The organism is Sphingomonas colocasiae, assembly GCF_019880585.1.
GTDB classification, from domain to species: Bacteria; Pseudomonadota; Alphaproteobacteria; order Sphingomonadales; family Sphingomonadaceae; genus Sphingobium_A; species Sphingobium_A colocasiae.
The window spans coordinates 227,008-284,678 of record NZ_JAINVV010000012.1; the positions used below are offsets into that span (position 1 = coordinate 227,008).

A 57,671-nucleotide genomic window follows, 5' to 3' on the forward strand; every position below is an offset into this window, starting at 1 on the left:
GACAAACTGAACAATGATGGAACTGTTCTTACCGCGAATGCGACCGATAACTTCTGGTACCGCTACGACAGCATGAATCGCCTGGTCGTGGACAAGGGCAAACTATCTGGAACCGCAGGAACGGCAGGTACCACGATCGTGCGGCGTGACGCGTCCCTCTATGGCCAGGCGAACAGCGTGGATATAGGCTATGATCAGGCGGGCCAGCGTACATACACGGTCCGCAGCAACTTCACATCAATCCCGGGGTCACCCTTTACGCTCAACACGTTCACGGAAGTGCGCGAAATCTACGCCTATTTCGGCAATGGCACGCTGAAATCCATCAGTACCACCGAAGGCACGATGGTGCTGGCGACGTTCAATGCCGGCACGGGCCTCTACGAGCCGAATAGCGCGATACCGGCCGCTCCCACCACGGGCGGAACGCCCCGCTCCTCCTTCAGTTACGATCTGATGGGGCGTCAAACCGCGCAGACGGACTATGATACAAACGGGACGAGCGCGGTTTACAACCGATCGTCGACCTACAACATGATCGGTCAGTTGACCTATGAATCGTCGTCGACGCTCAAGACCGACGGCAAGACCTACGGCTCGACATCCAGCTACAGCTATTCGAATAGCGGCGGATACCTGCTTGGCGCGGTATATCAGGTGAGCGGGACCAGTTCCGTGTCGGGCACGAGCACCAAGAGCACGCTGACGACGAACAGCTATGAGTGGTATGACGGCGCGGTGCAGAGCTCGATCTCCTACAAACCCGACACGGGCGCCAGCACCACCTATACCACGACCTTCTACAACAATGCGTTCGGCCAACCCTATGAGGTCAATATCGCTGATGGGCGTCCGCGCCGCGTGTTCTTCATGATGGATACCGATGGCCAGATCCTTCGGCGCGATGAGGTGGACGGCAACCTCTCGAACGGCGATCCGCACGAGGTGTGGTATCGTTTCAATGGCCGAGAACTGGGTTATACGGGTAACGACAGCACCGACAATCTCAACGAAGCGGCGTCGGTCGCCGATCGGCGCGTGGTCACCGGCTCTGGCGCTTTCCACAATGGTTCGACGACCGGCGCTGCCTATACCGATACAAGTGGCGGATCCTACGAGGCGCTGAACAGCTTTAACCAAGGCTCATCGGCAGGCGGCTATGTCGTGCAATCCGCCGGCGAAAACCTGCGTTCGGTTGCGCTGGCGCTCTGGGGTGACGCCTCGCTCTGGTACAAGCTGGCGGAGGCAAACGGACTTCAGGCGGATACGGCACTGATCGAAGGGCAGCGGCTGAACGTGCCCGCCGGGGTAACACGTTCGGGATTCAGCGCCGATACGCTCAAGCCCTATGATCCCAACGACACGATCGGCAACGTATCGCCGACCACGCCGAAGCCGAAAAAGCCCAACAAGTGCGGGGCGTTCGGGCAGATCCTGCTGATGGCTGTGGCCATTGCGGCTACCGTCATTCTCAAGGCACCGATCGTAAAAGCCCTTGGGCCGGTTCTCGGGGGCGCCGCGACTGGCGCTGCCGCGTCCGTCATCTCGCAGGGCATCGGTCTGGCCACCGGCATCCAGAGCAAGTTCTCCTTCAAAGGGGTGGCGATGTCCGCGATCGGCGCCGGTGTCGGCGCCGGTCTCGACAAGTTCATGCCTAGCAACATCGCCGGCAGCGCTTTCCTCGGCGATGCGGCGCGCGGCGCGCTGGGCAGCGCGATCTCGCAGGGGATCGGGGTCGCAACCGGGCTGCAGAACAAATTCAGCTGGACGGGCGTTGCGGTCGCCGGGATCGGCGAAGGCGTGGGCGCCGGTGTTGCACGGGAATTTGGCAGAGACGGCGGGCTGTTCGGCATCAAGGCCACGAACGGCAAGTTTGGCAACGACTTCATCTCGACCAGCGCATCGGTGATGGCCAATGCCGCAACCCGATCTGCCCTGTCGGGCGGCAGCTTCGGCGACAACCTGATGCGCGGACTTCCCGATGCCATTGGCGGCCTGCTTGGCCGCACATTGGGTAAGGCCGGCAACGAAGTTATCACTGACATCACCGCAAAAACCGAGCAGGTTAGCGGTAATCCTGTTGATAGAAATCGCTCATCCCATATCCAATTTGCCAGCAATGGCATGATAAATGGCATGACAAAAAGCGATTCCTCCTCTTATATGGAAGACATCGTATCCGACATTATCATCACAGCTAAAATACGCGCTGCTGAACTTAAGGAAGATGGACGTGGAATTCTGGATCGCATCGATCGATTTTTGGGATTTTCAAACCTAAGTGGCAACTATCCGCATAAGAGACGAAATTCTTCTGAGCGCGATAGAACTTACGAAGCCAGCTTAAGGATACGGGCCAGCTCTGGTCCAAAATATCACAACAACGATCCCGGATCATATCTTTTTGCTCCCGACCACCCAGTCACCGGTTCATTTACGACACGATCTAGAACATCACTTCTACGAGCAGGCGATGCGATTGGAGGATTAATCAATAGCAATATTGGAAACGGCACCGCATTCGACAAATATGTCTCTTCACCAGGAAGAACCGGCTTGAACTTCATTAACGATAATGTGCTTGGGCCGGGCACGCTATACGATACAGCAATAGCAAAGCCCGTCTATGCCTTAACCGGCTTAGCAGATTCTGTTGATCAAGGCCTCATTATGACGCTAGAAACCAGCGGCGTACTCCGACCGCTAGGGATGGGGCTTTCCGGTCTTCGCTCCCTTAATGCACTCAGAGCCCAGGCCCTAGCCGCAGAAACTGCTGTCCCGCAGGTGACGGCGAACCGACTAGCTGGCAACGCTTTCCGTGACGAAATTGCGGCTGCCCTGCGGGCCGAAGGGCGCGGTGTTCAAACGGAAGTTTATAAGAAGACACCTTTCGGCGCTCGATATATGGACATTGAAGTCAGCGATGTACCGGGAGGAACGGTCCTTGGCGGCATCGAAACGAAACTGGGCAATTCACGCTATACTCCGTCTCAGAGAGCCAAAGATATGTTCTTGAAGATGCGGGAAAACTACCCGGTCAATGTGGTGAGGGAGCCTCGATAGTGGCAACCTCGCTAGATTTGATTTTGAACGAGGTGATCGCGAAAACGGCGGCGCGGCTGTCGGCAGATGGCTTCAAAAAGAGCGGCAACACGTTCCGGCGAGTATTTGATTCCGGTGCGGCCTTGATCGAGTTCCAGAAGAGCCGGGGCAATACTGGCGATACCTTGTCTTTCACCATCAATCTCGCAGTGGTCTGCGGCCCATTGCTGGAACCGGATGGATTGACCCTACAAAAGGCCCGCGCAATCGATGGCCATTTGCGTCAGCGCATCGGCGTTCTGTTGCCGGATCGACAGGATAAATGGTGGGAAATTGATGCCGCTACCGACGCAAATGCTTTGGCAACCGAGGTCGCGAACACCATTGGCGATATAGCGGTCCCGTACCTTTTACGATACGTCGATCCTCACGACCTGATGGTCCTTTGGGAAACAGGACAAGCTCCCGGCCTCACAGAAGGCGCGCGGGTCCGGGACCTTCGGATGCTGAAAATCGCTCTAGGAACGGATCGAAAATGACTCTTGTCGGTACATGGGTTGTGGATGAATCAGACCGGCACGCATTGGCTGAGCTTGGCGATGTCTTGCTTGATTTTGATGAAAACGGCGCGCTCACATACGTCATACGAGCCGACGGAAAGCAGCAAATTATCTTGATGCAATACGAGGTGGATGGGGACGCGATCGTGACCGATCAGCCCTCAGCACCCCGGGTCGAGCGGACCTCGTTCTCGCTATCCGATGATGGGAAGCTGGTGCTGGCCTTTGGGGGCGAGCCTTTTACGTTCAGGCGAGCATCCGAGGGTTGATGACGGATCGGGGCGTCATGGGGCTGAAAGGCAAGATAAAGGGAATGGCTCCCCCTATGGGGTAAGTCATTGTCTGCACATCGTTATTTAGAGAGACTGGCGGCACTGGGGTGGAGACTCCGGTGCCGTTTTGGTGCGGTAGCGCGGTCAAGCTGCTGGAATGCTTGGCCTTAATCGAGAGGTCGCCGGGAGCATGTTGGGGGCGATCGTTGGCAGGCAAGATAAAAGACCTGCCATACGGCTGCGGTCATGTGGCTGATATAGTGAGGGAATATCGTATGGCAGCGCGGGGCTGCTGCCAGCCCTGTCGGGCCATTGCCCCGCCGTTCCAATGACTTGCGATATGGCAATGTAGTTAGAGGGGGATCGATCCCCCGGATCGTTCCCCATGCGGACGCCGTTCGCTTGTGGCGATCGGCGGCGTTGGTGGCCTCCGGCCAGCGGTGCGGGCGGTCGCTACCCTCTAGCCCCGCCGCGGCGCGGCGCAACCGGCTGCGCCGGTCCTCCTCTTCGTTGCGGCCCTTCGGGTGCGCCCCGCCTTCATCGGCGGGTCTGCCGGTTCGCTCTTGCCGCCCACCCCGCCGTCCGGGGCCGTGGCGGTTTAGAGAAGGAAGGAGCGGAGCAATGAAGATGATCGAGAGGGTGCGCCTGATCGAGGAGATCGGGTCTGCGGATGGCCGTCGCGGGGTGAGGAAATGGGTGCGGGGCTGGCGCCGGTTGCGGTGGCTTCAACGGCATGCCAAAGATGCCCCCCTTGCAACATGCGCAGATCATCCCGTCGAGTCGGTATCTGCGGCATGGCTCAGTTTCCCGCCGCGTTGTTCGCGAACATGCTCATTGCCGCTTCCTGGATGTAGGGCGGCAACGGCCAGGCCCCCAGCCTACGCTTATGTTCGACGCGCCGCATGCCACCCCTGGAGAAAGGCACCTACGTCACCCCCGATACGATCGAGATTATATCCGCCCTCCATGATGAAGACGGTTGGAATGGCCAGCGATGCGATGCGGGCACCGATCGCGGCGAACCCCGACGTGTCGATACGCAGTTGGGATGTCGGATCGCCTTCCCCGGCATCGACGCCCAAGGCGACTATGATCGCGTCCGGCCCATAGCGACCGATATGATCGAGGCAGCCGATCAGAGCATGTTCGTAAGCGGCAAGGTCGCTATTGGCCTGCAACGGACGATTGAGGTTGAATCCTTCGCCCTTGCCCGCCCCGGTCTCGTCGGAATAGCCGGTAAACCATGGGAACTGGATATCGGGCGTCCCGTGTATCGACACCGTCATGACATCGGACCGTTCGTAGAAGATCTCCTGAGTGCCGTTTCCGTGATGATTGTCGATATCCAGGATCGCGACCCTGCCGGCACCGGCCTGAAGGAGCCGCTCGGCCGCCAATGCACCATTGTTCAGGAAACAATAGCCGCCATAGCTCCTGCGCCCAGCATGGTGGCCGGGCGGTCGGCACAGCGCCATCACGGGTTCGTCGGCAGCCCTCAGCAACTCGGCGGCATGAACAGCCGATGCCGCGGAGGCGCATGCCGCCGTCCAGGTTTGCGCCGTGATCGGCGAGCAGGCGTCGGTGGCGAATTGGCCAAGCCGCGCGACCGCCGCCGTCGCAGGGCGCACACTCCGGCCGCTGAGAAAGACGTAGGGAAAGGCATCGCAGTCACCGTTTTCGGAAACCCAATGCGCGTGGATGGTCTCCAGAAACTCCAGATAGTCCGCGTCGTGAACCTTGCTCAGCAGCGCATGGTCCAGCGACGGCGGTGCGACCACTGGCCCGAGATTCAGGGCCTGAACGGATGCAAGGATGCGCGCGGCACGCTCGGGCACCTCGTAGCAATCCATCATCCGGCCGGCGAAGAACTCGCCTTGCCCCCAATGATCCTTATGTGCCGGGCTGTAGACGGTGATCACGACGCCGGCCCTTTCCAGCCGTAGATTTCAACGGCTCGCTCGGCGGAGATCAGGCCTTCCCTCACGTCATGGTCCAGCGCGGCGGGATCACGATCGAGGGGATCGCCATAGCCGCCGCCGCCGCAGGCCACCGAAATGATCGTCTCCCCGACATTGACCGTCACTTGCGCACAGGCCGGCAGTTCCTCCTCCCGGCCGTCGCGTCGCCGCAGTCGCTGCTGCGATCCCTGCCCCGCCAGTCCGCCCCGAACGCCAAGCGGCGCGTTGATCGTTCCGTCACTGACATAGGCGACCTCGATCGGCCCCGATGTCGGCCCGAACTCGACGAGCATCGCGGGGGCACCCGTGAAGGTACCCGCCCCTTCGCTATCGCTCAGCAAGTGCCGCTTCGAGACGAGGATGGGCTGGGCCTGTTCGGCCATCTCTATGCTGTCCTGAAAGCTCAGCCCGCCATTGCCCACGTGCGAGACCGACATCCAGGCATCGCCATGGGGCGTCGCAGCGCCGCCGGAAAATCCGAGAAAGACCTGGTTGATGAAGGCCTGGCCGGTTTTCTCGTCAATTCCGGAAATCACACCCGCAGCGGGTGCGATGACCGAGCCGACCTCGGCCATGCCGAAGCCCGGCGCCAGATCGGCGACCGCGCGCTGAACCGCATTCGCCACCCGATCGGCGACGTTGGTCGTGGCGACCGAGCAACTGGTCGGATGTACGGGAATTCCGGCGATGCAATTCTCCCGCAGCCGGACGTTGATTCGACGGAACGAACCGGCATTCTTGGGCACGTCATGATCGATGCTGTTGAACACGCCGATCAGGGCAGCGGTGCGCGAGCACGCCTCGCTCAGGTTCAAACCGCAGGGCATGCAGTCGGGATTGTCGGTGAGGTCCACGACCACCCGACCTTCGTCGGCAATCACCTCGACCAATGCGGAGATCGCGATCCCGTCTTCGGGCGTTCCCGGGAACGGATCATGCGTGCTTTGACCGCGTCCGATGCCGTTGGGCAATTTGCGAATGGCGGCGTCGACGCGGCGCTCGCTATAGTCGAACCACTGGGCCGAGAAGCTGTCGAGCATGTCCCAGCCCATCTCGTTGCCCAGCGCCGCCAGCTCGCGTTCACCGATACGCGCCGCACCCAGCATGGCCAGATAGTCGCCCCACCACTGTTCCGGCACCCGGATACGCATCCTGCACATGCGCAGGATATCCTCGATCGGCGTCCAGTCCCGCTCAACCTGGACGGCGGGAAAGATCAGCGCGCCTTCCTCATAGACATCGCGCGCGGCGCCATAATAGGTGGTCGGCGCCGCGTTGCCGACATCGGCCTGATGCGCCTTTGCCAGCACCGTGAAGCGGTGACGGCCGGCATCATCGAAAACTGGAACCAGGATGGTGTGGTCCGCCGCGTGGCTGCACCCATGATATGGCGAGTTGTGCAGGAAGGCATCGCCGGGCCTGAGGACGGGATGAAACGCCTTCATAGCGCGCGCCATCAGATCGGGTCCCGACAGGACATGGATCGGCAGGCTGTCCGCGGCCGCGATCAGCTCGCAATCGGCCGTGACGATGCAGCAGGAATAATCCCGCGCACGATTGATCACGCCCGAACGCGCCGATCGCAGCAAGGTGTTGGACATCTTGCGCGCGACGCCGTCGAGCCGGTTGTTGAGTATGGCGAGTTCGGCGCCATCGAGATGTGTCATGGATACACCATCAGACTTCCGGTGGCCGTTGCGCGATAGCGTGCGCCCGGCTGAACCACGATGCTTGTGAAGGGCGTTTCGACAATTGCCGGTCCGGGCGCTTCACTGTCCACTGCCAGATCGGACAAGGACGCGACGACCGTATCGACCCAGCCCGTCGACGGGAAATAGGCGCGCCGTTTTCGCGCTCTGACCTCCGGCGCCGATCGGATCAGCCGCCCCAGGGGCGTCGTACGCAGGCGGCAGCGGACCCTGGCCGTGAGCGACGTCACCTCGACCGGCGATGACGGATCGCTGGTGGCGTAGAGCGCGACATGCGCCGCGTGGAAGCCGTCGACCAGCGCGCGCAGGCCGGATGCGTCGATCTGCCCGTCCGCCAACGCCACTTCGACATCCCAGACCTGTGCGGGATAGCGCGCCTCGACCGCAAAGCTGATCTCGGTTTGGGCGGCATCCGCTCCGGCCTCGGATGCATAGGCTTCGCAAGCCTGACGCAATCGCGACAGACCAGCATTGACGCCATCGAAGTCGAACTGCGCGCTGCTTGTGAAGCACGGCATGCGGTGATCTTCGCCCAGGTCGGAAATCAGCGCGCCTGCAGCACTCAGCGCCGCACCCGGTTCGGGGAACAGCACCGAGCGGCAGCCAAGGCGCTGACCGATGAGCACGGTGTTGAGGCCAGCCGCCCCGCCTCCGCCAATCACCATGGCCTCGCGCGGGTCGATGCCTTGCATGACCGTGATATCCGCGATCGCCTGCGCCATATTCTCGGTGGCTAGATCGACAATGGCCGATGCCGCGCGCTCGACGGACACGCCAAGCGGTTCGGCGACGTTCGACACGATCGCGGCGCGCGCAGCCGCTGCGTCGAGCTTCACGGCGCCGCCAAGGAAATAATCTGGATCGATATACCCCAGGACGACGCATGCGTCCGTCACCGTCGGCTCATGCCCGCCCCGGCCATAGCAGACCGGCCCCGGCAATGATCCCGCCGAGCGCGGGCCGACGTGAAGCACGCCGCCGGCATCAACATGCGCGATCGAGCCGCCACCGGCGCCCACGCTTTTGACATCGACCGACGGAAAGCCCGTCATGTGACCGCTATAGGGCTGGCCGATCCAGGTCTCGCGCGTCCAGGGAATGGTCACGCCGCGAACCAGGCTGACGTCGAAGGTCGTGCCGCCGGTATCCGCCACGATGACGAGTTCGGGGCCCTTGTCGGCGCGGGCGCTCGCGCGGCCGGCAATGGGCGCCATGGATGGTCCGGAATTGATGGCCTGAATCGGGGTCCGCGCCAGGGCCCCGGCATCCATCGCCCCACCCTGCGAGGTGAGGACCAGCAGCCGCCCCTGAAAGCCCGCCTCACGCAGACGATCGCCCAAACCGCCCAGATAGCGCGCCATCAACGGCTTAAGTGAGGCATCGATTGCGGTTGCGGAGGCCCTGCGATATTCGCGCAGCGATGGATTGAGCTGATGCGACAATGTCACCGCCACGTCCGGCAGCGCCTCGGCCAGCATCGCGCCCAGCCGCAGCTCGTGGTCGGGGTTCATGATCGACCACAACAGGCAGACGGCCACAGCCTCGACCCGCTCGGCGCGCAATTGATCGATGACCTCGCCGATCCGGCCTTCGTCGAGCGGCGACAGGACGGCCCCGCTGGCGTCGATGCGGCCGTCGATCTCGAAGGTGAGCGCGCGCGGCACATAGGGTTTTGGATAGCCGGTCTTGTGATCGAAGGGGTCGGCGCGGCCGCCTTCCCGGATCACAAGAACGTCGGGATGGCCGGCGGTCGTCAGGAACGCGGTTTTCGCGGTGTTTCCGGTGATGATCGCGTTGATCGCATGAGTCGTTCCGTGGATGAAGACGTCCGCCTGCCCCAGAAATTCCTCAAGCGGGAGATCGCGATCGGCCGCCGCCAGGGACAATGCGTCAAGCACGCCCCGGGCCGGGTCCCCCGCAACGGTGTGGGCCTTGTACATCCGCAGGTCGTCGGCCTCGACGAGCAGATCGGTGAATGTACCGCCGGTATCGCATGCCAGACGCATGATGGAATTCCCCCGCGGTCGCTTCAGAAACCCACCATGTCGCCGCCCTTCAGATCCAGCATCGCGCGCGCCTCGGCGGGCGTGGCGATCTCGAGCGACAATTCCTCGAGAATGTGCCGGATCTTCGAGACCTGTTCGGCATTGCTGCGCGCATAGGCGCCGCGCTTCAGATACAGGCTGTCCTCCAGACCGACGCGGACATTGCCGCCCTGGAGCGCGCTCATCGTCACCAATTTGGTCTGATGCCGGCCGACGCCCAGTACCGACATGTAGTAATCGTCGCCGAACAGCTTGTCGGCGGTGGCGCGCATATGGACCAGATGATCCGGATCGGGCCCGATGCCGCCCAGAACGCCGAAGATGAACTGGATGAAGAAGGGCGGCTTCACCAGCCCCTTCTCGACGATATAGGCGAGATTATACAGGTGCCCCATATCATAGCATTCGAACTCAAAGCGTGTGCCATGATCGCCGTAAAGCTCCGACGCGATCCGCTCTATCTGGCTGAAGGTGTTGCTCGAGACATAGTCGTGGGTGCCGGCGAGGTAATCGCGCTCCCAGTCATATTTCCATTCCTTGATGTGATCGACCGCGCCGAAGACCGCGAAGTTCATCGAACCCATGTTCAGCGAGCAGAGTTCGGGCTTGGCGAGGCGAGGCGCTGCCAGCCGGTCATCCAGGCTCATGGTCAGGCCGCCGCCGGTCGTGATGTTGATGACGGCGTCGCTCGCCTGTCGGATGCGCGGCAGGAATTCCATGAAGACGGCCGGGTCAGGCGTCGGGCGCCCGTCGCGCGGATCGCGGGCGTGCAGATGGAGGATGGACGCCCCCGCCTCTGCCGCCGCCACGGACTGTTCCGCGATCTGGTCCGGCGTGATCGGCAAATGCTCCGACATGGTCGGCGTATGAACCGAGCCGGTGACAGCGCAGGTGATGATGACTTTGTTGGACTTGCGCATGGAATGGCTCCTTTGAAGCGGGAATTATGTGGTCGCCGGGATCGAGCCCGCGGCGCGCGCGGTCGCGACGAAGTGTTTGCGATTGATCCAGGCGGCGAGCGCGCCGATCGGCGCGGCCACGGCGACCATCGTGCTGAGCGCCCAGGACAGGGCGATCGGACCGCCGCCGTAAAGATAGTCGCTCATCACCGCGACGAATGCGGGGCCGATGCCGAACCCGACCAATGTGCTGCCTGCGAGGAACAGGGCGGTGATGAGCCCGCGCATCGCGGCCGGGGTCATGAGTTGCAGGGCGGCGATGGTCGCGCTGATCGGCATGATCGCGAGGAAATAGAAAAGTGCCAGCAATCCGATCGCCGCCGGCAGGCTAGTCATGAGCGGAAAGAAGATCCCCGGCAGAAGGGCCGCGAGACAAGCGATGGCGAACATCCGTTGATAGCCGTCGCTGCGACCATTGGCCCATAAACGGTCGGCGACGACGCCGCCGCACAAGATGCCGAGTGCGCCCGCGCCCAGCACGACCGCACCGAAAATCAGGCCGGATGCGGGCACCGATATGCCGTGGTGACGGACCAGAGCCGTCGGGATCCACGCGTTGGAGGCGTTGGCCATCATCGATACCGCGCAGGACGTCACGAAATGCGCCGCATAGGCAAAACGATGGGCCCGCAACTGCGCGATCGCTTCGCCGAAAGATCCGTCGCTGCCGTCCGGGCGAGGCGAGCGCGCCGGTTCCCGAGTGGTCAGGAGCATGAGCAGGATCACGATGACGCCCGGCACCGCCGCCATGATGAAAGCGATCCGCCAGGGCTGCAAGTTCGCGATGGACGGCATCGCAGCGATCACGGCCAGCAATGCGCCGCCGCCCATGAATGCCAGGCCGTTGCCGAGATAGGCGCCCATGCCGAAGATGGACATTGCGCGGCCGAGTTGCCGCGGCGGGAAACTCGTGCTGAGCATCGATGCGGCGGCAGGAATGAGCACGGTCTCGCCAAGGCCGACACCGACGCGCGCGGCGAACAGACTGGCAAAGCCCCGGGCCAGACCGCACAAGGCCGTCATCGCGCTCCAGAAAGCCACGCCGATCACGATCAGCCTGCGCCGGTTGCCGGTATCGACTAGGCGACCGATCGGCACCCCGAGCAGGCAATAGAGAATAGCGAATCCCAGACCGTGGAGCAGCCCGAGCTGGGTATCCGACAGCCCCAGATCCGCCTTGATCGGCACGATCAACAGGCTGAGGATCGACCGGTCCAGAAACGAGACCACCTGCGCCAGCGACAGGACGGCCAACAGCCACCACGCCGCTCTGCGAGATCCGGCCTCGTCGCTCAGGGGAAGGCGTTCAGACACCCGTGGAAAGGCCTTCATCGGCCAACAGCGTCGTTCCATGCATGGGGCGTCCGCCAGGCCCGACGAGGAAGAGCACGATCTCCGCGATTTCCTCGGGCGCGGTGAAGGCGGTCGTGGATGGCGTCATGCGGGCGACCGCGTCCGTGATGTCGGCCTGGGAACGGATCTCGGCATTCATCGGCGTCGCGGTATTGCCGGGCGCCACCGCATTCACATTGATGTCGAACGGCGCCAGTTCGCGCGCCAGCGAGCGGGTCATCATCACGATGCCGGCCTTGGTCGCCGAATAGAGGGCGAAACCGCCGACGCCCATGACACCCGCGACGGACGCCATATTGACGATGCGCCCGCGCCGTCGCGCCTTCATGCCCGGGGCAACCGCGGAGATACAGGTCCACGCCCCTTTTAGATTGATATCGATCATCCGGGCGGCGTCCGCCGACGGCGTGCCATCGGCGGGCGTCGGGAAATAGACACCCGCGGAATTGACCAGGATATCGATCGGCCCGAGTTGCGCCTCGACCTCCGAGACCAACAGCCCGATCGAGTCAGGATCGCGGACATCGGCCACAAAGGCCGCAGCCCGTTCGCCGATACTTTCCGCAACCGCTTCCGCCCGGCCGATGTCATGGCTGGCGACCACGGCAACATGCGCGCCTGCGGACGCAAGCTTTCGGGCCACAGCCTCGCCGATGCCGGAGCTTCCACCCGTAACCAGGGCCACGCGACCCGTCAGCAAATCCTGCGTCATGAATATACCGCCGCGATCAAGGCGGAACAGCGATCGCCGATCGACGCGCCACCGCACATTTTGTTGGGACTGTAAGCGAAAGCGAGATTGTGCTCGGGATCGGCGAAACCGATCGCGCCGCCCGCGCCGGGATGGCCGAAGCTTCGCGCGGACGGCCCCATGATCGCGGGTTGCGGCAAGTTCTGAAAGAAGCCCAGGCCATAGGCGAATTCCCGCCCGGTCAACGCGCAATCGGCGTGCCAGGCCGCATCGCTCAGGCGACCGGTCAGGCCCGCGCTCAGGATACGTACACCATCGATCTCGCCATGATTGGCGAACGCGGCATAGAGACGCGCCACGCCGCGTGCATTGCCGTGGCCGTTCGCCGACGGGAACAGGCCTTCGCGAAAGGCCGGGCTGTTGAAAAAGTCTTCGACCGCAGGCTGCGGACGCCAAGCGCGACCCAGCGGCGTGTTCACATCGGCAAGCGCATTCAATGTCGCACTCTCGTTGCTCGGCAAGAGCGGCGCGATACGTCCGGACATCTCCGCGGTCACGCCGAAGCGATAGTCCATGCCCAACGGCAAGGCGATCTCTTCGCGGAAGAACGTGCCGATATCCCGGCCGTCGACGCGTCGCACCAGCTCTCCGAACAGAAAGCCGGCGGACATGGAATGATAGGCTCCCGCCGTCCCCGGAGGCCAGTTCGGAGACTGGCGCTCGATCGCGGCTACCATCTGCTCCCAGTCCATCAAGGAGCCGTCCGGCGCCTCATCGATCCATACCAGCGACGCGAGGCCATCGAGAATCTGGGCAACCGTGATCGACTGCTTTCCAGCCTGCCCAAAGCCGGGCCAATAATCGGCGACCGGCCGATCGAGCGCGACGGCGCCGCGATCGACCAGCCGCAACAGACAAAGCGCGGCCAGCGCCTTGCCGACCGACATCATGCAGACAAGCGTATCAGCCGCCCAGGGACGCCCCGTCGCCGGATCCGCCATTCCGCCCCATAGATCGACAACCGGGACGCCGCCCTCATAGACGCACACCGCGGCGCCCACCTCTCCCCGCGCACGAAAATTGGACAGGAAGGCGCCCGCAACCGCCTCATATCGACGATCATAAAAGCCCCCGGCCCTTACATCGTCCGGGGAGTCGATCGTCAGTAGGTCCATGAAAGCCTCGCGCCGAAGGTCCTGGGCTCGCCTGGCCGTCCGCTCGCCACGGCGGTGAATGTAGCCGTCGTCGTGACATATTGCGCGTCGCCGATATTCTTCGCCCACAGCGAAGCGCGCCACCGGCTGCCTTCCGGCGCGAAGGTCAGCGACGCGTTGAAGACGTCATAGCCATCCTGTCCGAGCAACGCGGTATTGGCCGCCGTGAAATATTGCTGGCCGAACCGGGCATATTCGATGCGCGGCGACAGCGGGCCCACGCCGGTCGGGATGTCATATTGCGCCGACAGGTTGACGGAGTAGCGCGGCGCCGAGTTCAACCGGTTTCCCGAATAGTCGACGAGCACGCCGGCCACGGGCGCAAAATAAGACCGGTATTTCGCATCGAGCACCGACAGGTTGGCGCCGATCGATAGCGCCGGGGCCGGGCGCCAGAGCGTTTCGATCTCGAGGCCCTTCACGCGGGCGGTGGCGGCGTTGGTTATGTCGACGAAGCCGGGGCGGCTGAAGGCCTGAACCTGAAGATCCGAATAGTCATAATAGAATCCGGCGATGCGGACGCGCAGGCTGCGGTCGAAAAGCTCGGCCTTCAAGCCGCCTTCGTAGCTCCAGAGGAATTCCGGCGAGAATCCCTGGTTGGGATCGCTCGAGCTGACGTTGAAGCCGCCCGATTTGAAGCCCCGCGTCGCGGACGCATAGACGAGCACATCGTCCGTCGCCTGAAAATCGAGGCCGAACTTCGGCGTCCATGCCTTGAAGCTGGACGATTTGCTGTAGATGATCGGATAGCCAGCCACAGGCAATTGCGTCGCGGCGGTCACGACCCTTAGATTTTGCGCGATGTCCTTCTTCTCGTCGGTATAGCGCAGCCCGGCAGTCGCCGTCAGGCGATCGGTGACCGCATAGTTGAGCTGACCGTAGACGGCGAAGGCGTCGGTCACCACCCTTGGCGACGACTGGGTCTCGGTGCCGGGAACGCGCGCTTCGATCCGGTTTCCGGTCTGGTTGGTTTCGTGGATGTAATACAGCCCGGCGAGATATGTCAGGCGCCCCGCCTTGCCCGACAGATTGAACTCCTGCGAGAACTGGCGCTGACGCTCGCTCAGGTTGGAGATCAGGATGTTGCGGTCGGACGCGTCGCTGTCGGTTCGCAGGGAGAATCGGTTGCGGCGGTAAGCCGTCAACGACTTGAGCGTGAGAGAATCGCTGAGTTCGATGGCGATATCTTCGGAGATGCCGAAGGCGCGGACATTGCTGTCGGTCGGGATGTTGTGCGCGACCTTCTTATAGTCCCCCAGGATGCTGTCGGTGACCGGATCATAGGGAAGCAGGAGTTTCCCGTAGCCGAGCGCAGCATTGGATTGCGACATATAGTCGACACGGGTCGTGGCCGAAACGCCGTCGATCAACTCCTTCCGGAGCTGGCCGCGGATCGAAACCAGATCCTCGTCGTCGACATTTCCGACACCGGCGACGACGTTCTTGCGATAACCGTCGCGTCGCGCATACATGCCCGAAAGGCTGGCCATAAGCTTGTCGGACACAAGCGCTCCGCTGACATAGGCCTCAATCTGGGCAAGCGCGTAATTGCCGCCCGTGAGCTGAACCTTCGCTTCGGTCTCGTTGGTCGGCGCGCGCGAGATGATGTTGATCGTGCCGCCAACCGAATTCCGCCCATAAAGCGTACCCTGGGGCCCGCGCAGCACTTCGACACGCTCGACGTCGAGGAAGTTGGCGAACTGCGAGAATGGCCGGCTGATGTACACGCCGTCGATATGGACGGTCGAGCTCGGATCGGAGCCGTTGAACACGTTATTGGATCCGATGCCCCGGATATAAATCTGCGCATAGGCATTGTTCTGGGCGATGCTCAGACTGGGAACCAGTTGCACGAGATCGCGCGCATTGTTGACGATGGAGCGCTCGAGCGATGCGCTGTTGAACGCCGTGATCGCGATCGGGGTTTTCTGCAGGGCGGTCTCACCCATCTTCGTCGCGGTGACCACAATGTCATCCGAAGGTTCGGCCTGCTCCTGCGCAGCGGCAACTCCCGACATTCCGAGAACGGTCGACGCAAACAAGACGACGCGCAATGTACGCGTGAATTCGGTGGTCATGATGGTCCCCCTGTCAGTCTTTTCTCGAATCAGATTTGATCACATCTGAATTTTGTGGTCAAGAATGATTCTATGAGATCGAAGAATGTTGCACGAGCCGCGATCGCGCCATATAGGTTTCGTGTGCGATGACGATGCTTGCCAAGGGAGCGACGCGTGACAGAGCTGTGGAAAACCGGAGGTGCGCGGTCACCGCTCCCCATGGCGGAGGCGGATCATCCCGGCGGTTCGGACACGATCCAGCAGCAGGTCTATGTCGCCATAAAGGAAATGGTGATGGCCGGCCGCTTCCTGCCCGGCCAGGCCATCAGCGTGCGAACCGTTGCCGACATGCTCGATGTCAGCGCGATGCCTACCCGGGAAGCCGTCAAGAGGCTGACGTCCGAAGGCGCATTTCAATCCGAAGCCAATCGGACGACGCGCATCCCGCGGAGCGGCGTTGCCGAGGTTGCGCAGATACTGGAGCTGCGGCTGATGCTGGAAGGGCTGGCGACGGAGCAGGCGGCGAAGAACATCTCGCTGGTGCGGCTCGACGAGCTTCGCAAGATCCAGGACGAAATCGACAGGTTCACGATAGCGGGCGACACGAAAGCATCGCTCGCCGCCAACAAGCAGTTTCATTTTGCGCTGTACCGCACGGCCGAGAATCCGAACCTTCTGCGGCTGATCGAAAGCCTGTGGCTTCGCATGGGGCCATTCGTGTCGCTCACGGCCGAATTGCTCGCTTCAACGCCCGAAAAGGCTCTGAGCGTGGCGTGCGACCATCACTTCCAACTGATCGATGCCCTCAACGCACGCGATCCCGAAAGCGCGAAACAGGCCATCCAGGCCGACATCTTCGAACCGACGCAACTGCCGCGCTACTGGCAGGCGGTCGCAGAATTCTCCGAAGGAACGAAATGACGCCGGTCGAACCAGCATTCCACGCCACAGGGTTAAACACCATGACCACGCAGCGTTCACGCGTCGTCGTGACGGCCGGCGCAAGCGGGATCGGCGCTGCGATCGTGGCACGGTTCGTCGAGGCCGGCGCGGCGGTTCATGTCCTCGACATCGACCAGGATGCGATCGATCAGATTCGCGCAGTCCATCCCGGAGTCGCGGCGTCGTTAGCCGATATCGGCGATTTCGAACAGGTGAAGGCATATTTCGCGGAAGCCATTGCGACGCTCGGCGGGATCGACGTTCTCGTCAACAATGCGGGAATCGGAGGGCCGCGCGGACCGGTCGAGGAGATTGACGAGGCCAAGTGGGCCCAGACCATGAGCGTCAATCTCAACGGCATGTTCTTCTGCATCAAGCAGGTCGTGCCGGAGATGAAGGCACAGGGAAGCGGCTGTATCGTCAACATCGGGACGACGTCGACCCGTACCGGGCTGCCGATGCGCACCCCTTATATCGCGTCGAAATCAGGCGTCGTCGGGTTCAGCCATACGCTCGCCAGGGAATTGGGGCCATTCAATATCCGCTGCAACGTCATCCTGCCGGGCATGATCGACAATCCACGGGGCAGAATGTTGGTCCAGCACGCCGCGGACCAGGCAGGGGTGACCTTTGAAGAGATCGAAGCGAAAGCGCTGAGCGGCAATTCGATGCGGACGTGGATCGATCCGCTCGAAGTGGGCGATCTGGCAGTCTTCCTCGCGTCGGAAGGCGCACGACATATCAGCGGACAGGTTATCGGCGTGTGTGGCAACGCTGAATGGGAAGGCTGAAGAGCACCTGAGTGGTGTTGTCATGTTTGTCAGGCTCAACGGCGAGATGGTTTATCTGTAGCGCGCGGTCGATCACGAGGGCGAAATTCTCGGGAGCTACGTCACGAAAAAGCGGGACAAAGCAGCGGCACTCGCCTTCTTGAAGAGGGCTCTCAAGCGCCATGGTCGCGCCGAGACGCTCGTTACCGACGGGCTGCGCTCCTACCCGACCGCCATGCCGACCTGGGTGAACTCGATCCCCGTGAATGCTGCCGATGACTCGACAAGCGGGCGGAGACGAATCATCTTCCCTACGCCGCACAAAGCCGTCGATGCCGAGATTCCGCAGGACAAGACACCTGCAGAAATTCGCGTCCATCCACGCCGGCACCGGCAATCACTTCGACCTCGAACGCCACATCATCAGCCGTCAACGCCACAAGGAACGTCGCTCCGCCGCACTGGCCGAGTGACCGAACATCGCTGCCGGAATACCAGCCCCGCCGCACCGAAACGCGCCCAGTAGAGAGCGGCTCGCGTCAGGCTGACACCACCCTTCAAAGCCGCGGCTTGAGGTACAGATCATACCATGACCGCACCTCACCGAAGGCCCGCAGCGACGATTCCGGGGTCATCAATACGTGGCCGTCCTTCTCGAAGCGGATCAGGCGGGAAGCCACGCCGTTTTCCTTCAGCAGCGAGAACAGCAGTTCGCCGGTCAGGTTCGCGGTCGCCCCCTTGGTTTCGTTGCCGAGCATGACAAGCGTAGGCGTTCCTGAACGATAGGCCGACAACAGCTTGGCCTGGACAAGCGCTTCGGGCCTGGGCTTCGTCAGGCCATCGGGCGTCATGCGTGCCAGCGCATCGACGCCCGTCGCCCGCCCGTGCGCCATGTTGATGTAATTGAACAGCGGATCGGGCGCGACGCTTTCGTTCACGACCGCAGCCGCGTACCGCCGGCTGCGGGCCAGCAGATCAATCACGCGCGCGCCGCCCGCACTATGCCCGAGCAGGCCGACCCGCTCCGGGTCGACGATCCCCTGATCCGCAAGGGCGTCGATCCCGTCGGCGACATCGGACGCGTCCCGGTGAACGACGCCGTCGTCGCAGCAGCCGTCCGGAATCGGCCCGATCGGCCCATAGGCGCCGCTCGACCGATAATCGGGCACGAACACGGCATAGCCGAGGGCCGCCCAAGCATACCATTCGCCCACCCCCGGCGCCGTCACCAGGGTCAACGGCGACGCCATGACCAGCTTCTGTCCCCGTCCGCCGCCATGGATATCGACAATCACCGGATAGCGTCTTCCCGACTCATAACCCGCCGGCAGGAACAGGAAACCGGCGATCGAACGCCCATCCCGCGTGCGCCACCACGTCATCCGAGCGTCGGTCAACGCGAACCGGGACGCCAATGCGTCGATGATACCGACGCTCTGTTCGTTGCCGGTGTTCAATGACAGTCTCCGAATCTCGCGCTGCCCGGCCAGGGACTCGGTCTGATAGGCGAGGAAACCGGCGTCGGGCGATGCAACGAGCCGGTATCGCGCAACCTCGTCGTCGGTCAGCCTGGTCAGTTTGCCCGACAGGGTTGCCGCCATGATCTGGTCGAACCCGCCATGCCGCGCGCTGAAGAAAACGCGTGTCCCATCCTTCGACCAGCCATACCAGGAGCCCGAGTTGACCGCCGCGTCGCCACTCACAACGCCGACCTCCCTGCCTGTCGCGACGTCGATCAGCAGCAAATTTGTATAGTCATCCCACCTCCGATTGGCCCGATCGACCGCGAACAGGATGTGCCGTCCGTCCGGGGACACGGCGACGCGCGAGGTCTGGAAAGTCCCGCCCGTCCCGTAGATCCGCTCGTCGCGTCCGCTCGCCAGGTCGATCCGCCGGATCTGGGTTTCGAGCGGTAGCCGGGTGAAGTCGAACGAGGCGTAGTAGATCCGGTCTTCGCCATGAGGTGCGATCTGGAGCACCGACCCCTCAAGGTCGCGCCTGTCAGGGGCACGGCGTCCGGCGAGATCAACGATGATGAGCGCGGACCGCGCCAGGGAAGGCACATTCCTCGTGTCCAGGATATCGGTCTGCCGCGCCCCATCCTCGGCAGCCTGAACCAGGACGAAGGCCCGCTCTCCATCCCAGGACCATTCGACGCCGACGCTTCTCTCGCCCCGGCCGAGTTCGACGACACGCGCCGGACTCTTCGCCCCGGCCTGCCAGAACTGGATCGATCCACCGGTGCCCTCGCACGCAAGCGACAAAGCCGCGCTTGCGGAGATCGGATGCCCGCATTCGGCGCTGTTCGGCAGTTTCGCCGCCAAAGCGTCGAGCCTGTGGACATCGTCTTTCGCATCCAGAACGATCCTCGGCGCCTTGGGCGGCGGCGCCGCCAGCAGTGCCTCCATCGTCAACGGCGGCCGATCGCCGGGCGGCTGCGGGCTCTGGGCCAAGGCCGGACAGGCGGTGACGAGCGATGCGGTCATGACGAGAAGCAGCCCGCGCATCACCAGCTCTTCCGCAGTGAGACGCTGATCATCCGACCAAGCGGATTGGCGTTGGTGGGGTCATATCCCAGGCTCTGCGCGCTGTTGCCCAGATCGACCACGAAAGGCGGATCACTGTCGAACAGGTTCTGGATGGAGAGCGACACCGTCAGGCCGCCAAGGATGTGCGCATCCCTGGGAATTTCATGAGAGACGGTGGCATCGAACGTGGTCCAGGACGCGATGCCCTGCGTCACCGGCCGCTGGTTGTCGACATAGCCGCCGACATGATTGGCGAAGAGGCTCAGCGAGGTTCGTTTGTGTCCGAGCGTCAGGCCGGCGCGCAGCCTGAAATCCGCCGGATTGAACACGGTGCCGGCGGAATCGAGTGCCTGCGATGCCGGCGAGATCTGGTCGTCGCGCTTGAAAAGGAAGGTGGCATTACCGCTCAATGCCGCCCGCACATCCCCGATCGTCCCGGCATAGGCGATGGAGATGTCGAGGCCTTTCGAACGCGTCCGCGCGATATTGAGCGTTCGCTGATCGAATATCGCTTCAGCGTCCTCGGGCTCAAATTCAGTCAGATTCTCGAGCGGGAAGCCGAGGTTCGAGGTCGCTTCGGCGATCATCCCCGCGGACGGGTTCAAGGTGATGATAGGCGCATAGGCCGGATCGAGAAATGCGCGCCCGAAGCCCGAGACGACAGCGATACGGTCGCGGAAGTCGATCGAGAAATAGGTTGCCGATAGGCGAAGCCCCCGCGCGAAGCGCGGTTCGACATCCGCGCCGAGCGACCAGATCGTCGCTCTTTCCGGCCGAAGGTCCGGCGCCGGGGCGGTCGCGGGGACGAGCGTCAGGGTTTCGCCCGTGGGTGACGCCGGATTGGGCAGAAACAGCAGGATCGCCTGCTTCGTGCTGGTATCGAGTTCCGTCAGCAACGGCGCGCGGAACGAGCGGCCGATGCTACCGCGCAGCCTGACGCCGCCGACCGGCTTCCAGTCGACACCCAGCCTCGGGCTGAACGCCGTTCCCGCATCACTATAATGTTCGTAACGGACGGCCCCCGACAGCCTCAGCTCATTGATCAGCGTTATGTCGGAATCGGCCGAGACCAGAGGCAGGTTGAGCTCGCCGAAGCCCGCCGCGATGTTCCGCCGAAGATGCGGCGCCACGATCCCTATCGTTCGTTCGCGCGCGCGATCGAAGAAGCTTTCGCGCCGATATTCGACCCCGACCGCGCCGCGCGCCTCACCGCCGGGCAATTCGAAAAGCCGGCCGCCCAGCTTCAGATTGGCGGAGCCGATCTGCGACACAACATGATTGAAGAAATCGCGGCTGGCGCCTCGCTGGAACCGGTCTCCTTCTGTGCTTACGCGGCTGAAGGCGGCATTGCCGTCGATATCGAGGCCGTTTCCGATCGCCGTCGTGAAGCCGGCCGAGCCACCGACCTGAACGACCGAATTCCGATAGATGAACTGGCGGCGCAACCTGGGGTTATTGAGATTGCGGTCGGCATCGCGTGTCGAGAGAAGCGCCTGTGCGAACAGCCGCGTTGCACCACCGACATCCTGCGAAACCGTGGCGAAGAGCGAATGCCGCTCCTGGCTGGAAAGCAGATCGGTGGGCCCCACCGCCGCCGCCGAGAACGCGCGTTGCCCCACGTCGAGCCGGTCCTGCCAGCGATACTCATAGTGGATCGACCCCCGGCCGCCGCGCCAGGCGGTTCCTGCGCTTTGCGACGCCTGCATGAACTGCCCACCACCCTGGGTCGTCACGCCGGCCCGTAGACCCGTCTCAAAACCCGAATAGCGATCGTCGAGGATAATGTTGATCACGCCGCCGACCGCATCGGAGCCATAGATGGCGGACGCGCTGTCGGTAAGCACGTCGATGCGCGCGATCGCCGAGACCGGAACCATCGAGACGTCGACAAACCCGCCATTGGATCCACCCGGCGCCACGCGCTGACCGTTGATCAGAACAAGCGTGGAGTCATTGCCGAGACCGCGGAGATTGACGCCCGCCCCCCCGGCGACATTCTGCTCAGAGCCGTCACGTACCGAAAATGTCGTCCCTTCCGAAGCACCTCCGCCGAAATTCTGCGGCAGGCTCCTGAGCACGTCCTGCGTGGTCGACAATCCGCTTTCCGCGATCTGCCGCCGGTCGATCTGCAGCAGAGGCGAACCGGTCGGCTGGACGCCGCGAAGGCTGGTCCCCGTGACTACGATCACCCGTCCGGCATCGTCGTCCTCGTTCTGCACGCCCGCCAGCACTGTGGCGGGGGGAGCCTGGGATATGCCCGTGCCCGACTGGTCCGGCACCACCGACCAGGCCGAAGCGGCGGTCCTGCGCGCGACAAGGCCGCTGCCGCGCAACAGGCGGTCGAGTGCCTGCTCGATCGTCATGCTACCTTTCACGGCCTGCGTACGCTTGCCGCGCGCATCCCGCCCCGAAATCAGGATCTGGGCATCAGCCTGACGCGCGAGCGCGGCTACTCCGCGCCCAGCCTCCTGCGCCGGCACGTCAAAGTTACGCAACTGAGCGACTGCGGGTGCCTCCGCCACCACGCAAGTCACGGCGGACACGCCCATCAATACATGCCGTATATCCCTGCCGTTCATCATGTCCTGCCCCCATTTTGTCCGCCGAGCGGCCTTTTCAGGGAGCATGACCGGCCAGCTTCATAATTCCGTAGGCGGTTGGTCACATTTTACGGCCGGGGACCGATTACGATACGGTCCGGAGTCCGTTCGACGACAAGCGCGTCAGTGCTCGCCTCCACCGACGCGGCAAACGCTTCCGGGTCGTCGGTGCGAAACATGCCGTAAAGCGGCTCACGCCCCAATGCGCGATGGGTCACCACGAGCTTGCGCGCATTGTACCGGTTGAATTCGGCCACCGCGACGTCGAGACTCTCCCCGGACAGGTCTATCCGTCCGCTTCGCCACGCGAGCGCCCGATCTATTTCGCCCGCGGACGGCGGCTCTTTCCGGATCGCGGCATCGTCCGAGACGAACGCCCGCTCCCCCGCCGCCAGGCGCACGCGATGCCCCTCGGCGCCCTCAACCCAGGTTTCGACAACACCCTCCGTCACCATCACATCGGCACCGCCCTCGCGACGCCGCACCGAAAAGGCGGTTCCCACCGCACGGACGCGAACCCGCCCCGCCTCGACAGTGAACGGACGCCGGGAATCCTTGGCAACCTGAAACCATGTCTCCCCGCGGGTCAGGTCCGCCGTTCGCGCGGTCTTCTCAAACGATATCGCGAGCCGCGTGTCCGAGTTGATCGATGCAATCGATCCATCCGCGAGCGGGACACGCCGGATCTCGCCGACTGCGGTCTCGTAATCGTCGCCGCCGAGGAACAGAAACATCGCGCCCGCGAACGAAGCGGCCAGCGCTCCGGCGACCCCGGCCAACAATGCCCGGCGTGGCAACTGCCGTCGTGCCAGGGGCGGTACGCCGACCGCGCGCACATCGCCGGCATCCCCCAGCATCAGCCAGGCCGCTTCGGCCTGCAGCAAGGCGCCGCGACGGCGCGTGTCGGTGCCGATCCAGGCCTCGATCTCCGCCTCGAGCGCGGGCGTGCGTCCCTCCTGCTCGATCCGGACGACAAACCGGGCGGCTTCCGCCTCAATCTCGCGCGCGGACAGGCTCATGCGCGGGCTCCCTTGCGTTTGCGGCGTGCCTCATATTCGCCAGCCACCTTGCCGCCCTGGGCGCGCAAGGCTTCCATGATCAGCCTCAGGCCCCTCACCGTCTCGTTCTCCACGATGGTCTCGGTGACATCCATGATCTCCGCGACCTCGCGCTGGGAGCACCCGTCAATCCGGCGCAGTTCCAGGATACGACGGCACCGATCCGGCAGCGTCGCCATCAATGCACGGATGCGACAGAGTTCCCGCCGATCGCCGGCCTGCCGTTCCGGGCCGGGCGCCTCGTCCGCACCCGCCATGGCATCGATCTCCGCAATAGCGTCGATCCGGACGACGCGTGCGCGCGCCCATTTGTTGGCGAGCAGGTTGCGCACGATCGTGAGGAAGAATGCGCCGGGATTATCGATATGACCGAAGACCTCGAGGCCCGCGATGCGGCAATAGCCATCCTGTATCAGATCGTCGATTTCGTCCGCCGGCACCATCCGGGCATGAAGCCATGCGCGCACGACCGGCTCGTGGGGCATGACCTCTCGGGCCACCCACGCCACAAGTTCGCGACGACGCCAGGATTGCTGTTCTTTCATGGCTCCCAGATTGGCCGTTCCTGGCAATGACAATCGGACGCAGATTTTCCGTATCGTCAAGCGGAACCATCGTTCCGCGCATGCCGTCAAAGGCGGGCCTCGAGTTCCGTGCACGACCGGCCCACGCGGGCGTTGCCGTTCCAAGGCATCGCCGCATCATCGGCGAAACCGAAGCATTCGAGCCGGACAATCCGGCAGTGTCCGGCTGTTGAGAGCCCCCTTCTCGGGCATCAGGACGAAAGCGCCGTCATCTCTGTCCTGGTGCGCACGCCATGGGTCATCGCGATTGCCTGCTTTATTGGAACATATGCCCGAAATCAGGGCACATAGCTGGCCGAAGAGCTGGATAGCTAAAGCCGCACCGCCACCCAGTCGCAGATATAGCTGGATGACGGCTCCATATTGTCGGCGCTCACATGCTCGACGCCGCCTTCCCGGTCCGTGAAGAATTTGAGTTCCAGATCGGGGCTGTTCGATGCCTGGTCATGGCTCTGATGCGCGTATTCGATCGGGATCTGCCGGTCGTTGGCGCCGTGCGTGATCAGATAGGGGACCGTCATCCGATCCAGATGGCCGTTCAACGTGATCCTGGGAACATAGGCCATGAAGGTCTGCATGTCGGGCTGCCCCCAGACCCACATGACGTGATCCCAATAATGCGGCACGGGGCGGTCGCCCTCGCGCTGGAGGCGACGGGCCTGGAGTTCGCCCCAATTGTGGTTCGCGCCCCATGAGACGCAAAGCTTGAAGCGCTTCTCGTAGCAGGCGGCGCGCGGGGCATAATATCCTCCGAGCGACCAGCCCATCATTCCGATCCGATCGGCATCGACGTCGCCGCGCGTCTCGAGATAGTCGATCGCGGCGCCCGCCCAGCGTTCACTGTCGTGGATCGCCGTCAGACCCTTCAGGCGCAACGCCTCGCCCACCCCGGGATGGTCGATCGCCAGCATCGCGATGCCGCGCTTCGCGAATTCGTCGCGCATGCACAGCACGATCATCTCCTTCACCGAATCAAGGCCGTTGCAGAAGACCATGCATGGCCACGGCCCCTCGCCCTGGCCGGGCACGAACAGCCCGGGATAGCTTGTCCCCTCATAGGCGATCTCGACCCGTTCCGCGGGCAGGCCGGCGGCGATCGCCTTGTCCATCGTGGCCAGCATCGTCGCATACATCGTCTTGCGCGGCGCGTAGTCGCGGCTCTGCATGCGCTCGGCCGTGACATAATAGGCGGTGGCGCGCTTGTATTTCTCGCAAGCACTCAGGCGGTGGCCGGCGGCCATCGCCTCGTCGCCGAGCATCGCCAGCCGGTCGGCCATCGCGCCCCAGGCGGTGAAGAAGGCTTCAGTCCCCTTGTCCTCGCCTTCCCGCGCGATGCCGCGCACCGCCTCGTTGGCGCGGTCCATCTCGCCCATCGCGCCTCCCATGCCGATGCAGATGTTGACCGAGAGGTTCCAGACGTAATTGCCGGGGAAGGGTTCGTACATGCTCGGGTCCTTTTAAGGAGAGGTCAGTCGGCCCAGTGGACCATCGGCAGCCCCGGAACCGGGCTCCGGAAAGCGGGAATTCGGGTGGCGCGCAGCCCCCCGAGATAGACGGTGGAGAGATTCGGCCCGCCGAAGGTGATGCTGGCGAGCCAGGGACAGACCGTGCCGCCGCACGCCATCATCGTATCGAAGCCGACCGGATTGCCGCTCACGAACTCGGCCTCGAAGCGGGCCGTGGCGGCGGGATCGCCATCGTTCATCAATTCGATCGGATCGCCTTCGGGTGTGATCGCCACCAGACGGTCGGCGAAGATCATCGTCGCCCAGAGATTGCCGAACGCGTCGAAGGCAATACCGTCGATCACGCCCTCGCCGAGCGAGGATGGGCCATAGAGTTCGCGGTCGGTCAGCGATCCGTCCGGCTGAACCCGCAGCCGCGTGACGCACTTGCCCGTGGTCTCGGCGACGTAGAGCCACTCCTCCCCGGCATCGAGACGGATTTCGTTGGCGAAGCGGAAGCCATCCGCCACGATGCGCGGGCCGCGCTCGTCCAGCAGGAAGATATAGCCGTCCGCCAGATTGGCATTGACCGCGTCGCTCCAGGGATTGACCCGGGTCGAGACCGTTACCCACAGCCGATCCCTGCTGTCGCGCAGCACGAAATTGACCTTGCCGATCGGTTTGCCGTCGATGCTGTCGGCCAGCACGCGCGTCTCGCCGGTGCGGGTCATCACCTCCAGCCGGTCGGTGCCGAAATTGGCGATGAGGATATCGCCGTTCCGCGCGAAGGCGAGGCCGTTTGGCAAGGTGCCGGCGAGCAGACTCCCCGCCGCATCCCCGACGGGATCGAAATGCGGATCGGGCTTGAGCGCGATGAGCGTCTGGGCGCCGTCGGGGGCGATGCGCATCACGCCGCCGCGCGCATCGGCGCTCCAGAGCGTGCCGTCGCGCGTCGCGAGGATGCATTCGGGGCGTTGCAGGTCGCTTCCGACATAGCGGATCACCGCCGGGTCCACCTGCCAGTCGCGCAAGGGATTAGGGCCACGCGCCGCCATCTCAATCCTCGAAGATCGCGACAGCACGGGTCCAGCCCGCCGAGGCTGCGCGGATCTTCATCGGGAAGCAGGCGATGGTGAAGCCGGTCGCGGGCAAAGCCTCCAGATTGTGGAGCTTTTCGAGGTGGCAATAGCCGATGTCGCGCCCGGCCTTGTGGCCCTCCCAGATCAGGCCGGCGTCGCCCGTCTCCAGATATTTCTCCTTCGTATGGACAAAGGGCGCATCCCAGCTCCAGCCATCGGTGCCGGTCAGCCGCACGCCGCGCTCCAGCAGGTACATGGTCGCCGCATAGCCCATGCCGCAGCCCGCGGTGACATAGTCGTCCCGCCCATAGCGCTTGCCCGCCGCGGTGTTGACCACCACGATCTCCAGCGGCGAAAGCATATGCCCGATCCGCGCCAGCTCCGCCTCGACATCGCCGGCGGTGACGACATAGCCGTCCTCGAAATGGCGGAAATCGAGCTTCACGCCGGGCTGGAAGCACCAGTCCAGCGGCACCTCGTCTATGGTGATGGCGCGCTCGCCTTTGTTCATCGTCGAGGCGAAATGATAAGGCGCGTCGAGATGCGTGCCGTTGTGCGTGATCAGGTCGATCCGCTCGATCGCCCAGGCCTCGCCATCGGGGAGGTCGCCGGGCTTCAGTCCGGGAAAGAAGCCCGCCAGGTCGGGGACCGACATCTTGTGGTCGATATAATCGATTTTCGGCCGGAAGGGCGGCGGATCGGAGATCACGTCGTTTTCCAGATAGATGGACAGATCGACGATGGTGCGCGCCATGATCAGAACTCCACGCGGTCGCCGCCCTTGAGGCCCAGCATCGCGCGCGCCTCGGTCGGGGTGGCGGGTTCATGCCCCATCTCGCCCAGGATGCGGACGATCTTCTCCACCTGCTCGGCATTGGAGGCGGCAAGCTGCCCGCGCCCGATGAACAGGCTGTCCTCCAGCCCGACGCGGACATGCCCACCCATCAGCGCGGCCTGGGTGAGGAAGGGCATCTGGTGCCGGCCCGCGGCCAGCACAGACCATTGATAGCTGTCCTTGCCGAACAGCCGGTCGGCGGTCTGCTTCATGAACATGAGATTGTCGAGATCGGCGCCGATCCCGCCGAGAATGCCGAAGATCATCTGGACGAAGAATCCCGGCTTCACCAGCCCGCGATCGAGGAAATGCGCCAGATTGTAGAGATGCCCGACATCATAGCATTCATGCTCGAACCTAGTGCCCGCATCGCTCAGGCTCTCGAGGATATAGGCGATGTCGCGGAACGTGTTCTTGAAGATATAATCGTCCGAATTGACGACATAACCCTCTTCCCACGCATGCTTCCACCGCGTGATGCGCCTGGCGGCGGGGAAGAAGGCGAAGTTGATGCTGCCCATGTTGAGCGAGCACATTTCGGGCTTGAAGCGTTCGGCGGCCGCGAGGCGCTCCTGCACCGTCATCGTCACCGCGCCGCCGGTGGTGATGTTCACCACCGCATCGGTCGCCTGCCTGATGACGGGAAGGAAGCGATCGTAGATTTCCGGATCGCCGGTCGGGCGTCCGTCTTCGGGCATGCGAGCGTGCAGATGCAGGATCGCCGCGCCGGCCTGTGCGGCCGCGATCGACTGGTCCGCGATCTCCTGCGGCGTCACGGGCAGCGCGTCGGACATTGTCGGCACGTGCGCGGATCCGGTCACCGCGCAGGATATGATCACTTTCGCCATGTCAGTAATCCGCCATCAGAGCGTGGGTGGCCTCACCCAGAAGCTGGCCCGGCCTGGCGGCGGGGTTCTCGATGCCGGCCCATTGCTCCATTTCCCAGTCCGCGATCTGCGTGGAGCTGTCGATCACGAACTTCGCGCGGTCGAAGCGGCGGGCCATGAACTCGTCGAGCAGATCGGGAAGCGGCCTGTCGCTGCCGAGCAGTTCGCCCAGCAGCACCGCGTCCTCGATCGCCATCGCAGCACCTTGTGCCAGATGCGGCGTGGTGGCGTGCGCGCCGTCGCCGATCACGATCGCGCGGCCCTTGTGCCAGGGGGCGGGCAGCAGCAGATGTTCCATGGGCTTGTAGACCACCGCGTCAGCGTCGGTGACCATGTCCCTCAGCCCGGCGACCAGGCCCGTATAGCCGTCCAGCCGATCGCGCATCAGCGCGGCGAGTTGCTCGCGCGGCATGCGCGGATTGCCCGGCTCATGCGTGACGAGGAACATGTACATCAGCTCGGGGGACATCGGCACCAGCCCCACCTTCGTCCTGGCGCCGTAATAGACATGGCCCCATTCGACTTCGGCGGGACGCGGAAAATTGTAGCGCCACACCGCCTGTCCGCTGAACTGCGGCGCGGGGCTGGAGCCGAACAGGCGGGTGCGGATCTCGGAATACAGCCCGTCCGATCCGATCACGAAATCGTAGCGGCCGGCACGTCCGTCGGTGAAGCCGACATCGACGCCGTCGCCATCGTCCGCCATCCTCGCAACGCCCACCCCGGTGCGGATGTCCGCGCCGCTCGCCCGCGCCGCATCCAGCAGCACGCGCTGGAGAAGCGGGCGCGTGATGCCGTTGACGGGCGGATGGCGCGGAGAGGCGTCGTTATGGTTGGGCGCATCCATGATGTGTCCGCCATGCGCGTCGAAGATGCGCCAACCGGGAAACGCCCCGCCCAGCGCCACGCATTGATCGGCCAGGCCGATGCGGTCGAGCGCGCGCAGCGTGTTGTTGGGCTGGATGATCCCGACGCCATAGACGCTGTGATCGGGATTGATTTCGACCAGGTCGACCGCAATCCCCTGCTGCCGGAGCGCCGTCGCCGCGGTCAGTCCGCCGACGCCGCCGCCCACCACCAGTATCTTCGACACCGCCGCCATCAGTGATGCTCCCCGCTGGCCGGCTCGATCCCGGTAATGTGTTGCACGTCCCATGCGGGCGGCTTCATCAGGAAGGGCGGCAGATTATGGACGAAATGCGAATAGGCGAAGAGCGGCTCGATCCAGTCGCGCGGCACCCAGCCGTCATCGACGTAATCGGCATCCGCGCCATATTCGGCCTCGCCCCCCGCAGGGCAGGGGAGATAATAGAAGAGCGCGGAATCGATGCGGTGACGACCGAGCCCCTGATGCGACGGCTCCCAGCCCTGGCGGACCATATGGTTGGCCCCGACCATGATCTCGTCGATATCCTCCACGCCGAAATTGGCGTGATGAAAGCGCAGCATCCCGTCCATGCCAGGAAAGGGCGCATTGGCGTTGAGCAGCAACAGATTGTGATGATTGTTGGTGCCGCCGGCGCGCAGATACTGGCCGAAGCCGCGCTGATTGTCGGAGAGGCGGAAGCCCAGTCGCTCGATCATGAACCTTGCGGCCGCGTCGTAGCCGGGCACGGCGAACACGACATGCGCGATTACCTTCGGCAGTGCGCGAAGCCGCCATTTGCGGTGCTGGTTCAGCCGGTTGACGCGGCCCGGTGCATTGACCGGGTCGGGCGCCGACACCACCGGCTTCTTCGCATAGACTCGCAGCGCCATCGGAAGCCCGAAATCGGTGAGAAAGTGCACGGTTCCATCCTCGTCGCGGCGCAGGTCGCGATCGCGCCCCAGATCGGCCGCAAGCGCGTCCAGCGCGCCGCCGTCGTCCACGCCCCAGACGATCTCGCGGACGCCGATCCCCTGTATGTCGGACACGGGCAGCGCCGGATCCTCCTTGTGCCGGATGATCACCTTCGATCCCTCGGCCAGCAGGAAGACCGCTTCGCTATCGCTGTTCCGCGCAAGCGGCAGGCCGAAATCCGCGAAGAAGCGCGTGCATTCGGCGACATCGTCGACGCCGTAGATCAGTGACTCGATACCGGTAATGCTCACGCGGCCTTCCCCTGCGAAACTTGCGATGCGATCGTGTCGAAATTGACGGCGAGACCCTGTTCGGCGAGTTGCCGCGATGCCGCAGCATGGACATCCAGCACCTTGCGGACCGATGGGCGGTCGGAGAGCCGCCGGTCATGATCCTGGAGGCGCGGAAACGCCGATGCGTCCAGGCCGCAGCCGGTCACGCGGAACCATATCCAGTTGATATAGGCGTCGATGATCGACCAGCGTTCGCCATACCACCAGGGTCCGGCGGCCAGACGCGCTTCGATAGTCCGGAATTCCGCGATCATCGCAGCCTCGGCGAGCGCGCGGACATTGGCGGCCGCGTCCGGCTGATCGCAGAAGAAATGCGGCAACCGCATGCGCGTGACGATCGGGTGCAGCCCCGACGCGCACCAGGCGAGATCGGCCAGCAGGCGCGCCTGTTCGAAGGCGCTGCTCGCTTCCGGCAAAAGCCCCGCCTCGGGACGGACCTGTGCCAGCCAGTGCAGGATCGCCATGTTTTCGGTGAGCGGCGCGCCGTCGATCACCAGCGTCGGCACGCGGCCGCGCGGATTGAGCGTACGGAACCAGTCCGCGCGATGGTCGCCGCGCACGAACGAGATCAGCCTGGCGTCATAGGGCAGGGCGGCTTCCTCGAGCGCGATCATGGTGACGCGGGCGCAGGTGTCGGGGGCGTAATAGAGCGTCAGGTCCATCATCTGTCCTCCGCACCGACCGGAAAACGGTCGAGATCCTTGGCGACGACGACTGGCCCCGTGAACCGTTCGGCCAGCCCGCGCACATAACCCTCATCGCCCGTGTCGCTGTCGCGTCCGGGGACGAGGTGGCTGAGCACCAGCGCCTTGACGCCCGCACGCGCCGCCATCTCCCCTGCCTGCGCGGGGGTGAGATGATTGGCGTCCATATGTTTCATGAAGCCCTCCAGCGCGGGCCCGGCAAAGCCGCTCGCGGCCAGATCGCGCGCGATCGCAGCGCGATCCATGACTTCGCTCACCAGCAGATCGGCCCCCTTTGCCAGCGCCTCGACACGGGCGGACGGCCCGGTATCGCCGGTGAGCACGATGCTGCGTCCTGCCGCCTCGATGCGGTAGGCGTAGGAGCGGGCGGTACGTGCGGACTCGGTGCCCGGGGCGAAATGATAATGATCGTTGACCACCGCGAACACGCGGATCGCATCGTCCTGATAGACCAGGGCGGGTTCGTTCATCTCCGACGCCAGATCGCGGGCGCTGACCGTGCTTGCCATGGGTGGCGGCGCCTTCGGCCCGAGCGTCACCGGCGCCAGTTCGATCGGGCGATAGGCCTGCACCAACTCCGCGACCATCGCCATCGTTCCCGGCGGGCCGATCACCGGCAGCGGCATGTGACGCATCTGCACCCAGCGATTGGCGATCAGCGGCCCCACACCGCCGACATGATCGAGATGGTGATGCGTCAGGAATATGGCGCGCACCTGGCCAAGCGGAAGCTTCGCGGCCTCCATCTGCCGCTGCGTGCCTTCGCCCGCATCGAACAGATAGATGGCGTCGCCCACCCTGATCGCGGTGGCGGGCTGGGCGCGGCGGGTCTGCACCACCGGCCCCCCACCCGTTCCGAGCGTCACCAGCTCGACCGGCAGGTCCCTCGCCATGGCGGGAGCAGCCGATATCGCCGCCAGCAGAAGGAGCGCGCCGTGCATGGGATCAGAACTCGATCGCCGCGCGCAGGCCGTAGGTCCGCGGTGACCGGAGAATATTGAACACCACCGGAAACACCGGCCGCAGGCTCGCGCCGGCATAGACGGTCTTGTCTTCAAGATTGTTCACATAGGCGGTGAGCGACCAGTTCCGGTCGGACTTCAACTGCACGAACAGGTCGGACATCATATATCCGCCCTGCCGCTCCTCCGGCAGATATTCGGGGGAGAGAAAGCGGCCGGATTCGATCCGCGTCCGCGCGCCCAGCAACAGGTCGAGCGTGGCGGTGAGCGGGAAGGTCCGCTCATAGCCGAGGTTGAGGCTCCATTTCGGGGTATTGATCTGCGGCCGCCCCGAGCAATCCACCAGGAAGGTGGTGCCGGGCGCGGGCAGGACATAGCCGGGCACATTGGTCACCGTGGTGCCGCAGGCGGTGCGCGGCGGCGTCGGGCTGGCCGAGGCGGCGAGATAGGTGAAGTTGGTGTATTTGGCGTTGAGATACTGGAGATTCGCCGTGAACAGGTCATCGGGCGTGATCTGGAAGCTCAGCTCGGCCTCCGCGCCGTAGATCCGCGACGCGCCGGCATTGGTGGTGGTCAGCGCCGAGCCGACGACGACCTGCCCAGCGGCGTTCAGGTTGCGCACCGGGCCGATATAATTGATCTGCTGGTCCTTATAGTCCCAGTAGAACGCCTCCAGATTGAGCTGAAGCCGGTTGTTCATGAAACGGTTCTTGCTGCCGATCGTGTAGGCGGTGATGTTTTCGGGATTGAAGGTGTTGTCGAGCGCGGCGACGAAGAAACCGCCCGATTTGAAGCCCGTCGCGACATTGGCATAGACTAGGTTGCGCGCGCCGGCGTCCCATTCGACGCCCGCCTTCCATGTCACCTTCTCGAAGCTGAGCTTGCCCCCGACGAGCACGGGCGGGACGGTGTTGTTGAACGGATCGACGGGGGTCCCCGCGAAGATGCCGGTCTGGGTGAGCGCGGTCGATTGCTCCTTGCGCTCCTTGCTGTAGCGGATGCCGCCGAGGACGCGGAAGCCGGAGGCCAGTTCATAGGTGGCCTGACCGAACAGCGCCGCGCTGCGATTGTTGAGATCGACTGCGAACTTGGTGCTGAGCACGGTCCCTTGCACGAAATGGTTGAACGAGCTCTGGTCCTCGTCGAAATAATAGCCGCCGAGCACATATTTGAGCGGCCCGTCGCCGTTCGAGGACAGGCGCACCTCGAGGCTCTTCTGTTTCGCGACCTCGATCACCCGGCCGTAATAGCCGCCATTATAGGTCAGATAATTGGGCCGGCTGTCGCGATAGCCCGGGATCACGGTCAGCGTCGCGAAACCCAGATCGGCATCGATATTGGCGGAGATGCCCCAGAACTCGCTGTCGACGAAGCCGTCCTGCTTCGGACGCAGCACACCCGGCAGCGTCGGGCTGTCGGTCTTGGCCGGGGGCGGCAGCGCGCTCGCGAGGATGCCGGCATAGAGCGCTGCGGTGCTGACCGGATCGGCCGAACCGATACGCCGGTCGATATCGGGCGCGCCGGGGACCAGCGGCGAAGGGACGAGCACGCTGCCCGGGCCCTTGCCGCCCTGATGGAAATAGTCGGCGACCAGATTGACCGAGAATGTGTCGCTCGGTTCGAACCGGAGGGAGGCGCGCGCGGCTTCTCCGCTCTCATCGTCATAGCCGTCCGAAAGATAGCCGTCGCGACGCGACAGGCGGCCGGCCACGCGCAGGGCGGCGGTGTCGCCGAGCGCCACATTGAGCGCCGCCTGCCCACGGACGAGATCGTAATTGCCCAGCTCGAACTCGACCGAGCCGCCATTGTGGCCGAGCTCCGGGCGTTTCGGAATGACGTTGATCGCGCCGCCGGTGGCATTGCGGCCATAGAGCGTGCCCTGCGGGCCTTTCAGAACCTCGACGCGTTCGAGATCGTAGAAGGTGCCGAGCAGGCCGGCCGGCCTGGCGATGTAGATCTGGTTGAAGTTGAACGCCACCGGGTTCTCGGTGAACGCGTTGCCCACCAGCGCCCCCACGCCACGCAGGTAGAAGCCGACGGACGTGCCGGTCGCCGGCTGGACCACCAGCGAGGGTACGAGCTTCGTCAGCTGGGTCACGTCCGACACGCCGGCGTTGGAGAGCTGCTGCGCATCGACCGCGGACACCGCGAGGGCGGTGCGCTGCAGGCTTTCTTCGCGCCGCTGCGCGGTCACGACGATGTCGGCCAGCCCCTCATTCTCTTCGCCTGCAGGTGCGCCGGACTCCTGCGCCAATGCCGTGCCGCTCACGGTGACGGCAAGCACGGCAGCCGATGTGCGCAGCGCGCACAAGCGCGTTCGGCGGATGAATCCTCTCATCTCCCTCTCCTCCTCAGCGCCGCCTTTTGTCCCCGGCGGCTTGCTGAGTGGAATGTGACGCGGTGCACCCGATCCGCAAAATCACATCGGGGATGGCGAACTACAATCAGGGCTTGTGGTTCGAATCCAGCTTCCCGGCCAGTTTGCGGAAGGTGTGGCGAATGTAGAGATGCGCTGGATCACTCTCGTTGCGGACATGCCACATCATATGCTCGTCGAGCAGCGGCACCGCGACCGGGCATTCCAGCACCTTGAGCCGGAGCGGTGGCGCCAGCGTCCTGGCCAGCCGCCGCTGCGCCGTCGCGACGAGCGGGGTGCCCGGCACCATGAACATCAGCGCGGAAAAGCTGGGCGCGGTCGCGGCGATCTGCGGCTCGAATCCGATATGCCGCCACGCGTGCTCGACCAGCGTCTCGATTCCGTTGCCGAACCGGACGACATTGTGCAGCGCCGCGCGATAGTCCGCGAGCGACATGGTTTCCGCCGGATGGCTGCGGCGATCGACCACGCAGACGAAATCATCCTCGAAAAGCTGCTCGTTGAGGATGTCCGCGCTGGGGCCATGATCGTTGTACAGCCCCCAATGCGGAACCGTGATGCAGAAATCGAGATCGCCATGCTCCAGCCGGCGAAAGCTGGTGCTGTTGAGGGATTCGACGCGCACCGTCATGCGCGGCGCCTCGGCGGCGAGCACGCTCATCAGCCGCGGCAGCACGATCAGCGAGGCATAGTCGGACATTGCGAGCCGGACGATCCGCGTCGCCCGCGCCGGATCGAAGCTCGGCTGGGTCGCCAGCGCCGCCTCCACGCGCAGCAGCGCCTCGCGCACCGGGACGACGAGCGACTGGGCGAGCGGCGTCAGCTCGAAGTGCCGGCCGACGCGGACCAGCAACTCGTCCTCGAAAAAGTCGCGGAGCCGCCTGAGCGCGCCGCTGGCCGCCTGCTGCGTCACGAACAGCTTCTCGGCGGCACGCGTCACGTTCCGCTCGGCCAGCAACGCATCGAGCGCGCGCAACAGGTTCAAATCGAAATGGCTGAACTGCACGTGCGCCTCCGGTCCGAACCGCAGATTGACACCGATTCAAGGCGATACGCAACGCATCAGGCCGTTCGGGAGCTTCGCGAATGCCGTCGACCTCATCTCGGCCGGCCAGCACGGCAAACGCGACGCCATTGCCTGCGAGGGTGCATTCGCCCGTCCCGCCGCCATTAAGGAAAATCTCCCGTCCCGGATTTTTCGCGTTACCAATACCGCCCCGCCGGATTGTCCTACCTGTCTTGAACAGCTGCCGAGGCTCACCCGCCCGATGGTCGACGGCGAAGAGCTGAACCGGCGGTTCGTGCGGGAGGTTCTTCCGCTCGAGCGGTGGCTGACGGTCTATATCCGCCGGAACTGGCGCGTGGCGGACGACGTTCTCGAACTCAGGCAGGATATCTACGAACATGCGCTGCTCGGCGCAGATCGAGGAGTATTTCGTCGCGTTGAGGCAACTCGGGAAGAAGGCGAGAGCCAAGGGCCGAAAAGTCCCGCGAAGCAGCGCGATCTGTGGCAGCGGGCCATCGCCTGGTTCGATCGCGACCTGAAGGCGGGCGTGCAGTGATTCTGCGGTGACGGTGCGCAAACATGAAGCCGCCTCGATCCCGGCGCGTGCCGTGCGGGGGGTCCGTTTGCGCCGAGGGAGCCAAGGAGGCTGCCGGCCAGGGCGTCAGGGGTGACCGTGTAGAACAGGCAAAGCCGTGCATCGTCCCGACCGCCAGCGCGCGCGGACGCCGGCATGCCGACGTCTCGGGACGCATGGCCGACTTCACCCGCACATTCCCATGATGAGGGGTGAAAACGCCATGATTCAATTCACCGCATTTTTTTCCCACTTCATGTGAGGTAAATCGCAGCTGAGCCGTCCAGACGTCGAGCCAATTTGGGATCATGGTTTGTCGGCACAGTTGATGTTGGGATTCTTGACAATCGCGAGCTTGATCGTGGAGCCCTGCTCATGGGCGATCGAATGACTCCATCGCCGTCCGAACCAACCGGTTGGGCAAGGCTCCTTCGTCGCATCGAACGCTGGGCGGGGCGCAGCGCCGACGCCGAGGACCTGCTTCAGACCGCCTATGTGCGATTATACACGGCGCGCGCGACCTCCGAGGTGAAGGAGCCTGCCGGTTTCATTTATCGCGCCGCCGTCAATGCGGGTATCGACCATGCCCGGCAGGATCGCCAGCTCCACGACCGGTTCGACATCGACCATGACGGCGCGCTATTACGGGATGCGGCGCCAATGCCGGATGAAGTGCTGGCATCGCGGCAGCGGCTGGACCGGGTGCGCGAGGGGATGGCGAAACTGCCGCCGCGGTCTCAAGAGATATTCATGATGCATCGTCTGGAGGGCCTGAAATACCGGGAGATCGCCGAGCGCGTCGGCATCAGCCAGAGTGCGGTGGAAAAGCATATCGCGCGGGCGGCGCTGTTCCTGACCGATTGGAGCGAGGGATGGTGAACGGTCCCGACACGGGCTGGACACCCGATCCGGAGACGCGCGCGGAGGCCGCGATCTGGGTGGCGCGGCTGCATTCCGACACGCGGACGGCTCAGGACGACGCGGCGTTCCGCGCATGGCTTCAGGAAAAGCCGGACAATGCCCATGTCTTCGACCGGATGACCGCGACCTGGGACATGGCGGGCGCGATCAGCCCGTTCGAGATCGAGGCCGCGCCGGCCCGCAGGCGACCGAGCCGGCGTGCCCTGTTCGCCGGTCTGGGCGGGGCGGTGGCGACGGCGCTGGGCTTCGGCGCCTGGAACGCCGCCTATGCCGGCGTGCTGGAGACCGGCATCGGCGAGCGGCGCGAGTTCATGCTCGACGACGGATCGCGGATCATGCTCGACACCGATACCCGCGTGCGGGTTCGCATGGGCGATCGATCGCGCCATGTCTCGCTCGAACGCGGCAGGATCGGCCTGACGATCTCGGTCGATACGGCGCGACCGTTTCAGGTCGAGGCGGCCGACAGGGTCGTGACCGCCGCGAGCGGGCTGATCGATGTCCGCTGCGAAGGCGCATCGGTTGCGGTCGCCGTCGTGAAGGGGACCGCGAAGGTCGGATCGGCGGGCGCGCAGGCCATTGATGCCGCCGCGATGCTGGTGACGGGGCAGCGGCTCACCGCCGTGTCGGCGCAACCGACGCGGATCGACGAACCCGATGTCAGGAAAGTGACGTCGTGGCAGAACGGCCAGGCGGTGTTCGAGGGCAATACGCTGGCGCAGGCCGCGGCGGAGATGAACCGGTACAGCACCATGCGCATCGAGTTCGCCGATCCGGCGGCGGCCGCGATGCGGATATCCGGCGTCTATGAAGTCGGCGACACGGCTGCGTTCGCGGACTCGGTCGCGGTGGCGCTGCCCGTCCGCGTGCGGCGCGACGGCAGCCGGCTGATCGTCGCTTCCGCGCCGCGCGACGATTCCAGATGAGGTAAATCGACGCTGATCCGTCCTGACCATGACGCACGCAGGGGCGTGCGAGACATGGGGGACCGAAATGGGAAAGAGTGGACAACTCGCCTTGAGACTGACGATCGGCTGCAGCGCCACGGTGTTGGCTTTGGCGATCGGGCAAGCGCCCGCCGTGGCGATGGCGCAAAGCGTGCGCGCGAAAACCGCGATCCAGCTTCCGGCGCAGCCGCTAGAACAGTCGCTGAAGGATGTCGCGCGCCGGACCGGCGTGAATATCCTCTTCTCCCCCGCTTTGGTGTCCGGCCGCAGGGCCTCCGCGATCGACGGCACCATGACCGCCGAGGATGCCGTCTCGCGACTGATCGCCGGGACCAATCTGAAGATCATCGGCGACGGCCGCGGCGGCATCGTGCTGCGAGTGCGCCAGATGGGGGAAGCCCGGGCGGCGCGAGGCGCCGCGACTGACCCGATTTCGGCCGGCGCCGGACAGGCGCTTGCGGCCCAAGGCGACGACACCGCCGGCGACATCATCGTCACCGCGACCAAAAGCCGTCAGCGGCTGGTCGACGTTCCCGCCAGCATCACCGCCGAAACCGGCGCGCAACTGCGGCGGCGCGGGGCGACGCAGTTGCAGGATATCGTCGCGACGACGCCGGGCCTCAGCAATCCGGGACAGGGCAGCGGGAACGGCACCAACCTGGTGATCCGCGGCGTAACCACCGACCGGTCGGCCAGCCTGAAACAGTCGACCGTCTCGGTGCTGTTCGACGATATCCCGGTCGATCCCGCCACCGCCGGCCTGGAAGCCACCAATTTGCGGATCGTCGATGTCGAGCGGATCGAGGTCCTACGCGGACCGCAGGGCACCTTGTTCGGATCGGGTTCGCTCAGCGGCGCGGTCCGCTACATCACCAACAAGCCCGACGCGACGCGCATCTCCGGATCGATCGAGGGAAGCTTCGCAGGCACGAAATCGGGCGCGGACTCGCAATGGGGCAACGCGGTGCTGAACCTGCCCCTCGTCGCCGATCGCGTTGCCGTGCGCGCCGTCGGCTATGCCTTTGACGAAGGCGGCTGGGTCGACAACATTCCTTTCGACCGCAGGAACGTCAACCGCAACAGGACCTATGGCGGCCGGATCGGCCTGCTGGCACAGGCGACCGACCGATTGCGGGTGACGCTGACCGGCGCCTATCAGCACAGCCGCGATTATGCGGGCGGCGAAAGCCTGTATTTTCAGCCGGCCGGTTCGGACAAGCAGGTCTCGACCAACCGGGATTCTGGCGACAGCAGCGTCAAGAGCACCATCGCCAATCTTGGCCTGACTTACGATCTGGGCGGCGTTTCGCTGTTCTCGTCCTCGACCTATCTGCACCGCAAGGTCGAGTTTCTCCAGGATTTCGGATTTTACACCGACCTGCTGCAATTGCAGTTCGGCCTGCCGGCGCTGGACAATGCAACGCCGGGCAGGACCTATAATTCCGCGAACATCTTCATGCAGGAACTGCGCGTGGCATCGAACGGCCAGGGTCCGTTCCGCTGGACCCTGGGGGCTTTCTATCTGCGGTCCAGGACGCCGCGGGGCGGACAGACCGTCACCGCGCCCGGGCTGCTCCCCTATCTCGGGACCGACAACCTCATCGATGTGAGCGCCCCGGGCGGACAGGAGGAGATCTCCGGCTTTGGCGAGGCGACCTACAGCATTGCCGACACGCTGGACCTGACCGCCGGGCTTCGCGTCGCGAAGACCAGCCTCGACATCACCAGCACGTCGAGCGGCCTGCTGGTGACCGGCAGCGGCACGGACGTCTTCGTTTCGCATGCGCCTTCGGACGAGACCAGCGTCAATCCGCGCGTCTCGCTGCTATACCGTCCGACCGGTCAATTGTCGCTCTATGCCCAGGCGGCGCGTGGCTATCGCGTCGGCGGCGCCAATCTGACGGCCGGGCTCGCCGGCCCCGGAATCCCGCTCACCTACAAATCCGACACGCTCTGGAATTACGAGGTCGGCATCAAGACCAGCCTGATGGACGGGCGGCTGCAGATCAACGCCGACGTCTATTATATCGACTGGAGCGACCTGCAGATCTCGCTGGACAACAACAACATCAACTATACCGGCAATGCCGGGGCCGCGCGTCTCTACGGGTTCGAGGCGGAGGTGGCGGCGAAGCCGGCGTCATGGCTCGACCTTGGCGGTTCGCTTGCACTGAACGATGCCGCGCTGACGCAGGATACGCCGAATCTGGTCCGGCCGAACGGCGTCGTCGGCGTGACGGCCGGCCAGCGCCTGCCCGCATCCTCCCGCGTCCAGGCTGCGGCCTATGCGCAGCTCAATTTCAGGATCGGCGACGATCCCGCCTATGTCCGGGCGAGCGGCCAATATGTCGGCCCCGCCTATAGCGATTTCGCGTCCGAGGGCATCCGGTTCGGCGATTATGGGACGGTCGATCTGCGGGCCGGCATCGTCCACGACGCTGTCGAGATCACGGTCTTCGTGCGCAACCTGCTCGATGGCGACGGGAAGCGGTCGGCATCGCCGGCATTCACGCTCGGCCCGATCTTCGGCTCCGCGCAAAATGCCTATCGCGTCCGGCCGCGCCAGATCGGCCTGACCGGACGTATCGACTTTTAAGGCAGGAGATCCGCCATGCGTTCTCGCCGTCCGCCCATCCATCGTTTTGCCGCCGCCATGCGGATCAGCGTAGCGGCGCTCGCCTTGGCGAGTGCCCCCGCCTGGGCGCATCCCACCGAAAAGGTCACGAAGCCGGTGCCGGCGCTCCTGCCGCTTGCCACCCAGTTCGAGATCGCGTCGGCCGGCACGGGCAGAACCTACAAAATCTATGTTTCCACGCCGGTCGTGCCGGCACCGTCCAATGGCTATGCCATATTGTACGTGCTGGACGCCGATGCGACATTCCCGACCGCCGCGTCGCAGGCGCTGCTCGCGTCGACGATGGAGGGCGGCAAGCCGATCGTCGTGGTCGGTATCGGCTACCCCGACGTGATGGCGTCCACGCATCTGCGGACGCGCGACCTGTCCCCCTATCTTCCCATCGCCGGCACCGATGTGAACATGGTGGTGAAGCCCGAGGACTGGGGCGGCGCCGACGGTTTCCACAGATTCATGCTCGATGAATTGCGGCCCGTCATCGACGCCATGGTCAAGGTCGACAAGGGCGACCAGTCGTTGATGGGCTATTCGCTCGGCGGGCTTTTTGCGCTTCACGTCCTTCTGACGAACCCGGAAGCGTACCGAAACTATGTGATCGGAAGTCCGGCCATTTTCTACACCGGCAAGAAGGTGCTGGAGGACCTCCCGTCCTTCGCCGAAAAGATACGGAATGGCGCCGTGTCGCCTCGCATCCTGATCACCGCGGACGAACTGGAACAATCGGGCGGGCCGGGTTCCCTGCCCGCACATTTCCGGATGGTCGACAACGCCCGCGAGGCCGCCGAAGCCCTTCGCAAGATCCAGGGCAGAAACGGCTATCGCGCGGATTACGCGCTGTTTCCGGGCGAGACCCACAATTCGGGAATCCCGGCCGCGACAAGCCGGGGCGTCGCGTTCGTCGGGAGCGTTGTGGGGGACGCCCGAAAATAGGCTGACGCCCACCGATCGACGGATCGCCCTGCCCTGTCCGCCGCCCCTTTACGAAAGATGCTTGATCATGACGCGGCTCATTCCTTCCATCGTCCTCGCCGGCGCCGGCATCCTGACCTGGGCGGGCGCCACGGCGGCACAGGCGGCGGGCAATCCCGCTGATGTCGGCACGGCGGTCGCCGCGCAGATCGCCTGCGCCGGCATCTTCGTAAGCGGGCGCACGGAAGCCGACGTGCTTCGCGACGACGTCCATGCGCTGGCGCCGTTCGCGCGTGCGGTGACGCTGTCGGTCGACCGGAAGCGCCGCACCGTTGCCGCCGCCGCGCCAGGCGCGACGACGCGGACTGCGCTCTACCGGCCGGTCGTGGGCTGCACCCTGCTGACGGGCAAGACCTCGGTCGCCGCGCTGGACGGGCAGGTCGCACGGCTCCGGCCGGCCAGGGCGCGTGCCGATAATGGCGTGCGACTGACGCCCGGTGCCCCCATCCGCCCGGCAGCCATCGACCGCGCGGCGCTGGACGCCGCTGTCGCACGCGCGTTCGACGAACAGAACAAGGATGGCTATCCCGACACCCGCGCAATGCTGGTCGTGCAGCATGGCGCGATCGTCGCCGAGCGCTACGCCCCCGGCTTCGACCGCGACACCCGGCTGCTCGGCTGGTCCGCGACGAAGAGCATCACCGCCGCGCTCATCGGCCTGCTGGTTGACGACGGCGTCCTGCAACTGGACGCGCCCGCCCCGGTGCCGGAATGGCAGGGGGCAGGCGATCCGCGCGCCGCGATCACGCTGCGCCAGCTTCTGAACATGGCCAGCGGACTGACCTTCAACGAAAGCTACGAACCCGGCAGTGATTCTCTGCAGATGCTGTTCGCGGCGAGCGACATGGCCGCCTATGCCGCGTCACGCCCGCTCCAGCACGCGCCCGGCACGACATGGAGCTATTCGTCGGGCACCAGCAATATCCTGTCCGGCATCGTCTTTCGCGCCACCGGCGGGACGCTGGAGGCCGTGACACGCTTCGCCCGCACGCGCCTGTTCGAACCGGCCGGCATGCGCAGCGCGCTGATCGAGCCGGACGAGGCGGGCGTGCCGGTCGGCAGTTCCTATGGCTATGCCACCGCGCGCGACTGGGCGCGCTTCGGGCAATTGTTCCTCGATCGCGGCAGGGCCGACGGCAAACAGATCCTGTCGTCCGGCTGGGTCGATTTCGTGCGGGCGCCCACCACAGCCGCGCCACGCCCGCTATACGGCGGACAATTCTGGCTGAACCGCGGCGACGACAGCGGTGCGCGCAAGCGGATGTTCGCGGATCTGCCCACCGACACCTTCATGGCGCTGGGCCATAATGAGCAGATCGTCGCGGTCATCCCCTCACTGGACGCCGTCGTGGTGCGGCTGGGCTGGACGCCGGAGGGCGTGGACTTCGACTCGAACGGATATATCGGCGCAATCGCGGCGGCCCTGGAGCCGGGGGCTGCCGCGAAACGCGCCGCCGTCTCGCCGCAGTGAGTCTCCACCCCATGGCTGCCGGGACAGACGACGTTTTCCAGCGCGATTTCGCGACGTTTTCCCAGATCGTCGGATGGCGGGCCGAAGCCGTGCCGGACAAGCCTGCGCTGGCGGACCCGTCGGAGTCCGCGACCTATTCGGAACTCGACCGCGACGCGACGCTGATCGCGGCGACTCTCCAGCAAGCGGGCATCGTCAAAGGCGATACCGTCGCGATCTGCGCGTTGAACAGCGTTCGCTACGTCGTCGCCATGCTCGGCATCCTGCGGGCCGGCGCCGTGATCGCCCCGATCGCGCCGTCGTCCACGCCGGACAGCATCTGCGTTCAGATCGTCGATAGCGCAGCGAAGCTGCTGTTCCTCGACATGGCGAGCGACGCCTGTCTCCAGGCATCGACGGTGGGCGTGCCGATCGAGCGCGTCGTTCTCGACGATCCGGCCGCACCGTGCGGCCTCGCCGCATGGCTTGCGCGCGACGCCGTTTTCGTCCCCGTGGATGTGGGGCCGGACGACGCCTTCAACATCATATATTCGTCGGGAACGACGGGTGTCCCAAAGGGTATCGTGCATTCGCATGCGATGCGCTGGGCGCATATCAGCCGCGCGACCTATCCGGCCGACGCGGTGACGCTGGCGTCTACCCCGCTTTATTCGAATACGACATTGGTATCGGTGATCCCGGCGCTTGCGGCGGGCGGCACCGTCATTCTGATGCCCAGGTTCGACGCGCGCATCTATCTGGAGCTCGCCGAACAATATCGGGTCACACACACGATGCTGGTGCCCGTGCAGTATCGCAGGCTTCTGGATGATCCGACATTCGATGATCGTGACCTGCACACGTTCCGGGTGAAGTTCGTGACCTCGTCGCCGTTCGATGCAGACCTGAAGCAAGAGGTGCTCGATCGCTGGCCAGGAGGGTTGGTCGAATTCTACGGATCGACCGAGGGTGGAGGCGTCTGCGCACTTGCCGCGCACGAGCATCCGGATAAGCTCCACACCGTCGGCAAACCGCTGCCCGAACACGATATCAGGCTGATCGACCAGGATGGACGCGAGGTGGCGCCCGGGCAGATCGGAGAAATTGTCGGTCGTTCCGGTGCGATGATGCTGGGCTATCACCGACGCGCCGACCTGACCGCCGAAACGGAATGGCACGGCCCGAACGGCGACCGCTTCATACGGTCAGGTGATCTCGGCCGCTTTGACGAGGACGGTTTTCTGGTCCTGATGGGCCGCAAGAAGGACGTGATCATATCCGGCGGTTTCAATATATATCCCGGTGATCTCGAACAGGCGCTGCGGGACCATCCTGTAGTCGGCGATGCGGCGGTGATCGGTGTCCCGTCGCGCATATGGGGAGAGACCCCTGTGGGGTTTGTGACCTTGCGCCACCCGGGCGAGATCTCCGCCCATGAATTGCGCGATGTGGCGAACGCAAGCCTGGGCAAGATGCAACGGCTCAGTGAGGTACGGATCGTCAAAGCGCTTCCGCGCAGCCCGATCGGCAAGGTTCTCAAGACGCAATTGAAGGATGATTTCCTCCGGACAAGCCGGGAATGACGACGAGGAGTCGTGGATAGGCAAGGTTTTCGGAGAAGCCCCGACACCAGGAAACGAGATCGCCGGCGATCGACACCCCGGCGATGTTCACGGCAACACGCCGATCGAGACGGCGTCCGTCGGGGAACCCGACGCATCGAACGCGGTTACCTTCCAGAGCGCCACTGATCGGAAACATCCATGAAATCACCGATGAAGCAGCCCCTGCTTGTCCTCGGCCTGGTCTTTTCGGGCAGTACCGCCTTCGCCCAGCCTGCCGATTTCAACATGACCTATCATGTCGAGCGCACACCGGCGGCGAGGCTGACGATCGAGAATTGCGGGCGTACCATCGTGCAGGCAGCGTAACGCGCGAAACTGAGCGCCCAGGTTCAAAACCATCCCGGCCAGCTCGTGACCATGAAGGGCGGTCGTCGCGGTTCCGGCGCATTCATCGTCCAGTGCATCGCGGTTGGTGGCACGACGGTAGCGTCGTGCATGGAATGGATTACAGCGCTCGCAAGGGCGCGCTCGGGCGTTCGCCGAACTCAAACGTGCAGCAGGATAGCCCGCAATCGGCGACGACACCAAGGAGCGGGATCAAGTTCCCCGTGCCTGACGGCTGCCCCTGCGCGATACCCGGCCAAGCAGTTCGTCGACCTGGGCGGCCGTCATCGCCTTTCCGAAATAATAGCCCTGCCCTTCGGTGCAGCCAAGGCTTCGGAGACGTTCCGCCACGTCCGCGCTCTCGATCCCCTCGGCGATGACCGTCATGTCGAGGTTCGACGCAAGCCCGATCATGGCGAGCACCATCTTGCGCGAATCCGGATTTGTATGGAAATCGGCGATGAAGGAGCGGTCGATCTTGATCTTGTCGAACGGCAGCATGCGCAGATGCTGGATCGACGAATAGCCGGTCCCGAAATCATCCAGCCCGATCAGCATGCCCTGATTCTTCAGGGATTCGATGGTGGTCTTGGCGTTGGCGGGCTCCACGATCAGGGCATTTTCGGTGATCTCCAGCGCGATCCGCCGCGCGGGGAACCCGTGCCGAGCAAGCACGGCGAGCAGCTTTTCACTGAACCATGAATCCTTGAGCTGGACCGGGGAAACATTGACCGAGATGGTGAGGCGCTGATCCCATGCGCCGGCGTCCAGACAGGCACGGTCGAGCAGCTTCAGCATCAGATCCTGGATCAGGCCGCATTCCTCCGCGATCGGCACGAATTGATCGGGCCCGACCAGCCGACCGTCCGCGCGCGTCCAGCGCGCAAGCATCTCGAACCCGACCACCTCGCTGGACACAAGGTTGACGATGGGCTGGTAGAAGGGTTGGAAGGCATCGCGCTTCAGGTCCGCGCGGATTTCCCGCTCGAGCGTCGCGCGCCGGCGGATTTCGGCGTCCATCTGCTGCTCGAACGCGCGATGCTGCGATCCGCCGAGTTCCTTGGCCTTGTACAAGGCGATATCCGCGCGACGCATCAGGGTGAGGCGATCGCAGGCATCGCGCGGAAACAGGGAGATCCCGATGCTTGCTCCGATATGATGGACAATGCCCTCGATCGTGAAAGGCATCGCGATTTCCTGGATGATGCGGTTGGCGGCCCTGCGGACGGGATCATAGTCGCTGCCGCTCAGCTCGATGGTGACCGCGAACTCATCGCCGCCGAGCCGGTAGGCGGTTCCGGATGCACCGACGAGCCTGCCGAGGCGCCTGGCCGTTTCCTGGAGCAGCTGGTCGCCGACGCCGTGGCCATGAACGTCATTGACCGACTTGAACATGTCGAGATCGATCATCATCAGGCCGAGAGGCGATTGCCCCGCCCCGCCGGCATCGAGCCTGTCCAGCCGCTCTTCGAGCGCCCTCCGATTGGGGAGGTTCGTCAACGGGTCGAGCGAGGCCAGTTCGTTTGCCCTTTGCTCGGCAAGCCGCGCGCGCAACTGCTCCGCCTGCATCTCGTCCCGGGAGACAAGCACTTCGACAAAGCCGCGATAGCTTGTCGACAATGTCCATAACATGAAGCCGGCAACGAACACGAAGTTCACGCCGATAACGCTCAGATACGGATCATCGGCCATCAGGAGACGGACGGTGACCGGCGCCGCGCCGAACAGAAGCACGAGCCGCCCGGCCGAAGGAAGCGCCTGAAGGCAATAGGAGCAGCTGATCGAGCCAAGAAAGATGTAGAGTGCGACGGATACGCTTCTGGCCGGGTCGGCCTCGGTGAACAGCAAAAGACCCCAGCCGCCGAACATTGAGCTCAGCACCGCGGCCATGACGACGGTAATCCTGAGATAGCGCCGGATGGTGTCGGGCCTGGGCGTTGTGCGCCGTCGCCTGAGCCAGAACCAGGTTCGGATCATCATGGCGATGATCAGCGCAACCGGCACGCCGACGCTCATGCCCGCCGGAACATTCCCGTAAATCACGAATCCCAGGAAGCACACATTGATGAACATCAGCGCGTACATGAACGGAACCTGCTTCTGCAGGTTTCGATATTGCTCGAACAGGAGCGTGTCCGCCTGCTCCTTCGTCGGCTCCGGACGCTTCCGGCCGAGTATTCGTACGCTATCCTGCAACATGGCTCCCCGTTAAAGCTCAAAGCTTTAGGAGTCGTTGAATGGCTCACTGAGGCTGCCGGCGCTCGACTCTGCAGGCCTCCAGCGACACCCGGCCCGCCAGCATTCCTCGGCGGCGACCATGACGGACAACGCGCGCCCGATCGCCTATGGATGCCTTTGTCAGTTTTGACCCGCCTTATGTCGGAACCACCCATCCTGCCGGTGCTGTGACGCGCCTATCCCGGATCCACAGGGAGCGACCGCTCCGAATGCAGGAGACAGGACATGAACGCGACGGCATCGAAAACGACGGGCAGGACCGGGAGCAAGACCATCGTCCTCATCCACGGCGCCTGGCTCAACGCGAACAGCTGGGAGGGGGTGAAGGCCCGCTACGAAACGCGTGGCTACACGGTCATCGCGCCGAGCTGGCCCGGCGACGAGCGCGATCCCGCCGCGCTTCGCGCCGCGCCGCTGCCCGGGCTCGCAACCACAGGCCAGCGCGCGATCGTCGACCATTATGAGAAGATCATTCGGTCATTGCCTGAAGCGCCAATCCTGATCGGCCATTCGCTGGGCGGCGTTTTCGTCCAGCATCTCCTGGATCGCGGTCTCGGCCTCGCCGGTGTGTCGATCAACCCCGCGCCCACGCCGGGCGTGCCGCTCTATCCCCACGCAATCCGCTCGGCATTGCCGGTGTTCATCGACCCGTTGAGCTGGCGCAAGGTGAAGCAGATGTCGCGCGCCTTCTTCCGCACCCGCTTTGCCCAGACAGCGCCTGCGGACGCGGCCGATGCGCTCTACGATCGTTATATCGTGCCGACGCCCGGCCGCGTCTATTGGGACGGGGTGATCAATCCGATGAAGATCGACTGGGCGAACCCCGACCGCGCACCGCTGCTGCTGATCGGTGGAGGCAAGGATCTGATCGCCGACGCCGCGATGACCCGGGCCATTCATGCGAAGCAGCGCCGGGCGCCTTCGGAAACCGATTATTACGAATTCCCTGAACGCTCGCACTGGACGCTGATCGATCCGGGCTGGGAAGCGGTGGCGGACTTCGCCCTCGATTGGGCGGAGCAGCATCAACGCCGGGTCTGAGCATCCATATCCACCACCTGTGTTTCGAAGACGCTGAAGCACCGGATCGCGCTACGGATATCTTGCACCACCCGCTCCATCGACGACATGTGCAGCCCCAAACCGGATCGACATCGCCTCAAGGCGTGAGTGGCATCACCGATCCAAGGTCTGGCCTGCTCAAGTCCGACAATGCGCCTCGTCGGCAATGATGCCGCCGTTCACAGGCAGGCCTCCATGCGTTCGCAGGCCAAGGCGGCCAGTCTCGGGAAGCACGCCGCGCGGTCGCGCGCATGCGCCGATGCGGCGGTTCCGCGAACCACCCTGCCCTTGATGCCGTGGAAGATCGCGGCAATGCGGAAGAAATTGAAAGCCATGCAGAAGTCGTACGTCACCTGCGAGACCGGCGGCCGATCCGTGTGTCGGCAATAGGTTGCGAGATATTCGGCTTCGGACGGAATATGGAGTGCCGCCAGATCCGCGCCGCCAAGGCCAGCGACGATGTCCGGCGGCATGCGGAACATCATGGCATGATAGGCGAAGTCCGCCAGCGGATGGCCCAGCGTCGAAAGCTCCCAGTCCAGAACCGCCAGCACACGCGGTTCGCTTGGATGGAAGATCATATTGTCGCAGCGGAAGTCGCCATGAACGATGCGGCTTTCGTCCCCCGACGGGATATTGGCGGGCAGCCACTCGATCAGCCTGTCCATATCGGGATTGCGCCCGGCATCGCTATCTTCGAGATATTGTTTCGACCAGAGCCCGATCTGCCGCTCGAAATAATTGCCCTGGCGACCATAGCCTTCCAGACCGACCGCCGCGGGGTCGATCCGGTGCAGCGCCGCGATCGTGCGGTTCATCGCGTCGAAATAGCCGGTCCGTTCGTCCTTGCTCACCTCCGGGAACGTCGCGTCCCAGAAAATGCGGCCTTCGACCATCTCCATGATGAAGAACCGGCTGCCGATCACGCTATCGTCGGTACAAAGTCCGAAGACATGGGCGACGGGAAAGCCGGCCGGTGCCAGCGCGGCAAGGACATGGGCCTCGCGTTCGATGGCATGGGCGCCCTTCAGCAGCGGCCCCGGCGGCTTGCGGCGCAGGACATAAGCGCGCGACGGCGTCACAAGCTTGTAGGTCGGATTGGACTGGCCGCCCCTGAACTGCTCGACGGTCAGCGGTCCGCGAAACCCCTCGACATGCTCCTCCATCCACCGGGCCAAGCGTGCCTGATCGAAACGATGCGCTTCCCGAACGGCAGTCGTGCCCGCATTGGCTGCGGCATCGACACTCACGTCCGCACCGCCTTCCAGTCCCGCTTGATCTTCCTGGCGAGGTTCCATTTGTGGACCTCGGTCGGGCCGTCATAGATGCGGAAGGCGCGGATCTCCCGGAACACCTGCTCGACGATCGTGTCGCCGCTGACCCCCGATCCCCCCATGACCTGCACGGATCGATCGGCAACGCGCATCAGCGCTTCGGACACCGCGACCTTGGCCATCGAGCTTTCGATGCCACCCGGTGCGCCTTCGTCGAGGATGCCCGCGCACCAGTCGATCATGAGCTCCGCCTGACGCAGGTCGATCAGATTTTCCGAGAGCATGAAACCGACGCCTTCATGGTCGATCAGGGTTTTCCCGAACGCCTGGCGACGACAGGCATAGTCGGTCGCGATCTCGTTTGCGCGAATGCAGGCGCCGAGCCAGCGCATGCAGTGCGACAGGCGTGCGGGGGCAAGGCGCACCTGGGCATACCGGAACCCCTCACCGGACCGGCCGAGCATCTGATCGGCCGGTATCCGCAGATTGTCGATGGCGACAACCGCATGGCCGCCCGGCATGGAGGAATCGATCGTGTTCGGCACATGCTCGATACGGATCGCCGGATCCGGCAGGTCGACGAGGAACATGCAGGCCCCCTCCGCCGATTTCGCCATCACGATCCCGATCTGGGCGCCGTCGGCACCGGTAATGAACGCCTTGCGGCCATTCACCACCCAGTGATCGCCATCGACATGGCAGCTCGTGCGCATCATCGACGGATCGGAGCCGGCACCTCCCTCCTCCGACGGCTCGGTCATGAAAAAGGCCGAGCGCGCCCGGCCTTCGACCAGCGGCCGCAGAAATCTCGCCCTGATTTCGGGACTGCCCACTTTCCCGAGAAGATACATATTGCCCTCGTCCGGCGCGGCGGTGTTGAGGGCGAGCGGCCCCAATGGAGAAAGGCCAGTGGCCCGAAGCACGACTGCCGTCTCGCGTTGCGAAAGATGCCGGCCGTCCTCGAGGATGTGCGGCGTCATCAGGCCGGCGGCACGCGCCTTCGCCTTCAGCTCCGCAACCAGCTCCTCGGCGGGACAATCGTGATGATCGCGACGTGGGTCCTTCTCGTAAGGAACCACGACTTCGCGGACAAAGGCTTCCACCCTCGCCGCGATCTCGGCCGCTCTCTCCGGGCCGATACCGATCGCCAGAGCCTCGCCGCTCATTTCCAGACCATCCGGGATACACCATCGGCGGTCCGGCCGGACGCTTCGCCGGTGACGATCGCCGCCACGTCTTCAATCTTCATAAGGTTCATCCTTTTCGCGGACGTGCAGGAGCCGGGACGATCGCCGCTGCGAGGCGGAATCCGCCGAGCCGGTCGCCACGAGCGCGACGTCCCTGCTCTCGCATTCAGGGGATCAGCACCGCCTTCACGCAATCCCCCCTGAGTTGCGCGGCGACGGCGTCGTTTATTCGATCGAGGGGGAAGGTCTCGATCAGGCGGTCGAACGGGAAGCGGCCGCTTCGATAAAGCGCGACCAGTTCGGGAATGAATGTGTCGAGATCGCTGTCGCCTTCGACAATGCCGTGGATGCGGTGTCCAAAGGTGATGAGCGACGCAAGATTGACCGACAGACTGCTCTCCGGTCGCGGCGGAACGCCGACGAGACCCAGCAGGCCATGGCTGGTGAGCACGCCAAGCGCCGTCTCGACGACGCTCTCCCGCCCACTTGTTTCAAATGCGAACTCGACGCCATCGGGCGATATGGCGCGGATCGCCGCCGCCACATCGCCCGCTGCGGGATCGATCACATGGGTCGCGCCCAGCGACGCGGCGAGGTCTCGTCGTTTCGCGAAGGGCTCCACGAGAATGATCGTCGCGCAGTTCCGGATCACCGCGCCCATCACCGCCGCGAGCCCGACCGGACCGCCGCCGAAAATCGCGATGGACGAACCGGCCGGACATGCAAGGGATCGCATGACCCCGCCCGCGCCGGTTTGAAAGCCGCAGCCAAGCGGACCGAGAAGTTCGAGCGGGACGTCGTCGGCGTCGATGCGGACCACATTGCGCTCATGCGTCAGCGCATGACCAGCGAAGGATGATTGTCCGAAGAAATTGGCGGAAACCTGTTCACCGTCCAACATTACGCCAGTCGTGCCATCGCCGCGTGCACCGCTATAGTTCAGGGCCGGAAACTCGCGGCAATAGGATGGCAGATCCTCCTCGCAACGAGGACAGCGGCCGCAACTGGCGAAGCCGAGAATGACGGCATCGCCAGCCCGGACCTTGGTGACGCCATCGCCGACCGCTTCGACAATCCCGGCGCCTTCATGGCCAAGAATCGCGGGAAGCGGGATCGGGATGAACTGGTCCCTTGCGACCAGATCGGTATGGCACAGGCCGACGCCGGCGATCCTGACAAGCACTTCGCCCGGGCGGGGTTGGTCGATGTCAACGGTCTCGATCGTGAAGTCCCGATGGGCCTCACGGGCGATCGCGGCGATTGATTTCACGACAGTCTCTCCTCACTGCGGCGGGGCGCAGCCTCGCTCCGGATTGGTCATTGCAAGGCCATCACGACGGATTTCGGCTCCAGATAGGCGTCGAGCACCTCGCTGCCATTCTCACGTCCGATCCCGGACATCTTCATCCCGCCAAAGGGAAAAGCCGGGTCTGCCAGGAGCACGCAGTTGACGAAGACCGTTCCCGCTTCCAGCGACGCCGAGGCTCGGTGCGCGGCCGACAGATCCTTCGTGAAAACATGTGCCGCGAGGCCGTAGGGACTTTCATTCGCACGCGCGATCGCTTCGTCCAGTTCGTCAAAGGGGGCTGCCGCCAGCACCGGCCCGAAAACCTCCTCGCGGGCGACCTCCGCATCCGAAGACACGTCCCGCAAGACGATCGGGGGATGGAAATATCCCTGGTCGGGGACCGCCGTCGACACCGGCATCGCCTCGATTCCGGCCGCACGGGCACGATCGACGAAGCCGGTGACGCGTTCGAGCTGACGCGCGCTGATCAACGGTCCGAGCTGACTGTCCCGATCCGCGCTGGCGCCCAGCTTCTGCGACGCCGCGATAGCCGCCACGCCCTCCAGAACCTGTTCGTAGATCGAGCTGTGAACGTACAGGCGGGTGCCGGCATAGCAGACCTGTCCGGAATTGAAGAAGCAACCCATCGCCGCCTGGGGTATCGCGGTCGCCAGATCCGCGTCCGCACAGATGATCGAGGGCGATTTTCCCCCGAGTTCGAGGGTCACCCGCTTCAGATCCGGAACGGAGGCCCTGAGGATCGCCTGCCCCGTCGCCGTCGAGCCGGTGAAGGCGACCTTGGCCACCCTGGGATGCGCAGCAAGCGCCGCGCCGGTCGAGCCATCGCCGGTGACGACATTGAAGACACCGTCCGGCAAACCGGCTTCTCGCGCCAGTTCCACCAGCCGCAAGGCGCTTAACGGCGTCTCCGGCGCCGGCTTCAGCACCACCGTGCAGCCCGCCGCCAAGGCGGGGGCGATCTTCCACATCGCCAGCACCAGGGGGAAATTCCAGGGCGTGATCGCGGCGACGACGCCGATTGGTTCGCGGCGCGAATAGACGTGATGATGACCGGGGGTCGCGGACAGACTGCCGGCCCGGCCGGCGATCTTGGATGGCCAGCCCGCATAGGCGCGCAGCCAAGAGATCGCTGCGGGAATATCCACGGCCTCCACGATCGTCACAGGCTTGCCGGTATCCAGCGCTTCGAGCGCCGCCATCCTGGGCAGATCCCTCTCGATGGCATCGGCCAGGTTGTGGAGCATCCGTTCGCGCGCAAGCGGATGCAGGTCTCGCCAGGACGGCGCGTTGAAGGCGCGCCAGGCCGCCTCGACACGCCGATCGACATCATCGGACGAAGCGATCGGGACCTGACCGATCATGGCACCGGTGCACGGATCGATATCCGGTAATGCCGACGCCCCGGCCGGGCGATCCCTGGCCGCGCCAAGGGCAAGATCGGGAAGGACCAGGCCTTCGAAGCCGTGCAATCGGGTCACGACGGAACATCCCGTCCGCGACGCCTGAAATCGCTCGGCGTCTCGCCCGCGAACTGCCGGAAGGCACGGGTAAAGTGGCTTTGACTTGTGAAACCGAGCGCTTCGGCGATGGTCGCCATCGAGGCATCGGATTGTTCCAGCATATGCTGCGCGCGATTGAGCCGGGCCTTCATGACATATTGGTGCGGCGATACACCCGTCGCCTTCTTGAATATCCGGCAGAAATGCGTTGGCGTGACCCCGGCCTGCACCGCCAGTTCTTCGATGCTGTGCTCCGCTTCGGGGCGCTCCAGAATGGCATTCATGATGTGATGAATGCGATAGGACGAGAACGCCGATGTCGGAAAATCATTGGTGCCCGCGCTGACGGGGCCGCGCAGCATATGCGCCTTCAGCGCATCGACGAGTGCTCCCACATAGACATCACGCTCGCCGCTGCGCGGGGCATATAGCTCGCCCAGGATCTGACGCGTGAGTGCGACCCCCAGCGGGTCGGAAAAGGCGAACCGCATGCGTTTGAACTGGTCGCCCGCCGGGGCACGCTTCAGATCGGCAGAGGCGACGCTGAGAGTCACGACGTCGAGTTCGCCATCCACCAGCCAGCCCGTCGGCTGATTGGAGGGAACGATCGTCGCGCATCCCGGCAGCGACGTGGTTTCGCTCCAGCCGTCGCGTTCCCAGGTCCGTACGCTCGGCTTGCCCGCGATATGCACGACGAACATTGGATCCGGAAGCGCCGGCAGATTATATGCGCCAACGAACTGCCGCCACCGGCACAACCGCCAGCGCCCGTGATCGCCCCCCAGCGCCACGTCGGGAGCGCGGCCGAGCGCGTCGGCGATGATGTCTTCGTCGTTCCACACGGTCTTGTCGGCCATGGCTCTCTCTCCGTCAGGCGGGAACCAAGGTGACGTCGAGGTTCTTCAGCCCGTTGATGAAGTTGGAGCGGAAGCGGCGGGGCTTCCCCTCAACCTCGAAGCGCCGAACATGGCGGGCAAGGAGGCGAAACGCCACCCTGAGCTGCATTTCCGCCAATCTCGATCCCACACAGACATGCTGGCCGGAGCCGAATCCGATATGCTGTACCGCACGGCGGCGGACATCGAAGCGGTCCGCGTTTTCGAACACCGCCTCGTCGCGATTTCCGGAAATATACCACATGACGACCTTGTCGCCCCTGGCGATCGCCTGCCCGCCGATCTCGACATCGGCCATGGCCGTGCGACGCATGTGAAGCACCGGGCTCGCATGACGGACAAACTCCGCGGGAGCAGACTTCAGAAGGTCCGGCTCCAGGCGGATCGCATCCCACTGGTCCGGGTTTTCGGAAAAGGCGTGGATGGTGTGGCTGAGCGAATTGCGCGTGGTTTCGTTGCCGCCAACCAGGACGAGGATGAGATTCCCGACGAAATCGTTGAACGGCACCGGCACGCCGTCAATCTCGGCATTCGCGAGCAGGCTCGCGATATCGGGCCCTGGTTCGGCACGGCGCGCATCGAAAAGCTCTTTCGAGAATGCGAAGAACGCCGACATGGTCTGCGCCATCGATTCCGCCGACTGCCGGAATTCCGGATCATCCTCGCCCACGAAGGCATTCGTCCAGTGATACAGCTTGAGCCACATCTCCGATGGCAGGCCCAGCAGTTCGGCGAGGGTGAGCAGCGGCAACGGGGCCGAGAGCAGGGGAACGATGTCCACGCTCTCGCCAAGCGGAATCCGGTCGAACAGCGCGGCCACCCGCTGTTCGACACGCTGCTCGATATCGCCGAGACGGCCGGGGGCCAGCGCCGGCATCACGAACTTGCGATAGCGGGTGTGGATAGGCGGATCACGGGAGATGAAGGGTATGCCAACCGCGCTGTCCCCGGCCCCCGTCAGGCCGACCTCATTCTCGTTGAAGATCCGATGGCCGCCATTTTCGAAGGCCGAAGAGAACAAGTCCGCCCGACGCGACACCTCGACGATATCCGCGTGGCGCGTGAACGCCCAGAAGCCCGATCCATCAACCTCGGGGTTCCAGTAGACCGGCGTCTCCCGCCGCAGCCGGGCAAAGACGTCATGAGGCGCCCGATCCTGGTAGAGATCGGGATCCTTGAGGTCGGGAAGAAAGCTGCTCGTGGTCATCGCGCTACCCGTCGTCAGAAGCTCAGCCGGGCTGTCACGCCATAGGTGCGCGGCGTGGCGGGAACGAGAAAGTTGTAAGGAAAGCCAGCCCCGCGCAGATCCAGCCCGTAGCTGTAGACCTTTTTGTCGAAGGCATTGTTGATCCAGGCGCGGATCTGCGCACGCCCATGGCTCCATGCGAGCGATGCGTTGACCTTCGCATAGGCCGGTTGCTGGAGTTCCGCATTGACCTGGCCCGTGCCCACGGCGTCGATGGCGTTGAACGGCGAAAAGAACTGCCGGCTGAAATAGTTGACGGTGGGCGAAAAGGTCACGGCGTCGGTGCCGGTATCGAAGATCGTCCAGTCAAACCCCGCCGTCGCCGTCCAGCGCGGCGCGAACGGCAATGCGTTGCCCGACAGATCCGTATTCTGGAGCGTCAGTTCCTTGTAATCGGCATGCAGATATCCACCCGACGCGTTGATCACGAAACCCGGAAAGGCGCGGAAGGAGGCCTCGACCTCCGCGCCATAGACTTCCGACTTCGGTGCATTGACGAGGAACGAGACCGGACCGGGCCTCGTGTCCTGGACCTGCTGATTGCTGTAATCATAATAGAAGCCGGCGGCCGACAATGTCAGCCGGTTGTCCAGGAAACGGCCTTTGACGCCGACTTCGTAAGCATTCACCTTTTCGGGATCGATATAGGTGATGCCGACCGACGAGGTATAGCCGCCGCCATTGAACGCACCCGAACGATAGCCGCGGCTGTAGCTGCCATAGACGAGCGTCCCCCCATCGAACGTATAGCTGAGCGCGGCGCGACCGGTCAGCGCCTTGTTGCTGCCGTCGACCTGATATCGCGCGGCGGGATCATAGGCGCAGGTTCCCGGCACGCCGGCGCAGGGCACGGTGCCGGCGATCGGCAGATCGGGGCCACCGAGGTTTCCGGCGAACAGATAGGCGAAACCGTCCCGGTATTTCGCCTTGTCCCAAGTGTAGCGCGCGCCAAGCGTCAGGACGAGCCGCTCGGTGAGATCGTAATCCCCCTGCAGGAACGCCGCATGGGAACGACGGGATTGGCGATAATGCTGGAAAAACCCGCCATTGACGCCTGGCCCCAGCGCGCTGCCGATATTGAAGCGATTGTCGGTTATCGTCTGGTCCCAGCCGTAGAATAGGCCACCGACAAGCTTCAGCGCATCTCCGTCATAATTGATCCGCGCTTCCTCGCTGAACTGGCGGAAGTTCGAGCGCCAGTTGATGTCGAGCACATCGAGCGGCGAACCGTCGGCGGCCTGCTGAAGATTCTGCTTGCCGCCGTCATAGGAGGTGATCGACGTCAGTGTGAGTTGGGGGCCGAGTTCGAGAGCGACATTGGCCGCCACACCCCATGCATCGGTGCGGCTTTCGCCGATGCTGTTCTCGTTCACCTCGAAAAAGCCCTGCCCGGGCGTATCGGGGCCCGTCAGTCCATGGATACCGGCCTGCGTGCCGCGATCGCGGCCCGCATAGGCCCGAATCTTGATATCGAGCGGACCGTTGCCGGGCCTTATGCGGAGGGAGACGCGCCCCTGCAGCGTATCGACGCTGTTCGCATCCCGTCCACCCGGCGCGACATTGCGGATCTGGCCGTCACCCTTCTCGAAATTGGCGGCGACACGGATACCCAGTTGATCCTCGACCATGGTCGCCTCGACCGCGCCCTGGGCCCGGTAAGTATCGAAACTGCCATAGCCGGCTTCGACATAGCCGCTGCCGCCAGAGAGCTTCGGCGCGCGGGTGATGAAGTTGATGGCGCC

44 protein-coding genes and 1 pseudogene (2 of these 45 only partly in view) are annotated in these 57,671 nt (G+C 64.1%); 15 read left to right on the plus strand and 30 right to left on the minus strand.

Annotated elements, in window-relative coordinates; genetic code table 11:
- The 3 genes in view from K7G82_RS24925 to K7G82_RS24935 are tightly spaced (each overlapping or abutting the next) and all read left to right on the plus strand, a layout consistent with a single transcriptional unit that may run on beyond the window.
- Positions 1-3,063: the final stretch of an RHS repeat domain-containing protein gene (locus K7G82_RS24925; protein WP_246623864.1), read on the plus strand. Its footprint begins 7,083 nt before the window's first position; only the last 3,063 of its 10,146 coding nucleotides appear in the window; its start codon lies beyond the left edge, outside the window; the stop codon is at positions 3,061-3,063.
- A complete protein-coding gene (locus K7G82_RS24930; protein ID WP_222992670.1) occupies positions 3,063-3,581 on the plus strand; it encodes a DUF4304 domain-containing protein in 519 nt (172 codons plus the stop codon). The genes K7G82_RS24925 and K7G82_RS24930 overlap by 1 nt, the downstream gene beginning before the upstream one ends.
- Entirely contained in the window at positions 3,578-3,871 is a 294-nt protein-coding gene (locus K7G82_RS24935; protein WP_222992671.1) for a hypothetical protein, read from the plus strand. The genes K7G82_RS24930 and K7G82_RS24935 overlap by 4 nt, the downstream gene beginning before the upstream one ends.
- Positions 3,872-4,758: 887 nt before the next feature.
- Here the strand turns inward: K7G82_RS24935 and K7G82_RS24940 are convergent.
- Genes K7G82_RS24940 through K7G82_RS24975 form a run of 8 tightly spaced genes read right to left on the minus strand, consistent with a single transcriptional unit; the run spans position 4,759 to position 15,881 of the window.
- Entirely contained in the window at positions 4,759-5,793 is a 1,035-nt protein-coding gene (locus K7G82_RS24940; protein WP_222992672.1) for a histone deacetylase family protein, read from the minus strand.
- Positions 5,790-7,499: a hydantoinase B/oxoprolinase family protein gene (locus K7G82_RS24945; protein WP_222992673.1), complete on the minus strand. Its 1,710-nt coding sequence runs from the start codon at positions 7,497-7,499 to the stop codon at positions 5,790-5,792. The genes K7G82_RS24940 and K7G82_RS24945 overlap by 4 nt, the downstream gene beginning before the upstream one ends.
- Positions 7,496-9,547, minus strand: a complete 2,052-nt coding sequence (locus K7G82_RS24950) for a hydantoinase/oxoprolinase family protein (RefSeq protein WP_222992674.1) — start codon at positions 9,545-9,547, stop codon at positions 7,496-7,498. The genes K7G82_RS24945 and K7G82_RS24950 overlap by 4 nt, the downstream gene beginning before the upstream one ends.
- Positions 9,548-9,570: 23 nt before the next feature.
- Positions 9,571-10,506 carry a 3,5-dioxohexanoate:acetyl-CoA acetone transferase gene (gene kce, locus K7G82_RS24955; protein ID WP_222992675.1) on the minus strand — a complete coding sequence of 312 codons (936 nt, stop codon included), beginning with the start codon at positions 10,504-10,506 and terminating at the stop codon, positions 9,571-9,573.
- A gap of 24 nt (positions 10,507-10,530) precedes the next feature.
- A complete protein-coding gene (locus K7G82_RS24960) occupies positions 10,531-11,799 on the minus strand; it encodes a spinster family MFS transporter (RefSeq protein ID WP_222992676.1) in 1,269 nt (422 codons plus the stop codon).
- 52 nt (positions 11,800-11,851) lie between these two features.
- The gene (locus tag K7G82_RS24965) at positions 11,852-12,610 is read right to left on the minus strand and encodes an SDR family NAD(P)-dependent oxidoreductase (protein WP_222992677.1); all 759 of its coding nucleotides are present in this window, start codon (positions 12,608-12,610) and stop codon (positions 11,852-11,854) included.
- Positions 12,607-13,764 (minus strand): serine hydrolase domain-containing protein, encoded by a 1,158-nt coding sequence (locus K7G82_RS24970; protein WP_222992678.1) that lies wholly within the window; start codon positions 13,762-13,764, stop codon positions 12,607-12,609. The genes K7G82_RS24965 and K7G82_RS24970 overlap by 4 nt, the downstream gene beginning before the upstream one ends.
- The gene (locus K7G82_RS24975; RefSeq protein ID WP_222992679.1) at positions 13,752-15,881 is read right to left on the minus strand and encodes a TonB-dependent receptor; all 2,130 of its coding nucleotides are present in this window, start codon (positions 15,879-15,881) and stop codon (positions 13,752-13,754) included. The genes K7G82_RS24970 and K7G82_RS24975 overlap by 13 nt, the downstream gene beginning before the upstream one ends.
- A gap of 201 nt (positions 15,882-16,082) precedes the next feature.
- On the opposite strand from K7G82_RS24975, the gene K7G82_RS24980 reads away from it, so the two are divergent.
- The 3 genes from K7G82_RS24980 to K7G82_RS24990 all read left to right on the plus strand — a co-directional run bounded on the left by K7G82_RS24980 (position 16,083) and on the right by K7G82_RS24990 (position 18,101).
- Positions 16,083-16,784 (plus strand): GntR family transcriptional regulator, encoded by a 702-nt coding sequence (locus K7G82_RS24980; RefSeq protein WP_281423062.1) that lies wholly within the window; start codon positions 16,083-16,085, stop codon positions 16,782-16,784.
- Entirely contained in the window at positions 16,781-17,596 is an 816-nt protein-coding gene (locus tag K7G82_RS24985) for an SDR family oxidoreductase (RefSeq protein WP_246623845.1), read from the plus strand. Before K7G82_RS24980 ends, K7G82_RS24985 begins: the two co-directional genes overlap by 4 nt.
- A gap of 85 nt (positions 17,597-17,681) precedes the next feature.
- Positions 17,682-18,101 carry a transposase gene (locus K7G82_RS24990; RefSeq protein WP_222992759.1) on the plus strand — a complete coding sequence of 140 codons (420 nt, stop codon included), beginning with the start codon at positions 17,682-17,684 and terminating at the stop codon, positions 18,099-18,101.
- A 31-nt stretch (positions 18,102-18,132) separates the two neighbouring features.
- Here the strand turns inward: K7G82_RS24990 and K7G82_RS24995 are convergent, their stop codons facing one another.
- The 14 genes from K7G82_RS24995 to K7G82_RS25060 all read right to left on the minus strand — a co-directional run bounded on the left by K7G82_RS24995 (position 18,133) and on the right by K7G82_RS25060 (position 35,773).
- Complete coding sequence (locus tag K7G82_RS24995) at positions 18,133-20,082, minus strand: S9 family peptidase (RefSeq protein WP_222992681.1); 1,950 nt, start codon at positions 20,080-20,082, stop codon at positions 18,133-18,135.
- Positions 20,082-22,730 (minus strand): TonB-dependent receptor domain-containing protein, encoded by a 2,649-nt coding sequence (locus tag K7G82_RS25000; protein WP_343228640.1) that lies wholly within the window; start codon positions 22,728-22,730, stop codon positions 20,082-20,084. Before K7G82_RS25000 ends, K7G82_RS24995 begins: the two co-directional genes overlap by 1 nt.
- Before the next feature lie 41 nt (positions 22,731-22,771).
- On the minus strand, positions 22,772-23,722 hold the full coding sequence (locus K7G82_RS25005) for a FecR family protein (protein ID WP_222992683.1): 951 nt from the start codon (positions 23,720-23,722) through the stop codon (positions 22,772-22,774).
- A complete protein-coding gene (locus tag K7G82_RS25010; protein WP_222992684.1) occupies positions 23,719-24,366 on the minus strand; it encodes an RNA polymerase sigma factor in 648 nt (215 codons plus the stop codon). The genes K7G82_RS25005 and K7G82_RS25010 overlap by 4 nt, the downstream gene beginning before the upstream one ends.
- 290 nt (positions 24,367-24,656) lie before the next feature.
- Entirely contained in the window at positions 24,657-25,790 is a 1,134-nt protein-coding gene (locus tag K7G82_RS25015; RefSeq protein ID WP_222992685.1) for an alpha/beta hydrolase family protein, read from the minus strand.
- Positions 25,791-25,813: 23 nt separating this feature from the next.
- Entirely contained in the window at positions 25,814-26,845 is a 1,032-nt protein-coding gene (locus K7G82_RS25020; protein ID WP_222992686.1) for an SMP-30/gluconolactonase/LRE family protein, read from the minus strand.
- Position 26,846: 1 nt separating this feature from the next.
- Complete coding sequence (locus tag K7G82_RS25025) at positions 26,847-27,623, minus strand: cyclase family protein (RefSeq protein WP_222992687.1); 777 nt, start codon at positions 27,621-27,623, stop codon at positions 26,847-26,849.
- Between the two features lie 2 nt (positions 27,624-27,625).
- Positions 27,626-28,552, minus strand: coding sequence for a 3,5-dioxohexanoate:acetyl-CoA acetone transferase (gene kce / locus K7G82_RS25030; protein ID WP_222992688.1), 927 nt, complete (start codon positions 28,550-28,552; stop codon positions 27,626-27,628).
- A gap of 1 nt (position 28,553) precedes the next feature.
- On the minus strand, positions 28,554-29,693 hold the full coding sequence (locus K7G82_RS25035; RefSeq protein WP_222992689.1) for an FAD-dependent monooxygenase: 1,140 nt from the start codon (positions 29,691-29,693) through the stop codon (positions 28,554-28,556).
- Positions 29,693-30,682: a VOC family protein gene (locus tag K7G82_RS25040; RefSeq protein ID WP_222992690.1), complete on the minus strand. Its 990-nt coding sequence runs from the start codon at positions 30,680-30,682 to the stop codon at positions 29,693-29,695. Before K7G82_RS25040 ends, K7G82_RS25035 begins: the two co-directional genes overlap by 1 nt.
- A complete protein-coding gene (locus K7G82_RS25045; RefSeq protein ID WP_222992691.1) occupies positions 30,679-31,389 on the minus strand; it encodes a glutathione S-transferase family protein in 711 nt (236 codons plus the stop codon). Before K7G82_RS25045 ends, K7G82_RS25040 begins: the two co-directional genes overlap by 4 nt.
- Positions 31,386-32,369, minus strand: coding sequence for an MBL fold metallo-hydrolase (locus K7G82_RS25050; RefSeq protein WP_222992692.1), 984 nt, complete (start codon positions 32,367-32,369; stop codon positions 31,386-31,388). The genes K7G82_RS25045 and K7G82_RS25050 overlap by 4 nt, the downstream gene beginning before the upstream one ends.
- A gap of 4 nt (positions 32,370-32,373) precedes the next feature.
- Positions 32,374-34,728: a TonB-dependent receptor gene (locus tag K7G82_RS25055; RefSeq protein ID WP_222992693.1), complete on the minus strand. Its 2,355-nt coding sequence runs from the start codon at positions 34,726-34,728 to the stop codon at positions 32,374-32,376.
- A 106-nt stretch (positions 34,729-34,834) separates the two neighbouring features.
- Positions 34,835-35,773 (minus strand): LysR family transcriptional regulator, encoded by a 939-nt coding sequence (locus tag K7G82_RS25060; RefSeq protein WP_222992694.1) that lies wholly within the window; start codon positions 35,771-35,773, stop codon positions 34,835-34,837.
- A 25-nt stretch (positions 35,774-35,798) separates the two neighbouring features.
- Between K7G82_RS25060 and K7G82_RS25065 the strand changes: the two genes are divergently transcribed.
- The 8 genes and pseudogenes from K7G82_RS25065 to K7G82_RS29945 all read left to right on the plus strand — a co-directional run.
- Complete coding sequence (locus K7G82_RS25065) at positions 35,799-36,329, plus strand: hypothetical protein (RefSeq protein WP_222992695.1); 531 nt, start codon at positions 35,799-35,801, stop codon at positions 36,327-36,329.
- 393 nt (positions 36,330-36,722) lie between these two features.
- Positions 36,723-37,226 (plus strand): RNA polymerase sigma factor, encoded by a 504-nt coding sequence (locus K7G82_RS25070; RefSeq protein WP_246623847.1) that lies wholly within the window; start codon positions 36,723-36,725, stop codon positions 37,224-37,226.
- The gene (locus K7G82_RS25075; RefSeq protein ID WP_222992696.1) at positions 37,220-38,194 is read left to right on the plus strand and encodes a FecR family protein; all 975 of its coding nucleotides are present in this window, start codon (positions 37,220-37,222) and stop codon (positions 38,192-38,194) included. The genes K7G82_RS25070 and K7G82_RS25075 overlap by 7 nt, the downstream gene beginning before the upstream one ends.
- Positions 38,195-38,261: 67 nt before the next feature.
- Positions 38,262-40,811: a TonB-dependent receptor gene (locus tag K7G82_RS25080; RefSeq protein WP_222992697.1), complete on the plus strand. Its 2,550-nt coding sequence runs from the start codon at positions 38,262-38,264 to the stop codon at positions 40,809-40,811.
- A 135-nt stretch (positions 40,812-40,946) separates the two neighbouring features.
- The gene (locus K7G82_RS25085) at positions 40,947-41,780 is read left to right on the plus strand and encodes an alpha/beta hydrolase (protein WP_222992698.1); all 834 of its coding nucleotides are present in this window, start codon (positions 40,947-40,949) and stop codon (positions 41,778-41,780) included.
- Positions 41,781-41,847: 67 nt separating this feature from the next.
- Positions 41,848-43,290, plus strand: a complete 1,443-nt coding sequence (locus tag K7G82_RS25090; RefSeq protein ID WP_222992699.1) for a serine hydrolase domain-containing protein — start codon at positions 41,848-41,850, stop codon at positions 43,288-43,290.
- Between the two features lie 11 nt (positions 43,291-43,301).
- Positions 43,302-44,852 carry a class I adenylate-forming enzyme family protein gene (locus K7G82_RS25095; RefSeq protein WP_222992700.1) on the plus strand — a complete coding sequence of 517 codons (1,551 nt, stop codon included), beginning with the start codon at positions 43,302-43,304 and terminating at the stop codon, positions 44,850-44,852.
- Positions 44,853-45,119: 267 nt separating this feature from the next.
- Positions 45,120-45,311: pseudogene (locus K7G82_RS29945) on the plus strand (DUF6180 family protein); the annotation flags it as partial.
- A 120-nt stretch (positions 45,312-45,431) separates the two neighbouring features.
- Here K7G82_RS29945 and K7G82_RS25110 read toward each other — a convergent pair.
- Positions 45,432-47,417 carry a putative bifunctional diguanylate cyclase/phosphodiesterase gene (locus tag K7G82_RS25110; RefSeq protein WP_222992702.1) on the minus strand — a complete coding sequence of 662 codons (1,986 nt, stop codon included), beginning with the start codon at positions 47,415-47,417 and terminating at the stop codon, positions 45,432-45,434.
- A 264-nt stretch (positions 47,418-47,681) separates the two neighbouring features.
- On the opposite strand from K7G82_RS25110, the gene K7G82_RS25115 reads away from it, so the two are divergent.
- Positions 47,682-48,497: an alpha/beta hydrolase gene (locus K7G82_RS25115; protein WP_222992703.1), complete on the plus strand. Its 816-nt coding sequence runs from the start codon at positions 47,682-47,684 to the stop codon at positions 48,495-48,497.
- 200 nt (positions 48,498-48,697) lie between these two features.
- On the opposite strand, the gene K7G82_RS25120 is transcribed toward K7G82_RS25115, so the two are convergent.
- The 7 genes from K7G82_RS25120 to K7G82_RS25150 form a co-directional block, all read right to left on the minus strand.
- A complete protein-coding gene (locus K7G82_RS25120) occupies positions 48,698-49,768 on the minus strand; it encodes a phosphotransferase (protein WP_343228641.1) in 1,071 nt (356 codons plus the stop codon).
- Positions 49,765-50,958 (minus strand): acyl-CoA dehydrogenase family protein, encoded by a 1,194-nt coding sequence (locus K7G82_RS25125; RefSeq protein WP_222992705.1) that lies wholly within the window; start codon positions 50,956-50,958, stop codon positions 49,765-49,767. Before K7G82_RS25125 ends, K7G82_RS25120 begins: the two co-directional genes overlap by 4 nt.
- Positions 50,959-51,145: 187 nt before the next feature.
- On the minus strand, positions 51,146-52,249 hold the full coding sequence (locus tag K7G82_RS25130) for an NAD(P)-dependent alcohol dehydrogenase (protein ID WP_222992706.1): 1,104 nt from the start codon (positions 52,247-52,249) through the stop codon (positions 51,146-51,148).
- Positions 52,250-52,296: 47 nt separating this feature from the next.
- On the minus strand, positions 52,297-53,766 hold the full coding sequence (locus K7G82_RS25135) for an aldehyde dehydrogenase family protein (RefSeq protein WP_343228642.1): 1,470 nt from the start codon (positions 53,764-53,766) through the stop codon (positions 52,297-52,299).
- Entirely contained in the window at positions 53,763-54,644 is an 882-nt protein-coding gene (locus K7G82_RS25140) for a helix-turn-helix domain-containing protein (RefSeq protein WP_222992707.1), read from the minus strand. The genes K7G82_RS25135 and K7G82_RS25140 overlap by 4 nt, the downstream gene beginning before the upstream one ends.
- A 13-nt stretch (positions 54,645-54,657) precedes the next feature.
- Positions 54,658-55,890, minus strand: coding sequence for a cytochrome P450 (locus K7G82_RS25145; RefSeq protein WP_222992762.1), 1,233 nt, complete (start codon positions 55,888-55,890; stop codon positions 54,658-54,660).
- Between the two features lie 14 nt (positions 55,891-55,904).
- Positions 55,905-57,671, minus strand: the 3' portion of a protein-coding gene (locus K7G82_RS25150; RefSeq protein WP_222992708.1) for a TonB-dependent receptor. It continues 504 nt past the right edge of the window; only the last 1,767 of its 2,271 coding nucleotides appear in the window; the start codon falls outside the window, past its right edge; the stop codon is at positions 55,905-55,907.

What these genes read in the sequence shown, in the direction of transcription:
- kce (WP_222992675.1), bottom strand. Translation starts at nt 10,506, where the DNA reads ATGCGCAAGTCCAACAAAGTCATCATCACCTGCGCTGTCACCGGCTCG.
- K7G82_RS24965 (WP_222992677.1), bottom strand. Translation starts at nt 12,610, where the DNA reads ATGACGCAGGATTTGCTGACGGGTCGCGTGGCCCTGGTTACGGGTGGA.
- K7G82_RS25050 (WP_222992692.1), bottom strand. Translation starts at nt 32,369, where the DNA reads ATGCACGGCGCGCTCCTTCTGCTGGCGGCGATATCGGCTGCTCCCGCC.
- K7G82_RS25095 (WP_222992700.1), top strand. Translation starts at nt 43,302, where the DNA reads ATGGCTGCCGGGACAGACGACGTTTTCCAGCGCGATTTCGCGACGTTT.
- K7G82_RS25015 (WP_222992685.1), bottom strand. Translation starts at nt 25,790, where the DNA reads ATGTACGAACCCTTCCCCGGCAATTACGTCTGGAACCTCTCGGTCAAC.
- kce (WP_222992688.1), bottom strand. Translation starts at nt 28,552, where the DNA reads ATGGCGAAAGTGATCATATCCTGCGCGGTGACCGGATCCGCGCACGTG.
- K7G82_RS25145 (WP_222992762.1), bottom strand. Translation starts at nt 55,890, where the DNA reads ATGACCACGAGCAGCTTTCTTCCCGACCTCAAGGATCCCGATCTCTAC.
- K7G82_RS24945 (WP_222992673.1), bottom strand. Translation starts at nt 7,499, where the DNA reads ATGACACATCTCGATGGCGCCGAACTCGCCATACTCAACAACCGGCTC.
- K7G82_RS25055 (WP_222992693.1), bottom strand. Translation starts at nt 34,728, where the DNA reads ATGAGAGGATTCATCCGCCGAACGCGCTTGTGCGCGCTGCGCACATCG.
- K7G82_RS25080 (WP_222992697.1), top strand. Translation starts at nt 38,262, where the DNA reads ATGGGAAAGAGTGGACAACTCGCCTTGAGACTGACGATCGGCTGCAGC.
- K7G82_RS25045 (WP_222992691.1), bottom strand. Translation starts at nt 31,389, where the DNA reads ATGATGGACCTGACGCTCTATTACGCCCCCGACACCTGCGCCCGCGTC.
- K7G82_RS24950 (WP_222992674.1), bottom strand. Translation starts at nt 9,547, where the DNA reads ATGCGTCTGGCATGCGATACCGGCGGTACATTCACCGATCTGCTCGTC.
- K7G82_RS25005 (WP_222992683.1), bottom strand. Translation starts at nt 23,722, where the DNA reads ATGAGCCTGTCCGCGCGCGAGATTGAGGCGGAAGCCGCCCGGTTTGTC.
- K7G82_RS25110 (WP_222992702.1), bottom strand. Translation starts at nt 47,417, where the DNA reads ATGTTGCAGGATAGCGTACGAATACTCGGCCGGAAGCGTCCGGAGCCG.
- K7G82_RS24975 (WP_222992679.1), bottom strand. Translation starts at nt 15,881, where the DNA reads ATGACCACCGAATTCACGCGTACATTGCGCGTCGTCTTGTTTGCGTCG.
- K7G82_RS25070 (WP_246623847.1), top strand. Translation starts at nt 36,723, where the DNA reads ATGGGCGATCGAATGACTCCATCGCCGTCCGAACCAACCGGTTGGGCA.
- K7G82_RS25125 (WP_222992705.1), bottom strand. Translation starts at nt 50,958, where the DNA reads ATGAGCGGCGAGGCTCTGGCGATCGGTATCGGCCCGGAGAGAGCGGCC.
- K7G82_RS25000 (WP_343228640.1), bottom strand. Translation starts at nt 22,730, where the DNA reads ATGCTCCCTGAAAAGGCCGCTCGGCGGACAAAATGGGGGCAGGACATG.
- K7G82_RS25115 (WP_222992703.1), top strand. Translation starts at nt 47,682, where the DNA reads ATGAACGCGACGGCATCGAAAACGACGGGCAGGACCGGGAGCAAGACC.
- K7G82_RS24985 (WP_246623845.1), top strand. Translation starts at nt 16,781, where the DNA reads ATGACGCCGGTCGAACCAGCATTCCACGCCACAGGGTTAAACACCATG.
- K7G82_RS24935 (WP_222992671.1), top strand. Translation starts at nt 3,578, where the DNA reads ATGACTCTTGTCGGTACATGGGTTGTGGATGAATCAGACCGGCACGCA.
- K7G82_RS25090 (WP_222992699.1), top strand. Translation starts at nt 41,848, where the DNA reads ATGACGCGGCTCATTCCTTCCATCGTCCTCGCCGGCGCCGGCATCCTG.
- K7G82_RS25020 (WP_222992686.1), bottom strand. Translation starts at nt 26,845, where the DNA reads ATGGCGGCGCGTGGCCCTAATCCCTTGCGCGACTGGCAGGTGGACCCG.
- K7G82_RS24980 (WP_281423062.1), top strand. Translation starts at nt 16,083, where the DNA reads ATGGCGGAGGCGGATCATCCCGGCGGTTCGGACACGATCCAGCAGCAG.
- K7G82_RS24970 (WP_222992678.1), bottom strand. Translation starts at nt 13,764, where the DNA reads ATGGACCTACTGACGATCGACTCCCCGGACGATGTAAGGGCCGGGGGC.
- K7G82_RS25035 (WP_222992689.1), bottom strand. Translation starts at nt 29,693, where the DNA reads ATGGCGGCGGTGTCGAAGATACTGGTGGTGGGCGGCGGCGTCGGCGGA.
- K7G82_RS24995 (WP_222992681.1), bottom strand. Translation starts at nt 20,082, where the DNA reads ATGCGCGGGCTGCTTCTCGTCATGACCGCATCGCTCGTCACCGCCTGT.
- K7G82_RS25140 (WP_222992707.1), bottom strand. Translation starts at nt 54,644, where the DNA reads ATGGCCGACAAGACCGTGTGGAACGACGAAGACATCATCGCCGACGCG.
- K7G82_RS25025 (WP_222992687.1), bottom strand. Translation starts at nt 27,623, where the DNA reads ATGGCGCGCACCATCGTCGATCTGTCCATCTATCTGGAAAACGACGTG.
- K7G82_RS25075 (WP_222992696.1), top strand. Translation starts at nt 37,220, where the DNA reads ATGGTGAACGGTCCCGACACGGGCTGGACACCCGATCCGGAGACGCGC.